This is a genomic window from Mesorhizobium sp. M0768, from assembly GCF_040320195.1.
Lineage (GTDB): Bacteria > Pseudomonadota > Alphaproteobacteria > Rhizobiales > Rhizobiaceae > Mesorhizobium.
Genome location: NZ_JAMYPD010000007.1, coordinates 107,234 through 162,804, shown reverse-complemented (window position 1 = coordinate 162,804; position 55,571 = coordinate 107,234). Strand labels below are relative to the sequence as shown.

General features: G+C 63.5%; 56 protein-coding genes and 1 pseudogene (1 of these 57 cut by a window edge). 26 read left to right on the top strand and 31 right to left on the bottom strand.

Going from position 1 to position 55,571, the window contains the following annotated elements; translation table 11 throughout:
• Positions 1–358: the 3' portion of an acetylglutamate kinase gene (gene argB / locus NKI08_RS12300; RefSeq protein ID WP_352472350.1), read on the top strand. Its footprint begins 536 nt before the window's first position; the window shows 358 of its 894 coding nt (coding positions 537–894); its start codon lies off the left edge, out of view; its stop codon occupies positions 356–358.
• 19 nt (positions 359–377) lie between these two features.
• On the opposite strand, the gene bchE is transcribed toward argB, so the two are convergent.
• The gene (gene bchE, locus NKI08_RS12295) at positions 378–1,916 is read right to left on the bottom strand and encodes a magnesium-protoporphyrin IX monomethyl ester anaerobic oxidative cyclase (RefSeq protein WP_352769508.1); all 1,539 of its coding nucleotides are present in this window, start codon (positions 1,914–1,916) and stop codon (positions 378–380) included.
• A gap of 102 nt (positions 1,917–2,018) precedes the next feature.
• Positions 2,019–2,495, bottom strand: coding sequence for an Lrp/AsnC family transcriptional regulator (locus NKI08_RS12290; protein WP_352455982.1), 477 nt, complete (start codon positions 2,493–2,495; stop codon positions 2,019–2,021).
• A 140-nt stretch (positions 2,496–2,635) separates the two neighbouring features.
• On the opposite strand from NKI08_RS12290, the gene phhA reads away from it, so the two are divergent.
• A complete protein-coding gene (phhA, locus tag NKI08_RS12285) occupies positions 2,636–3,469 on the top strand; it encodes a phenylalanine 4-monooxygenase (protein WP_352769505.1) in 834 nt (277 codons plus the stop codon).
• On the opposite strand, the gene NKI08_RS12280 is transcribed toward phhA, so the two are convergent.
• Complete coding sequence (locus tag NKI08_RS12280; RefSeq protein WP_352769502.1) at positions 3,464–3,964, bottom strand: MarR family winged helix-turn-helix transcriptional regulator; 501 nt, start codon at positions 3,962–3,964, stop codon at positions 3,464–3,466. The genes phhA and NKI08_RS12280 overlap by 6 nt on opposite strands.
• A gap of 93 nt (positions 3,965–4,057) precedes the next feature.
• On the opposite strand from NKI08_RS12280, the gene NKI08_RS12275 reads away from it, so the two are divergent.
• On the top strand, positions 4,058–4,225 hold the full coding sequence (locus tag NKI08_RS12275; RefSeq protein WP_352455979.1) for a hypothetical protein: 168 nt from the start codon (positions 4,058–4,060) through the stop codon (positions 4,223–4,225).
• A gap of 50 nt (positions 4,226–4,275) precedes the next feature.
• On the opposite strand, the gene NKI08_RS12270 is transcribed toward NKI08_RS12275, so the two are convergent.
• Positions 4,276–5,037, bottom strand: a complete 762-nt coding sequence (locus tag NKI08_RS12270) for a GGDEF domain-containing protein (protein ID WP_023677477.1) — start codon at positions 5,035–5,037, stop codon at positions 4,276–4,278.
• A 161-nt stretch (positions 5,038–5,198) separates the two neighbouring features.
• On the opposite strand from NKI08_RS12270, the gene NKI08_RS12265 reads away from it, so the two are divergent.
• On the top strand, positions 5,199–5,906 hold the full coding sequence (locus NKI08_RS12265) for a pyrimidine 5'-nucleotidase (protein ID WP_352455977.1): 708 nt from the start codon (positions 5,199–5,201) through the stop codon (positions 5,904–5,906).
• Positions 5,907–5,940: 34 nt separating this feature from the next.
• Here NKI08_RS12265 and NKI08_RS12260 read toward each other — a convergent pair whose 3' ends face one another.
• Positions 5,941–6,780, bottom strand: coding sequence for an LOG family protein (locus NKI08_RS12260; protein ID WP_352455976.1), 840 nt, complete (start codon positions 6,778–6,780; stop codon positions 5,941–5,943).
• A gap of 145 nt (positions 6,781–6,925) precedes the next feature.
• On the opposite strand from NKI08_RS12260, the gene dapD reads away from it, so the two are divergent.
• From dapD to NKI08_RS12235, 5 genes are all read left to right on the top strand, one after another.
• Positions 6,926–7,780 carry a 2,3,4,5-tetrahydropyridine-2,6-dicarboxylate N-succinyltransferase gene (gene dapD, locus NKI08_RS12255; RefSeq protein WP_352769495.1) on the top strand — a complete coding sequence of 285 codons (855 nt, stop codon included), beginning with the start codon at positions 6,926–6,928 and terminating at the stop codon, positions 7,778–7,780.
• Between the two features lie 30 nt (positions 7,781–7,810).
• Entirely contained in the window at positions 7,811–8,188 is a 378-nt protein-coding gene (locus tag NKI08_RS12250) for a DUF805 domain-containing protein (RefSeq protein WP_352455974.1), read from the top strand.
• A 21-nt stretch (positions 8,189–8,209) separates the two neighbouring features.
• Entirely contained in the window at positions 8,210–8,998 is a 789-nt protein-coding gene (locus NKI08_RS12245; RefSeq protein WP_352455973.1) for a hypothetical protein, read from the top strand.
• Between the two features lie 333 nt (positions 8,999–9,331).
• Positions 9,332–10,282, top strand: coding sequence for an IS110 family transposase (locus tag NKI08_RS12240; RefSeq protein ID WP_352458931.1), 951 nt, complete (start codon positions 9,332–9,334; stop codon positions 10,280–10,282).
• Positions 10,283–10,503: 221 nt separating this feature from the next.
• Positions 10,504–11,604 carry a GGDEF domain-containing protein gene (locus NKI08_RS12235; RefSeq protein ID WP_352769490.1) on the top strand — a complete coding sequence of 367 codons (1,101 nt, stop codon included), beginning with the start codon at positions 10,504–10,506 and terminating at the stop codon, positions 11,602–11,604.
• Here the strand turns inward: NKI08_RS12235 and NKI08_RS12230 are convergent.
• A complete protein-coding gene (locus tag NKI08_RS12230; RefSeq protein ID WP_352769487.1) occupies positions 11,594–12,625 on the bottom strand; it encodes a 2-dehydropantoate 2-reductase in 1,032 nt (343 codons plus the stop codon). The two genes, NKI08_RS12235 and NKI08_RS12230, sit on opposite strands and share 11 nt — an antisense overlap.
• Positions 12,626–12,755: 130 nt before the next feature.
• Between NKI08_RS12230 and dapE the strand changes: the two genes are divergently transcribed.
• Positions 12,756–13,955: a succinyl-diaminopimelate desuccinylase gene (gene dapE / locus NKI08_RS12225; protein ID WP_352769484.1), complete on the top strand. Its 1,200-nt coding sequence runs from the start codon at positions 12,756–12,758 to the stop codon at positions 13,953–13,955.
• Between the two features lie 2 nt (positions 13,956–13,957).
• Positions 13,958–14,566, top strand: coding sequence for a transporter (locus NKI08_RS12220; RefSeq protein WP_352455970.1), 609 nt, complete (start codon positions 13,958–13,960; stop codon positions 14,564–14,566).
• Here the strand turns inward: NKI08_RS12220 and truA are convergent.
• From truA to def, 4 genes are read right to left on the bottom strand one after another with little or no spacing between them, the layout of a single operon-like run.
• A complete protein-coding gene (gene truA, locus NKI08_RS12215; protein WP_352769481.1) occupies positions 14,548–15,303 on the bottom strand; it encodes a tRNA pseudouridine(38-40) synthase TruA in 756 nt (251 codons plus the stop codon). The genes NKI08_RS12220 and truA overlap by 19 nt on opposite strands.
• An 18-nt stretch (positions 15,304–15,321) precedes the next feature.
• Positions 15,322–15,831 (bottom strand): GNAT family N-acetyltransferase, encoded by a 510-nt coding sequence (locus NKI08_RS12210; protein WP_352769478.1) that lies wholly within the window; start codon positions 15,829–15,831, stop codon positions 15,322–15,324.
• Positions 15,828–16,757 carry a methionyl-tRNA formyltransferase gene (fmt, locus tag NKI08_RS12205; protein ID WP_352769676.1) on the bottom strand — a complete coding sequence of 310 codons (930 nt, stop codon included), beginning with the start codon at positions 16,755–16,757 and terminating at the stop codon, positions 15,828–15,830. Before fmt ends, NKI08_RS12210 begins: the two co-directional genes overlap by 4 nt.
• A gap of 16 nt (positions 16,758–16,773) precedes the next feature.
• Positions 16,774–17,304, bottom strand: coding sequence for a peptide deformylase (gene def / locus NKI08_RS12200; RefSeq protein WP_352455964.1), 531 nt, complete (start codon positions 17,302–17,304; stop codon positions 16,774–16,776).
• Between the two features lie 103 nt (positions 17,305–17,407).
• Here def and NKI08_RS12195 point away from each other — a divergent pair, with 103 nt between their 5' ends.
• On the top strand, positions 17,408–18,670 hold the full coding sequence (locus NKI08_RS12195; RefSeq protein WP_352769475.1) for a DNA recombination protein RmuC: 1,263 nt from the start codon (positions 17,408–17,410) through the stop codon (positions 18,668–18,670).
• Positions 18,671–18,709: 39 nt separating this feature from the next.
• On the opposite strand, the gene NKI08_RS12190 is transcribed toward NKI08_RS12195, so the two are convergent.
• The 3 genes from NKI08_RS12190 to NKI08_RS12180 form a co-directional block, all read right to left on the bottom strand.
• Positions 18,710–19,114: a GFA family protein gene (locus NKI08_RS12190; protein ID WP_352769472.1), complete on the bottom strand. Its 405-nt coding sequence runs from the start codon at positions 19,112–19,114 to the stop codon at positions 18,710–18,712.
• A 67-nt stretch (positions 19,115–19,181) separates the two neighbouring features.
• On the bottom strand, positions 19,182–20,144 hold the full coding sequence (locus NKI08_RS12185) for a cation diffusion facilitator family transporter (RefSeq protein WP_352769469.1): 963 nt from the start codon (positions 20,142–20,144) through the stop codon (positions 19,182–19,184).
• Positions 20,145–20,266: 122 nt separating this feature from the next.
• Complete coding sequence (locus NKI08_RS12180; RefSeq protein WP_352769466.1) at positions 20,267–21,076, bottom strand: transglutaminase-like domain-containing protein; 810 nt, start codon at positions 21,074–21,076, stop codon at positions 20,267–20,269.
• A gap of 215 nt (positions 21,077–21,291) precedes the next feature.
• Here NKI08_RS12180 and NKI08_RS12175 point away from each other — a divergent pair, with 215 nt between their 5' ends.
• Both NKI08_RS12175 and NKI08_RS12170 read left to right on the top strand, forming a co-directional pair.
• A complete protein-coding gene (locus NKI08_RS12175) occupies positions 21,292–21,417 on the top strand; it encodes a hypothetical protein (RefSeq protein WP_013528464.1) in 126 nt (41 codons plus the stop codon).
• Between the two features lie 153 nt (positions 21,418–21,570).
• Positions 21,571–21,877, top strand: a pseudogene (locus NKI08_RS12170) (DMT family transporter).
• Between the two features lie 82 nt (positions 21,878–21,959).
• Here NKI08_RS12170 and NKI08_RS12165 read toward each other — a convergent pair.
• Entirely contained in the window at positions 21,960–22,388 is a 429-nt protein-coding gene (locus tag NKI08_RS12165) for a DUF6481 family protein (RefSeq protein ID WP_023718183.1), read from the bottom strand.
• Between the two features lie 227 nt (positions 22,389–22,615).
• On the opposite strand from NKI08_RS12165, the gene NKI08_RS12160 reads away from it, so the two are divergent.
• The 3 genes from NKI08_RS12160 (at position 22,616) to NKI08_RS12150 (ending at position 26,129) form a co-directional block, all read left to right on the top strand.
• A complete protein-coding gene (locus NKI08_RS12160; protein WP_352682292.1) occupies positions 22,616–23,677 on the top strand; it encodes an LLM class flavin-dependent oxidoreductase in 1,062 nt (353 codons plus the stop codon).
• Between the two features lie 133 nt (positions 23,678–23,810).
• The gene (locus tag NKI08_RS12155) at positions 23,811–24,971 is read left to right on the top strand and encodes an AI-2E family transporter (protein ID WP_352472364.1); all 1,161 of its coding nucleotides are present in this window, start codon (positions 23,811–23,813) and stop codon (positions 24,969–24,971) included.
• A 156-nt stretch (positions 24,972–25,127) separates the two neighbouring features.
• A complete protein-coding gene (locus NKI08_RS12150) occupies positions 25,128–26,129 on the top strand; it encodes an LLM class flavin-dependent oxidoreductase (protein WP_352769463.1) in 1,002 nt (333 codons plus the stop codon).
• 156 nt (positions 26,130–26,285) lie between these two features.
• Here NKI08_RS12150 and NKI08_RS12145 read toward each other — a convergent pair whose 3' ends face one another.
• Together NKI08_RS12145 and NKI08_RS12140 are read right to left on the bottom strand one after the other, a co-directional pair.
• Positions 26,286–26,909, bottom strand: coding sequence for a L,D-transpeptidase (locus NKI08_RS12145; RefSeq protein ID WP_352769461.1), 624 nt, complete (start codon positions 26,907–26,909; stop codon positions 26,286–26,288).
• Between the two features lie 254 nt (positions 26,910–27,163).
• A complete protein-coding gene (locus NKI08_RS12140; protein WP_352449454.1) occupies positions 27,164–28,183 on the bottom strand; it encodes a LacI family DNA-binding transcriptional regulator in 1,020 nt (339 codons plus the stop codon).
• Positions 28,184–28,400: 217 nt separating this feature from the next.
• Between NKI08_RS12140 and NKI08_RS12135 the strand changes: the two genes are divergently transcribed.
• The 3 genes from NKI08_RS12135 to NKI08_RS12125 are packed head-to-tail and all read left to right on the top strand — an operon-like array spanning position 28,401 to position 32,256.
• Positions 28,401–29,984 (top strand): sugar ABC transporter ATP-binding protein, encoded by a 1,584-nt coding sequence (locus NKI08_RS12135; protein WP_352769458.1) that lies wholly within the window; start codon positions 28,401–28,403, stop codon positions 29,982–29,984.
• A complete protein-coding gene (locus tag NKI08_RS12130; RefSeq protein WP_023676963.1) occupies positions 29,981–31,294 on the top strand; it encodes an ABC transporter permease in 1,314 nt (437 codons plus the stop codon). The genes NKI08_RS12135 and NKI08_RS12130 overlap by 4 nt, the downstream gene beginning before the upstream one ends.
• A complete protein-coding gene (locus NKI08_RS12125; RefSeq protein WP_254815861.1) occupies positions 31,291–32,256 on the top strand; it encodes a substrate-binding domain-containing protein in 966 nt (321 codons plus the stop codon). The genes NKI08_RS12130 and NKI08_RS12125 overlap by 4 nt, the downstream gene beginning before the upstream one ends.
• A gap of 68 nt (positions 32,257–32,324) precedes the next feature.
• On the opposite strand, the gene NKI08_RS12120 is transcribed toward NKI08_RS12125, so the two are convergent.
• The 6 genes from NKI08_RS12120 to NKI08_RS12095 are packed head-to-tail and all read right to left on the bottom strand — an operon-like array spanning position 32,325 to position 39,389.
• On the bottom strand, positions 32,325–32,786 hold the full coding sequence (locus tag NKI08_RS12120) for a MarR family winged helix-turn-helix transcriptional regulator (RefSeq protein ID WP_352769673.1): 462 nt from the start codon (positions 32,784–32,786) through the stop codon (positions 32,325–32,327).
• Positions 32,783–33,367: an amino acid synthesis family protein gene (locus NKI08_RS12115; RefSeq protein WP_352539936.1), complete on the bottom strand. Its 585-nt coding sequence runs from the start codon at positions 33,365–33,367 to the stop codon at positions 32,783–32,785. Before NKI08_RS12115 ends, NKI08_RS12120 begins: the two co-directional genes overlap by 4 nt.
• Positions 33,360–34,235: a UPF0280 family protein gene (locus NKI08_RS12110; RefSeq protein ID WP_352769456.1), complete on the bottom strand. Its 876-nt coding sequence runs from the start codon at positions 34,233–34,235 to the stop codon at positions 33,360–33,362. Before NKI08_RS12110 ends, NKI08_RS12115 begins: the two co-directional genes overlap by 8 nt.
• Positions 34,232–35,776 carry a 6-hydroxynicotinate reductase gene (locus NKI08_RS12105; RefSeq protein ID WP_352769453.1) on the bottom strand — a complete coding sequence of 515 codons (1,545 nt, stop codon included), beginning with the start codon at positions 35,774–35,776 and terminating at the stop codon, positions 34,232–34,234. Before NKI08_RS12105 ends, NKI08_RS12110 begins: the two co-directional genes overlap by 4 nt.
• Positions 35,773–38,529, bottom strand: coding sequence for a molybdopterin-dependent oxidoreductase (locus tag NKI08_RS12100; RefSeq protein ID WP_352769450.1), 2,757 nt, complete (start codon positions 38,527–38,529; stop codon positions 35,773–35,775). Before NKI08_RS12100 ends, NKI08_RS12105 begins: the two co-directional genes overlap by 4 nt.
• Entirely contained in the window at positions 38,529–39,389 is an 861-nt protein-coding gene (locus tag NKI08_RS12095) for an FAD binding domain-containing protein (RefSeq protein ID WP_352539932.1), read from the bottom strand. Before NKI08_RS12095 ends, NKI08_RS12100 begins: the two co-directional genes overlap by 1 nt.
• A gap of 272 nt (positions 39,390–39,661) precedes the next feature.
• On the opposite strand from NKI08_RS12095, the gene pncA reads away from it, so the two are divergent.
• Both pncA and NKI08_RS12085 read left to right on the top strand, forming a co-directional pair.
• The gene (gene pncA / locus NKI08_RS12090; RefSeq protein WP_352697255.1) at positions 39,662–40,261 is read left to right on the top strand and encodes a bifunctional nicotinamidase/pyrazinamidase; all 600 of its coding nucleotides are present in this window, start codon (positions 39,662–39,664) and stop codon (positions 40,259–40,261) included.
• Positions 40,262–40,402: 141 nt separating this feature from the next.
• On the top strand, positions 40,403–41,728 hold the full coding sequence (locus NKI08_RS12085; RefSeq protein WP_502899594.1) for a sodium:proton antiporter: 1,326 nt from the start codon (positions 40,403–40,405) through the stop codon (positions 41,726–41,728).
• On the opposite strand, the gene NKI08_RS12080 is transcribed toward NKI08_RS12085, so the two are convergent.
• The 8 genes from NKI08_RS12080 to gcvA form a co-directional block, all read right to left on the bottom strand.
• Positions 41,729–42,448, bottom strand: a complete 720-nt coding sequence (locus tag NKI08_RS12080; RefSeq protein ID WP_352472376.1) for an ABC transporter ATP-binding protein — start codon at positions 42,446–42,448, stop codon at positions 41,729–41,731. It abuts the gene before it with no gap.
• A complete protein-coding gene (locus NKI08_RS12075; RefSeq protein WP_352769443.1) occupies positions 42,441–43,169 on the bottom strand; it encodes an ABC transporter ATP-binding protein in 729 nt (242 codons plus the stop codon). The genes NKI08_RS12080 and NKI08_RS12075 overlap by 8 nt, the downstream gene beginning before the upstream one ends.
• Positions 43,166–44,128: a branched-chain amino acid ABC transporter permease gene (locus NKI08_RS12070; RefSeq protein ID WP_352769440.1), complete on the bottom strand. Its 963-nt coding sequence runs from the start codon at positions 44,126–44,128 to the stop codon at positions 43,166–43,168. Before NKI08_RS12070 ends, NKI08_RS12075 begins: the two co-directional genes overlap by 4 nt.
• Positions 44,125–45,006: a branched-chain amino acid ABC transporter permease gene (locus NKI08_RS12065; RefSeq protein ID WP_352455934.1), complete on the bottom strand. Its 882-nt coding sequence runs from the start codon at positions 45,004–45,006 to the stop codon at positions 44,125–44,127. The genes NKI08_RS12070 and NKI08_RS12065 overlap by 4 nt, the downstream gene beginning before the upstream one ends.
• 86 nt (positions 45,007–45,092) lie before the next feature.
• The gene (locus tag NKI08_RS12060) at positions 45,093–46,397 is read right to left on the bottom strand and encodes an ABC transporter substrate-binding protein (RefSeq protein WP_352682317.1); all 1,305 of its coding nucleotides are present in this window, start codon (positions 46,395–46,397) and stop codon (positions 45,093–45,095) included.
• A gap of 162 nt (positions 46,398–46,559) precedes the next feature.
• Entirely contained in the window at positions 46,560–47,999 is a 1,440-nt protein-coding gene (locus tag NKI08_RS12055) for a hypothetical protein (RefSeq protein WP_352769572.1), read from the bottom strand.
• 163 nt (positions 48,000–48,162) lie between these two features.
• Positions 48,163–49,467, bottom strand: a complete 1,305-nt coding sequence (gene pncB, locus NKI08_RS12050; RefSeq protein WP_352472380.1) for a nicotinate phosphoribosyltransferase — start codon at positions 49,465–49,467, stop codon at positions 48,163–48,165.
• A gap of 192 nt (positions 49,468–49,659) precedes the next feature.
• Entirely contained in the window at positions 49,660–50,634 is a 975-nt protein-coding gene (gcvA, locus tag NKI08_RS12045) for a transcriptional regulator GcvA (protein WP_023676980.1), read from the bottom strand.
• 183 nt (positions 50,635–50,817) lie between these two features.
• Between gcvA and speB the strand changes: the two genes are divergently transcribed.
• The 4 genes from speB (at position 50,818) to NKI08_RS12025 (ending at position 54,144) form a co-directional block, all read left to right on the top strand.
• Complete coding sequence (speB, locus tag NKI08_RS12040) at positions 50,818–51,879, top strand: agmatinase (RefSeq protein ID WP_352449470.1); 1,062 nt, start codon at positions 50,818–50,820, stop codon at positions 51,877–51,879.
• A gap of 136 nt (positions 51,880–52,015) precedes the next feature.
• Positions 52,016–52,825, top strand: coding sequence for a transporter substrate-binding domain-containing protein (locus tag NKI08_RS12035; RefSeq protein ID WP_352769435.1), 810 nt, complete (start codon positions 52,016–52,018; stop codon positions 52,823–52,825).
• 6 nt (positions 52,826–52,831) lie between these two features.
• Positions 52,832–53,500 carry an amino acid ABC transporter permease gene (locus NKI08_RS12030; protein WP_352539925.1) on the top strand — a complete coding sequence of 223 codons (669 nt, stop codon included), beginning with the start codon at positions 52,832–52,834 and terminating at the stop codon, positions 53,498–53,500.
• The gene (locus tag NKI08_RS12025; RefSeq protein ID WP_352539924.1) at positions 53,497–54,144 is read left to right on the top strand and encodes an amino acid ABC transporter permease; all 648 of its coding nucleotides are present in this window, start codon (positions 53,497–53,499) and stop codon (positions 54,142–54,144) included. Before NKI08_RS12030 ends, NKI08_RS12025 begins: the two co-directional genes overlap by 4 nt.
• A gap of 16 nt (positions 54,145–54,160) precedes the next feature.
• Here the strand turns inward: NKI08_RS12025 and NKI08_RS12020 are convergent, their stop codons facing one another.
• Positions 54,161–55,564, bottom strand: coding sequence for an MATE family efflux transporter (locus NKI08_RS12020; RefSeq protein ID WP_352769431.1), 1,404 nt, complete (start codon positions 55,562–55,564; stop codon positions 54,161–54,163).
• Positions 55,565–55,571: the final 7 nt, after the last annotated feature.

Sequence of the window (55,571 nt, the reverse complement as noted above, 5' to 3'; positions counted from 1 at the left end):
CCCGGTGCTGGCGCCGGTGGCGCCCGGCCGCGACGGCCATACCTACAACATCAACGCCGACACTTTTGCCGGCGCCATCGCCGGCGCCTGCCAGGCGACGCGCCTGCTGTTCCTTACCGACGTGCCCGGCGTGCTCGACAAGGACAAGAAGCTGATCGACGAGCTGACCGTGGCCGAGGCCAAGGCCCTGATCAAGGATGGCACGGTCTCGGGCGGCATGATCCCCAAAGTCGAGACCTGCATCGAGGCAATCGAGCGCGGCGTCGCAGGCGTCGTCATCCTCAACGGCAAGACGCCGCATGCGGTGCTGCTCGAGCTGTTCACCGAACACGGCGCCGGCACGCTGATCGTGCCGTGAGGCCGGGTGTCTGAGGGGCTCAAGCGTTTGGCGAAATAGCGGTCACGGACTTACGCGGCAGGCGTTCGACAACCATCGATTCCTCTTCCTCGTCTTGCGGCGCGCCCCAGAATTCGGCGAGCGTCGGGCCATTTTTGAGGCGGCGGTCGCGGACCAGAAAGCCCCAGACTTCGCGAAACCAGACGCGGCGGCCCATTCTGGTGTACCAGCGCATCGAATGCCTTTGCTCCGGATCCTTGTGGAACAGGATGCGCGCCAAGGCCTTGGGCCGCGACTGCACCGCCAGTTCGATCAGCTTGACGGCGAAGAACAGCATCCACGGCTTGAGGCGGGTCATCCGCAGGACCTGATGCTTGTAGTCCCACAGGCGGGCGTCCAGCTGGATCACCTTGCGGTCCCTGGCAATCCTGAAGAACGGCGTCCAGCGATGCGGCGTCACATAGAGCGCCTGGATCTGGTCGGGGTCATAAGCGATCAGCTGGCGGAAGCCGCGCCAGAGGTCGCGCAAACTTTCGTCCTCGAAACCGGCCACCCAGGTCGCCATTGACAAGATACCGTTGAGGCGCAGCAGCCGTATCGCCTCGCGGTCGGACGAGGTGCTGCCGCCCTTGCGGATCAATGCAAGCGTCTGCTCGTCGGTATTTTCCATGCCAAGCAGCCAGCGGATGACGCCGGCCTGGCGATAGAGATGCAGGCTGTCGGCGTCGCGGACGATGTCATCGGCGCGGGTGGAGCCGACGATCAGCACCGGCACATTCTCGGCGATCATCGCATCGAGAAAGGCGCGCCAGGCTTTTTTGGACGACGTCGGGTTCTCGTCCGCAAGGTTGATCAGTTCGACGCCATGCTCGCGGTATAGCCAGGCAATCTCCCGCGCGAACTTCCCGGGGTCGCGGTGCCGCCAGCGCGTCCAGAAGCCGCGCTGGCCGCAATAGTTGCACAGATGCGGACAGCCTCGCGAGAACTGCATGACCACCGCGCGCTTGCCTCCCCAATAGCTGTAGCGACTGAAGTCGATCAGTTCCCAGCCGATGCGGTAGTCGTCTAGGTTGGCGATCGTTCTTGCCGGCTTGGTGGCAAAGGGCTGGCGCAAATCGTCAGGAAAGGCGATGCCCGCCACATCCGACAGCGGCTTGCGGTTTTCAAGTACTTCGACCAGCGCGACGATGGTCGCCTCGCCCTCGCCGCGCACGATGAAGTCGAAGACATTCGTTTCAGCCAGTATGTCGCGCCAATGATAGGTCGGAAACACGCCGCCATAGATCAGGATTGTCGCTGGCTGGATGTCCTTGACCATGCCGGCGATCAGCAGGGCTGTCGGATGCGCAGACGTCGAGCCGGAATGGCCGATCAGAATGCAGTGGGGATGGTCGCTCAAGGCGTCCCGGACCAGCGTGGCAAGCGCCATCGGCCCGAATTCGGCGTCCACAAGCCGCACTTGATGTCCCGCGTCGATCAGCGGACCGCCCAGTGCCAGCAAACCGAGCGGCGGCAGATGGTCGTCCGGGACGCGGCTGCCGATAGCTGTATGTGGCGGATTGATCAGGACGATTTTCATGGCGGACCTTATGCAATGGCGGTCCGCATGTCGTAGTCGGCGATCTAGCTCTGGAGATTGGCTCGATTCAGCAGTTCGTGTGCAGCTTTTCCGCAGAAATGCCTATCGTCTGAGATGTGCAAGCGGGACATGGCCTGGCCCCTTGATGTTCTGCAGCACAAGCTGCGTGTGTACGTCGCGCACGCCTTCGAGCCGCATCAGCCGGTGCATGACGAAGGCATTGAGTTCGTCGACCGACGGCACCATGACATGCAGCAGGAAATCGTAGTCTCCAGTCATCGTCCAGCACGACGACACCTCGTCCATGCGCTGCACGGCGGCGATAAAGTTTTCGGGCGAGCCGTCGCTGTGGGTTACGAGGCGCACCTGGATGAACACCTCGACCATCAGACCGACGGCGCGGCGGCTGAGCACCGCAGCGAAGCCCTTTATGATGCCCGCCTGCTGAAGGGCCTCGAAGCGCCGCGCGCAAGGTGTCGTCGACAGGCCGATCTCCTGCGCCAATTCGGAGACCGGCTTGCGCCCGTCGCGCTGCAGGATGTCGAGCATCTTGATCTCGAATTCGTCAAACTGAGGCATTTTCACTCTCCCAAAGCTCGATCGTGCAGCCTTTTACCTCCAACCCTGCGTTTGAGCCACCATCAAAGCTGATTTGCCTCGCGCGATCCGGCTAGAATTTCCAGCAATTGGCTGGTCATGATTTCCAGGGAGAGCAAGCCATGACAATGAACGTTGCCGACTATGCCCGCGAATGCGCGGCGCGAGGCCTTCGCGGCGATTATTCGGTCTGCCGTGCCGATTTCACCGTGGCGCAGGGCTACAATTATAGCGACGAAGAACAGGCGGTGTGGCGCACGCTGTGCGACCGCCAGACGAAGCTGACCAGGAAGCTCGCCCACCATTCCTATCTCGATGGCGTTGCGGCGCTCGGCCTTCTCGACAAGATCCCGGATTTCGGTGCGGTCAGCGAGAAGCTGCGCAAGCTCACCGGCTGGGAGATCGTCGCTGTGCCGGGGCTCATCCCCGCCCAGCCGTTCTTCGACCACCTCGCCAACCGCCGCTTCCCGGTCACCAACTGGCTGCGAACCCAAAAGGAGCTCGACTACATCGTCGAGCCCGACATGTTCCACGATTTCTTCGGTCACGTGCCGATCCTGACGCAGCCGGTCTTTGCCGACTTCATGCAGATGTATGGCAAAAAGGCCGATAGCGTGATTGCGCACGGCGGCGACGAGATGATCACCAGGCTTTACTGGTACACCGTCGAATACGGGCTGATACGCGAGCCGGGCCAGCCGCTGAAGGCTTTCGGCGCCGGGCTGATGTCATCCTTCACGGAGCTTCAGTTCGCGGTCGAAGGCGGCGAGGCGCACCATGTCCCGTTCGACCTGGAAACCGTGATGCGCACCGGCTACGAGATCGACAAGTTCCAGCGTGCCTATTTCGTGCTGCCGTCGTTCGACGCCCTGCGTGATGCTTTCGAGACCGCCGATCTTGCGGCGATCGTGGCGCGCCGCAAAGGCGAGCCAGCGCTCGACCCGGCGAGCCTATAGGCTGTCGGCTGTTTCCAAAGCCTCGGCCTTCAGCCGGGCCAGCTGGTCGCGCTGAAGGTCGAGCGACGCCGTGACGAAGCGCAGGATCGTGGCGAGTTCAGTGTCGCTGAATGTGGCGATCACCTTTTCCCCCTCCTGCGCGATCGCGCCATAATAGCGCGTCGATAGTTCTCGCGTGAGTTCCGTCGCCTCTATGACCACCTTGCGCCTGTCCTCGAGGCTGCGCGTTCGTGTCAGCAGGGCGCGTGCCTCCAACCGGTCGATCAGCGCGGTGACCGCGGCCGGCGTCAACCCTGTTGCGGCCGCGACCTCGCCAGCCGATCGCGGGCCGCCATAGAGCAGCGCCAGGCAATGGCGTTCCGCCATACTCAGCCCAAGCTTATCGCCCACTGCCTCGTCATAAGCCTGCGTTGCGTCCTGCCAGCCCATAATGGCAAGGCTGACGGCGGTCTTCATGTCGGCCCGATTCATGCTTGACGAATTTATTTCGATCATCTAACTATCAAACTGCCTAACATTATGGCTATTATAGTAATATGCTGCATCAGGCGCAAGGCAAGGCCTGTCGCAGCCTGCAAGGAGTGAAACATGAATCAGACCCCGACGCGCGGCCCACTCACACCGGCCGAGGAGTTCAAATATGCCAAGCTGGCGATGGAGTGGTATGGCTGGGGCTCTCCCATTGGCCTTGGCATCGCTCTGGTGGCGGTGGCGGCGGCCGCCCTGCTGTTCCGCATCGCCATCTTCGGATTTTGACAGTCTGGCAGCGGCGCGGTTGAATGCAGCAGAAGGCTTTGGGGCCGAGCTCAGGCGGCTTCGGAAATATCGCGGTCGATGATCGACAGATTACGGCCGCGATGCTTGGCCTCGTAGAGCCGCTGGTCGGCGGCGCGCATTAGCTCCGACACTGCGGCGTCTCTGCCGCAGGTGATGCCGCCAATACTGACTGTCAGCGGAACCGTTCGTTCGTCGACGGGCCGGAAACGGATACGCTCGACTTCACGGCGGATGCGCTCGGCGATGCGCCTGGCCTCGTGTTCGGTGGCACCAATCAGAAGGGCGCAGAATTCCTCGCCGCCGATGCGGCCAAGCACGTCGCCGCTGCGCACGCCACGCTCTATCGCGTTTGCAATCAGGAGCAGCGCATCGTCGCCGATCAGATGGCCGTAGCTGTCGTTGATGGTCTTGAAATGGTCGGCATCGACGATCAGCAATGCCCCGCGATCGGATTTGCGCCGGGAGCCGTCGAGAGCGGCAAAGAAACTTTCGCGGTTGAGCATGCCGGTCATGTCGTCGCGGCTCGCCTTTTCCGCCAAGCGCCTGTGCGCGGCGGCGAGTTGGGCATGGGCGCGGGCGAGCTCGCGATGCGCGGTCTGCAACCTTTCGCCCTGCCAGAACGTATAGGCGCCGACGCTCCAGGCCAGCGCGAGCGGGCACACGGTGGATGTCAGCCAGATGGTGCGATTGATCGGAAACCCCATTGCCGGCACGACGATCAGCGTCAGCAAAAGCGAGACCGCGACGGAGGCGAAAGCGATGGCGGCAGACTTTAGAAATATGCGATTCATCGCTTGCTCCCACTGGTCCGTCTTGGTTCCAGCAAAGCGCTGAATGTCACCTTTCGGCGATGCTTAAGATTTTAATCATGGCGCCATTTTTACCACCCAGGGCGCGCATAGGTTGTGGATAAACCTCCTGTTAGAAAGATCGTTTCGTGCCATAAGGACGTATGACGACACTTCCCGACCCCGCCCGCTTTGCCCATGTCACCGACTGGGTGTTCGATCTCGACAACACGCTTTATCCGCATCATTCGAATCTGTTCTCGCAGATCGATGTGAAGATGACCGCCTACGTCGGAGAATTGCTGACGCTGCCGCGCGAGGAAGCACGCAAGCTGCAAAAGGAGCTCTACCGCGAATATGGCACGACGCTGAACGGATTGATGACGCGCCACGGCATCGACCCCGACGATTTTCTCGAGAAAGTGCACGACATCGATTATTCCTGGCTGGTTCCAGATCCCGTCCTAGGCACCGCCATTCGCCAGCTTCCCGGCCGTAAATTCATCTTCACCAACGGGGATCGCCGGCATGCCGAACGCACCGCGCGGCAGTTGGGCATTCTCGAGCATTTCGATGATATTTTCGATATCGTCGCAGCCGGACTGAACCCGAAGCCGGCGCGGCAATCCTATGAGAAATTTGCCGAACTCCACGCCGTTACCGGACAAAATGCGGTGATGTTCGAAGATCTTGCCCGCAACCTGTCGGTGCCGAAATCGCTGGGCATGACTACGGTGCTGGTGGTGCCGCGCAATTTCGAGCCGACCTTCTCGGAAATCTGGGAACGCGACCCGGCCAACGAGGACGATGTGGACTTCGTCACCGACGACCTCGCCAGCTTTCTCACGGCGATCGTGGAAGTCCCTGCTTGAGGCAGCCGGCGCGCTTCAAGTCCTTGCTTGCATGTCAAAGTTTATAGAAGCGGCTGACGATCCCCCAGGCCTCGTCAGCGGTGTCGACGAAATCGATGATATCCTGATCGCCGGGTGTGATCGTGCCTTGCTCGGCGAGGAAATCGAGGTCGATCGCCTTTGCCCAGAAAGCCTTGCCGAACAGAATGACCGGCACGCGTTCCATGCGGCCGGTCTGGATCAGGGTCAGCGTCTCGAAGAACTCGTCCATCGTGCCGAAGCCGCCTGGAAACACCGCAACGGCCTTGGCACGCATGACGAAATGCATCTTGCGGACCGCGAAATAGTGGAAGTTGAAGCAGAGTTCCGGCGTCACGTAGGCGTTTGGCGCCTGCTCGTGTGGCAGCACGATATTGAGACCGATCGACGGCGCGCCAACATCGTCGGCGCCACGATTGCCGGCCTCCATGACACCCGGCCCGCCGCCGGTCACCACGACGAATTCGCGATAGTACGAGGTGGCCGACTGCTGTGAGCAGAGGCGGGCGAATTTGCGCGCCTCCTCGTAATATTTGCTGTTTTGCTCGAGGTTCTTCTTCTGCGTCTCGTTCTTGGCCGCCCAGGCTTCGCCGCCGGGCTCGGGAATGCGGGCGCCGCCGAACAGGATGACGGTCGATTGGATGCCGCGCTCGGCCAGGATCATCTCCGGTTTAAGCAGTTCGAGCTGCAGTCTGACCGCACGCAACTCGCGCCGCGTCATGAAATCGGGATCGTTCCAGGCCAGCCGATATGTCTCCGCGCGCGTTTGCGGCGTGTCCGGCACGCTTCTCGACCGCTCCAGATCCTCGTCCGAATGCGGCAGCGGCGTCCATCCCGCCTTTTCCATGGGAGTCATATTTGCTTTACCCGTCCAATCATTCACCTGCGCCGTCCCGTGACGCTGCCGCGATTGACCCTCCCCAAGCCTTCACATAGGGTCCGCGCGACTTTCAAACAGGTTAAGGCGCCGGCCCTTAACAGCTTGGTAATGGAGCGAATTCATGTCGAAGCCCGATCTCGCGAGCCTCGAGGAGATTATCGAGAACGCCTTCGAGGAACGCGACACGATTTCGACCGCAACCCGCGGCGAGACGCGCGAGGCCATCCAATCGGCGCTCGACCTGCTCGACCGGGGCGTCGCACGCGTCGCCGAGCGGCAGGCCGACGGCAAATGGCACGTCAACCAGTGGCTGAAAAAAGCGGTGCTGCTGTCCTTCCGGCTCACCCCGATGGAGATCATAGAGGGCGGTCCCGGTCAGGCGGTATGGTGGGACAAGGTGCCCTCAAAATTCGACGGCTGGAGCGCCGTCGATTTCGAGAAGGCGGGCTTCCGCGCCGTGCCGTCGTCGATCGTGCGCCGCTCCGCCTACGTCGCGCCCGGCGCCGTGCTGATGCCGTCCTTCGTCAATGTCGGCGCCTATGTCGACAGCGGCACCATGGTCGACACCTGGACTTCGGTCGGCTCCTGTGCCCAGATCGGCAAGAATGTGCATCTGTCGGGCGGCGTCGGCATCGGCGGTGTGCTGGAGCCGATGCAGGCCGGCCCAACCATCATCGAGGACAATTGCTTCATCGGCGCCCGTTCCGAAGTGGTCGAAGGCTGCATCGTTCGCGAAGGCTCGGTGCTCGGCATGGGCGTCTTCATCGGCCAGTCGACCAAGATCGTCGACCGTGCCACCGGCGAGATCTTCTACGGCGAGGTGCCGCCTAATTCCGTCGTCGTCGCCGGCTCGCTGCCGGGCAAGCCTTTTCCAAACAACGAGCCCGGCCCCAGCCTCTACTGCGCCGTCATCGTCAAGCGGGTCGATGCCAGAACCCGTTCCAAGACATCGATCAACGAATTGCTGCGCGATTGATCTTTCTCAACGAATACGGACGGAATTCGCTTGCCTGATAGATCAGACCTCATCTGGCTTTTCTTCAAAGCTTCGGGCCGCGTCAGCCGCGCGGCCTATTTTCTTGGAGGACTGCTGGTGGCCATCATACAGGCCTTCCCGCTCTACCGTTTCACGCTGGTGCCGGAGGGCACCACCGAGAGCAACATGTGGTCGTTCATTTTCTTCATCGCCTTCATTGCCTCGCTTTGGTCGAACGTGGTGCTGGCGGTCAAGCGGTTGCACGACCTCGACAAGCCGGGCGTTGCAGCGCTGGTGCTGTTCGTGCCGGTTGTCTCGATCATCGCTTTCCTCGTGCTTTGCCTGTTTCCAGGGCAACCCGGCCCCAACCGCTACGGCAAGCGCACCAACGCCCCGGCCGAACCCTGAGCACCGATCGGACATTTCATCATGCGCTACCGCTCGCTTGATCCGAAACTGATCCTCGAAACCGCCGAACGGCTGGAAGGGCGCGTCGCCGAGCGCTTTCCCGATGCAGGCTTGCGCGGCGTCGCCGCCGAGCTCGTGTCGCTGTCGCGCGATCTGGCAAAGGCAGCCAAGGCGCTGGAGGCGCCGATCTGGTGGCTGCGCGGCCTCATCATCGCCGCCTTCGTCGTCGGAGCGCTGATGTTCCTGTTCGTCGGCACAATCCTGCCGCTCGGCCGCATCTCGGGAAACCACGATGCCTTCCAGTCGGTGCAAGGCATCGAAGCCTCCCTCAACATGATCATCCTCGCGGTGCTGGGCTTCCTCGCCCTGATTCGCTCCGAGGAGCGGATCAAGCGCAAGCGGGTGTTTCGCCAGCTCCACGGGCTGCGGTCGCTGATCCACGTCATCGACATGCACCAGCTGACCAAGGATCCGGCAACGCTTTCAGCCAGTTTCAAGCCGACTGCGCATTCGCCAGCCCGCATCACCAACGCCGCCGACCTTGCCCGCTATCTCGACTACTGCTCCGAAATGCTGTCGATCACCGGCAAGATCGCCGCGCTGTTCGCGCAATCGGTGAATGACGCCGTGGTCATCGACGGCGTCAATGACATCGAGAACCTGGCTTCGAACCTCTCGCGAAAGATCTGGCAGAAGATCACGCTGATCGAAACCCCTCATGGGCAGCCGGCACGTGCGGCGAAGACCGATCCCGAGCCGGGCCCGCCGCGCCGGCCTGCAGTCCGCAGACGACCGGGGCCGGCAAGCTAAAACCGGCAACCCGGCGGCAGATCCGCTAGAGCGGTTCATCGTTTCGCAGAAACGCCGAACCGCTCTATCTTTTTTGTTTTGACGCAATTCCGGACGGAAAACCGCTTCACACTTTTCCTGGAATTGCTTGTCTTATGACTTTCGCTGCCGAATGGGTCAGAAAGGAACGCTGAGAGAGGGTAGCCGCCCCCCCTCAGCGGCGAGGGTCGGATCGGTGGAATTGCTGACCGTTTGACGGGTCGAGCTAGAGTCGGATCGCCCTCGTCTTTCCCTTGAGGCCTGAACGGATACCCGGAGTTCGGCTCCGAATGACAAGCACAGGACAAGTGAAAGATGACCAACGATACCATCGGGATCGACATATCGAAAGACCATCTCGACGCCCACAGGCTGAGCGACGGCGCGAGCCGGCGTTTTGCCAACGACAGCCGCGGCCACAAGGCGTTCATGAGCTGGTTGAGCCCGAGCCGGTTGGACCCGCCCGGCGTACGCATCGTCTATGAGCCGACAGGTCCATATCACCGGGCCTTTGAGCGGAAGCTGGCGGCGGCTGGCCTTGCGCTGGTCAAGGTCAACCCACGCCAAGCCCGGCGCTTCGCCGAGGCCACCGGCAGGATCGCCAAGACCGACCGGCTGGACGCCGCCATGCTGGCGCGCATGGGCGCTCTTCTCGACCTCGAAGCACGACCGGTGCGCAGCCCGATCCTCAATGACCTCAAGGACCTGCACATGGCGCGCGAGGCGCTGGTGAAGAACCGGACGGCGGCGAGGAACAGGGCCAAGGCGCTAACCCTTCCCATCCTCAAGCGCCACAATGCCCAGCAGCTCAGGCAGATCGAACGTCAAATGGCTGCTGTCGAAAAGGAGATCACGGCGCTCATCCAGTCCGATCCCGATCTCTCCCGTCGCTTCGCTATCCTCGTCTCGATCCCGGGCGTCTCGGCAATCACCGCCTTCGCGCTTCTCATCGAAATGCCCGAACTCGGCACGCTCGGTCAGGGTCAGGCTGCTTCCCTCGCAGGCCTCGCTCCCGTCGCACGACAGTCCGGCAACTGGATCGGCCGCGCCTTCATCCGCGGCGGGCGAGCCAATGTCCGACAGGCACTCTACATGCCCGCCCTCGTCGCCATGCGCTTCAATCCCGATCTAAAGGCAAAATACCACCAGCTCACGGCCGACGGCAAAGCCTCAAAACTCGCCATCACAGCCATCATGCGAAAGCTCATCATCCTCGCAAACGCACTACTCAGGGACAATCGGACCTGGACACCATCTCTCCCTTGACCAACACGGATACTCCAGAGCGGCGGAGCGGGGAGTTCCGAAAGCCCGGTTTGCGCCGGATGCTCTAAGCGAATGTTAATCACCCTGGCCCAGCATGCCGGCGAAGACTGTGTCGACCGGCACGGAGCGCTCGACTGGCAAGCGACCTATCCCTGATCACCAAGGAGCCGCGCAAAACGTGGAGCGCCGCCGCTCGCCTCTTTGCCTGGTTCTCTTCGCCGATGAAATTGGAACCGGAAGCTGTCCGCGCCCGGCTTCTCGACACCACCTTCGACCGCAAATTCGCAGTCCTGTTCGGCACCATCAGCGTTCTGTTGGTTGCGGTCAGCGCCGCTCTTGCCACCGGGGATTGGTGGCCCTACGCCTGGATTGCCGCCGACCTGATGCTTTTCACCGTCCGCGTGCGGCTGATGCGGGAATGCGAGCAGGCCCGCAGGCGCGGCTCGAAAGGGCCGCTGGCGGGCCTGATGGCAGCCAGCGGCGTCTGGTCGGTCGTTTTCGGCCTCGGCTGCTATGGCTGTGTTGCCAGCGGGAATATGGCGCTTTCCGTACTTGCCGCCTTGAATGTCGCAGGCGTCGTCGGCGTGGTGTCGTCACGCAATGCGGCGACCCCGCGCTTCGCCATATTCGTCATGTTGGCCGTAAGCCTGCCTTACGTGGTCGGTGCATTGTTTTCTGCGGCGCCCGGAATGCCGATCGTCGGAATTCAAACGCCGTTCTATGTGGCCGGCGTCATCGTCGTGCTGCTTCAGAACCACGCAATCAATGCCCGCATGATCCGCGCCGAACTGGACAATCGCGACCTGGCCATCAAGGACGCGCTGACCGGCCTGCCAAACCGCATCTTCCTGCAGGAGAAATTGCGCGACATGTGCCGCGACCTTGCGGCGCCGGCCGCTAATGGCGGCAAGCCGTTTGCAGTGCTCAGCATGGATCTCGACGGTTTCAAACAGGTCAACGACCGTTTTGGCCACGCCGTCGGCGACGTGCTGCTGCGCAAGGTGGCCGAACGATTGAAGCGCGGCTTCCGTCCGGGGGACGTGGTCTTCCGCATTGGCGGCGATGAATTTGTCATCCTTTTGCCCGCAACCTCGGAGATCGAGGCCACCTACCTGGCAAAGCGGGCCATCGAAAAGGTCTCGGTGCCTTTCGACCTCGGGGTCGGTTCCGCCATCCATGTCGGCTTGAGCGTCGGCAGCGCCTTCGCACCTGCCGACGGCGGCGATCCGGAAATCCTGCTCACCTGTTCCGACCATGCGCTGTACGAAGCCAAGCGCACCGGCAAGGGCCGTTACTGGGCGCCTGTGCGGGCTACGATCTGACGGTCGCGACAACGGCTTCCGGCGACAGGCAGGGCGATCCGCTTCTCTCCTGCTCGGCCGCGCGCACCAGTGCCGTCACGCGCTTCAGCAAAGGTGCCGGCGTGCCGGCCTTTTCGGCCAAACGCAGGACCGCGCCTTGCAGTTCGCCGATCTCCGTCGGCCGGCGGCGCTGAAGGTCATCCCACATCGACGAACGCGCGGCCGGATCGATGGCAAGCATCCGCCGCGCCAAGAACTTGAACAGCCAGTCGGGCAGGCGAAGCACTTTCGGCAGCAGCGCGGGACGCAGGCCGGCGATGCGAGCGGGTTCGATGCCTGTCGCCGTCATTGCCGCCAATGCTTCGTCGATCTGGCCGGCCAGGATCAGCCGCCAGCGGCGATCGGCAAGCTCTGCCGCCAGCGGCAGGCCGGAAAGCGCCACCAGCGCGTTGTTGAGGTTGAGCAGCAGCTTGCCCCATAGCACCGCTTCGATGTCGCCATGCGTGGCGACGGCAAAGCCCTCGACGTCGAGCAGTTCGTCAAGGCCTGTCGCGCCCTGTTCGATCATCACCTTGCCGCCGCTGGCGCGGTGCAGGCGAAGCGGCAATTCGCCCTCCGCCGATTGGACCACGTTGAACGGCACCATGCCCGCGAGCACCCGCCGGGCGGTGAGATGGGCTCGCAATTTATCGGCATTGTCAACGCCGTTCTGGAGACTGAGTATCACCGCATCCGGTCGGGCGTGGGCCGCAATAAGCCCGGCCATGTCCTGCGTCGCGCCGCTCTTGACCGTTAGCAGGATGACATCGGCACCGGGGAATGCTGCGGCCGGATCGGGGGTGACCGACAATGCCTCCGGCTTGACGGATCGGTCGCGGCCATCACGGTCGGTGATGCACAATCCGCCTTTTTGCAGCGCCTTCTCGATGCGAGGCCGCGCCAGCAGAACCACCTTTCGCCCGGCAAGTATCAGGCAGCCGCCGGCGTAGCATCCGATACTGCCGGCACCTGCGATTACGATTGTCTTGCCACGCGTGACCATGCGATGGCCCTGCCTTGGTCGAGAGGCCTTTGCCGCAATCATACGGCATGAAAACCATAATGTCGGCGGCATGGCTGGCCCTTATGTCTGGCCGTGACAGGCCTTGCGCTTTCGACTATCGCTTTTGCCCATGACGCTGCCTACCGATCCGACCAGAAATCTGGCTGCTCTCATCCGCTGCGCTTCCGTGACGCCCGCCGAAGGCGGTGCGCTGAGCGCGCTGGAAGAAATGTTGAAGCCGCTCGGCTTTGCCGTCGAGCGCCCGGTGTTTTCCGAATCCGGCACACCTGACATAGAGAACCTTTACGCGCGGCGTTCCGGCAACGGCCCGCATCTGATGTTTGCCGGTCATACCGATGTGGTGCCGGTGGGCGATGAAACAGCCTGGACGCACCCACCCTTTGGCGCCGAGATCGCCAATGGCGAGATGTTCGGCCGCGGCGCCGTCGACATGAAGGGCGGCATTGCTTGTTTCGTCGCGGCGGTAGCGCGACATATCGCGCAGAAGGGCGGCCCGAAGGGGTCGGTCTCGCTGCTGATCACCGGCGACGAGGAAGGGCCGGCGATCAACGGCACGACGAAACTGCTCGAATGGGCGGCTGCCAAGGGCGAGAAATGGCATGCTGCGATCGTCGGCGAGCCGACCAATCCCGATGCGCTCGGCGATATGATCAAGATCGGCCGGCGCGGCTCGCTCTCCGGCACGGTCGTCGTCAACGGCCGCCAGGGCCACGCCGCCTATCCGCAGCTAGCCGACAACCCGGTGCGCGGCCTGATGACGCTGGTCGACGCCTTGCTGCACCCCGTCTTCGACAACGGAACAAGGGATTTCCAGCCGACCAATCTTGAAGTGACCTCCATCGATGTCGGCAATCCTGCCACCAACGTCATCCCGGCGAAGGCGGCGGCTACCTTCAATATTCGCTTCAACGACACATGGACCGCCGAGACGATCCAGGCCGAGATCCACAACCGCCTCGACCGGGCGGCGAAACGCAAGAAATACCGCGCCGGCAAGAAGACGCCGGTCGACTACGAGATCGTCTGGCGCGACGGACCGAGCCACGTTTTCCTGACACGCGACGACAGGTTGATCGAGACGCTTGGCGGCTCGATCAAGGCGGTGACCGGCAGGAAGCCGGCGCTCTCCACCTCCGGCGGCACCTCCGATGCCCGCTTCATCAAGGATTATTGTCCGGTGGTCGAATTCGGACTGGTCGGCAAGACCATGCACATGGTCGACGAACGCGTGGCGATTGCCGACCTCGAGACGCTGACGCAGATTTATCTGCGCTTCGTTGAAGACTGGTTTGCGCAGGACATATCCTAGTGATGCTTTCAGCGGATGAAACCTACGCTTCGCTTGCCGGTGCCTGGCGGCTGATGCTCGGCAAAGCCGACGGATTTCGCCTGCTCGACCTTTCGGCGGACGGTTTCTGGAACTCCTTTTTTGCCATCGTCGTCGCGGCGCCGGCACTGATCGTCGGCTGGGTCGGTATTGCCAACGAAATCGGCGATCCCAACGCATTCGTCGGCCGTTTCAGCATGTTGATCCGCCTGGCAACCGTCGATATCGGCGCCTGGGTGCTGCCGCTCATAGGCCTCGCCCTGGTGGCGCCGCGGGTCGGCGTCGGCGGCCGTTTCGTCCATTATGTCGTGGCCAGCAATTGGGCCTCGGCGATCATCGCCTGGATGATGCTGCCATCGGCGTTGATCCGGCTTTTCCTGACATCGGCCAACGAAGTCTCCGGACTGGTGTCGCTGCTGTTGTTCGCGCTGTCGATGGTCTTGACCTGGCGGATGACCAACGTTGCGATCGGCAGGGGTGCGGCCACCGGCAGCGCCGTTTTTGCCGGCATGTTCGTGGCGTCGCTGATCGTCCTGTTCGGCCTGCAGGCGCTGCTCGGGATCAGCGTTCCGGATCAGCCAGGCGTCGGATAATCGACGCCGACGAGAAACAGCCCGTCGGGCGGCGCCACCTGACCGCAGGCCGCACGGTCGCGCGCCTCAAGCGCCGCCTTGAGGTCGGCAACAGTCCAGCCGCCTTCGCCGACACGTTTGAGCGAGCCGACCATCGAGCGCACCTGGTTGTGCAGGAATGACCGCGCCGAAGCGCGGACCTCAATGAAATCGCCCGCCCGGCTGACATCCAGCCGGTCGAGCGTGCGGATGGGGCTGGTGGCTTGGCACTGGGTCGAGCGGAAGGTGGTGAAATCATGCCGGCCAACCAGCACCTTTGCCGCCTCGTGCATGGCACCGGCATCGAGCTGCTTCGGTACCCACCAGATCTTGCCCTTGTCGAGCGCCGCCGGCGCGCGGCGATTGACGATGCGGTAGAGGTAATGGCGGCCGATCGCCGAGAAACGCGCATCGAAGCCATCCGGCACGACTGCGGCCTTCAGGATGGCGATGCGCACCTTGGCCGCTTGCAGATGCGCGTTGGCTGCGTCGCGCACCTTGTCGCCGGGCCATGCCTTGATCAGATCGACATGCGCCACCTGAGCGGTCGCATGGACGCCAGCATCGGTGCGGCCGGCGGCGCGCAGCGAAACCTGCTCGCCACAGAACTTCTCGATCGCCCGCTCGATCGCCTGCTGCACCGAAGGCTGGTTGGCCTGGCGCTGCCAGCCGGCGAAGAGACTGCCGTCATATTCGATGTCGAGGCGAAAACGCGGCATTCCCGGATCGAGGCGAAATCAGGCGGCGAGGGCTGAGCCGAAGGCCGAGGCGTAGACCAGCCTGCCGGTCTCCGGCGCCTCGTCCCAGGCAAGCGCCTGCAGGGCTTCGCTTTGGTACTCGCTCTCGAACTTCGCTGCACGGGCGCGGCTGTAACCGAAACGTCCATAGTAAGCGGGATCGCCGAGCACCACGGCGAGCGTCTCGCCAGCAGCCTTCAGGCGGATATGCGCCTCGCGGACCAGCGCACCGCCGATGCCGGTGCCGTGGAACGACGGCTCGACCGCCAAAGGAGCCAAAGCCACCGCCGGGAAGCTCTTGCCGCCATTCTGCACGAAAAGCCGTGAAAACAGGATATGCCCGACCACTTGCCCGTCTTCGTCCGCCACCAGTTCGACGACGGCATCACCGCCGGTGACCAGCGCGTCGACCAGTCCGGCCTCCGCCTGCTGGCCGAATGCGTGTTCTTCGACAAGGCGGATCGCCTCGCGGTCCCGCGGCGTCGCCGCGCGTATGGACATCATGCTCATGACAATTTCATTCCTTTTTCGAGCTTGGCCCCGCGCAGAAACTCCTGCGCGGCAATGGGCCTTGCGCCCGCACGTTGAACTTCGACCGGCCTGATCGCGCCTGACCCGCAGGCGACCGTCAGCCGGTCATCGAGAATTCCTCCCGGTTCGCCGGCGCCTTGCGAGAGCGTCGAGCGAAGCAGTTTCAGCCGTTCCACGCGGCCGCCGATTTCGGCCTCGCACCATGCACCGGGAAAGGGCGACAGGCCGCGAATCTGGTTGTGCACGTCGCCGGCAGGTCGCAGCCAGTCTATGCGAGTCTCCGATTTATCGATTTTCTTGGCGTAGGTCACCCCCACCTCCGCCTGTGTGGTAAATGTCAGCGTATTCCGCTCCAGCCGTTCGAGCGCTTGCACTATCAGCGAAGCACCCAAGACCATCAGCCGATCGTGCAGATCGCCGGCCGTCATGTCGGGTCCAATGGCGCATTTTTCAACCATTGCCACCGGGCCGGTGTCGAGGCCTTCCTCCATCCGCATCACCATCATGCCCGTTTCGGTATCGCCGGCCATGATGGCGCGCTGGATAGGGGCAGCGCCGCGCCAGCGCGGCAGCAGCGATGCATGGCCGTTGAGGCAACCGAGCCGCGGCGCCTCGAGAATGGGTTTGGGCAGAAGCAGCCCGTAGGCGACCACCACGGCGACGTCGGCACGCAACGCGCGGAACGCCTCCTGCTCCGCCTCGCCCTTCAGCGACACCGGCGACCGCACCTCGATGCCAAGCCGCTCGGCCTCGCGCTGCACCGGCGACGGCGTCAGTTCGAGCCCGCGCCGGCCGCCGGCGCGCGGCGGCTGCGTGTAGACGGCTGCCAACTCGTGCCCGGCCCCGGCAATCGCCCGCAGCGTCGGCACGGAGAATTCGGGCGTACCCATGAAGATGACACGCAGGGGCATTCGTCGACGCCTACCCCACCATCTTGCCCGGCGCCTTGTCCCTGGCGAGCTTCTTGAATTTCTTGACCACCATGTCGCGCTTCAGCTTGGAGATGTAATCGATGAACAGCACGCCGTTGAGGTGGTCGATTTCATGCTGCAGGCAGGTCGCCATCAGCCCCTCGGCCTCGATCTCCTGCAGCTTGCCATCGCGATCGAGATATTTCACCCGCACCGCGGCGGGGCGCTCGACTTCCGCATAGTAATCGGGGATCGACAGGCAGCCTTCCTCATAGACCGAACGCTGGTCGGAGCTTTCAAGGATTTCGGGATTGATGAAGACGTGCGGTGCCGGCGTCTCGTCCTCTTTGGCCAGGTCGATCACCAGCATGCGCAAGGGTTCGCCGACCTGGATCGCTGCGAGGCCGATGCCGGGCGCGTCATACATGGTGTCCAGCATGTCGCCGGCCAGTTTGCGCAAATCCCCGTCGACACGCTCGACCGGTTTTGAAACCTGGCGCAGGACGGGATCGGGAAGGATGATAAGCGGCTTGATCGACATGGCGTCTCACCTAAGACCTCGCAGGAAAAGCGTCAACCGGGGCGCCTTCGGGTCGTTCACGTTTTGATCTGTGCTGGCAGACCGAATCATCTATGCTGTCGACATGAACGATCTGGCCACCATCCTGTCCGAACCTGTCGCCCGCCTAGGCGCCACCACGATCACGCTCGGCCATGCCCTGGGTTTCGGCGCAATGCTGTTCCTTGGACTGTTCGTGGCGCTCGTCGTTGCGCTCTGGCGATCGGCCAAGGCGCGTGCAGTGGCGGCCGCCGAAGCCGCCGACCACGCCCGCGACGCCGAGGTGCGGATGGCCGGCATCTTGGCAAGCCAGGCGGAAATGCAGGGCCGCATGGGCGCCATCGCCGAAGTGTTCGGGGCGCGCCAGGCGGAACTGACACAGTCGATCGGCCAGCGTCTCGATGCCATGACCGGCCGCCTGGGCCAGACCATGACCGAGCAGACGAGATCGACGCATGAGAGCCTCGCCAAGCTGCAGGAACGGCTGGCGGTCATCGATATCGCGCAAGGCAACATCCAGTCGCTGGCCGGTCAGGTCGTGCAATTGCAGGCGATCCTTTCCAACAAGCAGACGCGCGGCGCCTTCGGCCAGTCGCGTATGGAAGCCATCGTCGCCGACGGATTGCCGCACGGCGCCTATGAATTCCAGGCGACCTTGTCGAATGGCAGCCGGCCCGACTGCCTGGTGAAGATGCCGAACGGCGCACCGTCGCTTGCCATCGATGCAAAGTTTCCGCTCGAGGCCTGGAATGCCATCCGGGCCGCCGAAGGCGCCGAACTGCAGAAGACCGCCGCACAGGCTTTCCGCCGCGACATCGAGGTGCATGTCCGCGATATTTCCGAAAAATACCTGATCCAGGGCGAGACGCAGGACACCGCCTTCATGTTCGTGCCTTCGGAATCGGTGTTCGCCGAAATCCACGAGAATTTCGAGGCCGTTGTCCAGAAGGCGCATCGCTCACGGATCGTCATCGTCTCGCCATCGCTTTTGATGCTGTCGATCCAGGTCATCCAGGCGATCCTCAAGGATGCCCGCATGCGCGAGCAGGCACACCTGATCCAGGGCGAGGTTATCCGGCTGATGGAAGACGTCTCCCGGCTAGACGAGCGGGTGCGCAAATTGCAGACGCATTTCGGCCAATCGGCCAAGGACATCGAGGACATCCTGGTCTCGACATCGAAGGTGACCAGGCGCGGACAGAAGATCGAGGCGCTGGAGTTTGGCGTGCAGCCGGCGGAGGACACCCCCGGTTCGAATGGCAGCGGAGCAAAAGCGGAAAGCAGCCCGCGCGTCGCCGATTCGAAAACCGGGCAGTTGAGGCTAAGGGTCGTCGAAGGCGACGATTGAGAGCTGCGCCGGAACCGGAGGCTTCGCCCCGGTCTGGCGCTACTGCTCCTCGATGATGGTTGTGCCTTCGAATTCCGGCAGCCAATGCAGCGCCGAGCGGTGCCAGATCTGCTTTCTCGGCACCAGTTGCTCGCGCTGCCGTGCCGTGCCGACCCTGATACCGTAAACCTTCGGTCCCTCACCCGCCGAAGTGGCGTAGAGATGCGAGCCGCACTCACCGCAAAATGCCTGGGCGCGCTTGGCGCCGCTCGAACCGGTCTTGATGTAGATCTTCGGCGTGCCCTTGGTGATCCTGTAATTGTCCTCGGACGCCGGCACGGTGACGCGAAAGGCCGTTCCGGTTAGCTTCTGACAATCGATGCAGTGACAAATGGTGGTCTTTTCCGGATCGATCTCGGCCTCGTAAGTAATGGCGCCGCAATGACACCCGCCGTCGATTTTCATCTTCGTTCCTCCTGGAGCTTTTGCCCGCAATCATAACCGGGACTGCCCGATGGCGCAGCCATTTTCCTCAGGCTGGTTCCCCTCCGGACGCCGCCAAGGCCTTGCTCCGGCGTTCCCAGGTGCCGGTGGTCTGCGGTTTGACGAAGAGCCGCGTCACCTCCGGCATCTCCGCCTTCAGCCGCGTCTCCAGGCGCTCGACACAGGTCTCTATCTCCGGCGCCGACAAATGATCCTCGAACTCGATGCTCAAAGCGGCGACGATCTCCTGCGGACCCATATGCAGCGTCAGCGCGCCATTCGCCCGCTGCACCGCCGGGTCCTGCTGGACGATGGCCAGCACCTCTGTTTGCACCTCGGGCGAAGCCGGCTCGCCGAGCAGCAGGCTCTTGCTTTCGCGCGCCAGGAAGATCGCGGTCCCGCCCAGGATCAGCGCGATGCCGATCGACGCGGCGCCGTCGAGCTTCGGCATGTCCAGCAGTTCCGCCGCCGATATCCCGGCGAAGGCGACAACGAGGCCGAGAAGTGCCGCGCTGTCCTCGAAGAGTACGGTGTAGACACTCGGATCCTTGCTGAGCTGCACCGCCTCGAGCCAGCCGTGGCTGCCTTTTTGGTGGCGGAACTCCTTCAGCGCCACCAGCCAAGAGGTGCCTTCGAAGAGAGAGGAAAGGCCAAGGACAGCGTAGTTCACCTTGGCGTTGGCGATCGGCTCCGGCGCCATGATGTGCATCACGCCTTCGTAGAACGATATGCCGGCGCCCAGTGCAAAGACAAGGAGCGCAACGATGAAGCTCCAGAAGTACAGCTCGCGGCCATGGCCGAGCGGATGCGTGCGGTCGGCCGGGCGCGCGGCACGGTGCATGCCGTAAAGCAGCAGGCTGCCATTGCCGGTATCGACGAGCGAGTGGACGCCTTCCGAGAGCATTGCCGAGCTGCCCGTGAACAAGGCAGCGGCGAATTTGGTCAGTGCGATCGCAAGATTTCCGGCGAGCGCCGCATAGATCACTTTTTTCGACCCGCCATGCGCCGCCATGGTGTGCTGCCTTGGTTGATGCACCGAGATTGGCGGAGCGCCCGCCCACGCTCCACAGTCCCCACAACGCCCGAAGTGCCCAGTTGTTCACAAGGTCGGTTGTTCAAAAGGGCGGCGCGGGGCTATTCGCCGACCTCGTCCGTCCAGACCTTGAAGCCAGCCAGCGCGCCCGGCCCGAAAATGTGGGTCAGCGGCACATCGGCGGCATCGCGTCCGGAGGCAATCAGGATGCGGCCGATGCGCGGCGCGTTGTTGCGCGGGTCGAACGCGTGCCAGCGGCCGCCGAGATAGACTTCCATCCAGGCGGCGAAATCCATGTCCGACCACGGCTTTGGCAGGCCGATATCACTGATATAGCCGGTGCAGTAGCGGGTCGGAATGTTCAGGGCGCGGCAGAAGGCGACAGCGAGATGAGCAAAGTCGCGGCATACACCACTCTGCTCGCGATAGGCCTCGGCGGCGGTGCGCGTCGGCCGTGCATTGAAATAGTTGAAGACGATGTGGTTATGGACGAAGTCGCAGACCGCCTGGACGCGCGGAATGCCGAGCGGAGTGCTGCCGAACAGTCGCCACGCTTCATTCGACAGCACGTCGCTCTCGCAATAGCGGCTGGGCAGCAGGAACAGCAGCGTCTCCGACGGCAGATCGCGCACCTCGTGCTGCCACGCCGTCAGCTCGCGCGTCTCGAAGGAGCCGGGGTCGCGGATCACCGCGTCCGTGCCGAACGCAAAGCGCCCGGCCGGCGCAACGAAACGGTTGCACCAATTGCCGAAACTGTCGCGGTAGCTCTCGATCGGCACCGGCGGGTTCGACGTCAGGAAGTCCGGCCGCTCAAGATCGGACGCGCGCGAATAATGGACGTTTAGCATCGAGATCAGCGGTGTTTCCTGCGGGAAGTCGAAGCTCATCTGGCAACCGATGTGGATCCGCATTGTCGTCCTGACCGGCCTGCCTGATCATCAGCCGGCGAAACGCGAGGGCTGATGCTGCAGTGCGAAGAAGACCATGGCACGGACCGCTGCGGTTTACGAGGGAATTAGAAACCGGTTGACAGCCCATCGGCCAGGCGACTGCACGGCAGCGGCCTCTTGCAGTCGAACGTTTTCTCTTGTTTCACTTCGCCAGACATCAACTGGAGGAACGAATCATGGCTAAGGGTGCGATGAAGGCAGGCAAGGAGGCCCGCAAGCCGAAGAAGGACGCGAAGAAACCGGCTCCGGCGCCGGCCCTGAAGGCACCGCCGGTGAAGGCGATGAAGCTGAAGGACAAGTAGAGCCGCAGCTACCGTTTCGGCTTATTTCGACCGGCCGCAAACGCGGCCGGTATGATTGTTCATTAAGCTCACGCGCATCCCCTTGGATGCGGCGAAGGTAATTTTTGCGCTTTTCAAGAAATCGGCCGAAAGCCATCGAAACGGAGCGTTCCGATGTCGTCGGTTTTCCTGTTCCTCGCCGGCCCTGTTCGAGATCGGCTGGGCGATCGGCCTCAAATACACCGACGGATTCTCGAAGCCGCTGCCAACCGTCCTGACGGTAGCCTCGATGATCGTCAGCCTGACCTTGCTCGGCCTGGCGCTGAAGGCGTTGGCGGTCGGCACCGCTTACGCGGTGTGGACCGGCGTCGGCACGGCGCTGTTGGGGATATGGCTGCTCGGCGACCCAGCGACGGCGATCAGGCTGGCCTGCATCGCGCTAATCGTCTGCGGCATCATGGGACTGAAGCTCGCGGCTTAGCCGATTCCGACAGACCAACGCGTGCGGGGCCGCTGCAAGGCGGCCCTGATTCTTGAATTCGGCTGATTAGCGCCGGAAAGCGCTATCGCGCGGAGAAGCCGGGCGGCGTCCTGCCGGTGCGCTGCTTGCGCGCGGCATAGCGCGCATCACGCTTGGCCTTGCGTTCGGCCTCGTCGGCAAGAAAACGGGCGATGCGCTCGTTCTCTTCAGCTTCCCGGATCTTCGCTTCGGCCTGTGCGGCTTCTTCCGCGGCGATGCGTGCCGCTTCGGCAGCTGCCTCGCGCTCGGCCTTTTCGGCCGCTTCGCGCGCCAGCTTTTCTTGCTTCAGCCTGGCCTTTTCGGCCTCGCGTATAGCGCGGGCCTCGAGGATTGCCTTGCGCTCGGCCTGTCGTGCCAGCACCGCTGGATCATCTGCCGCCGGCTTTGCCTTGAAGCGCTCCAGAAGCGCCTTCTTTGCCTCGTTTGCGGCATTGCGCCGCTCGAAAACGTCTTTTTCCCTATAGATAGCCAAGTCCACTTCCCTGAAGTCAATTTGCGAGGCTTACATACGCGTGAAAACCGAGAGTTCAAGCGCCAAAACGGTATGCCAGCCATGAAATTCTGATCTGTTGCAGCCGGGAGACGCCATTTCGATTGAATTCGGCCGAAAGCACCCGCACTGTTCACCATCCAGGCATCTGGCGGGGCGGCGGACTGATCGCTACGTCTAGCGCCAAGACAAAACGCTGAGATGACAGTATGGAACTCGGTCTCTACACCTTCGCCGACGTCAGCCCGGAACCGGGTCCCGGTGCGATCGGTGCGCATGAGCGATTGCGCAATTTGATCGAGGAGATCGAGCTCGCCGACCAGGTCGGGCTGGACGTCTTTGGTCTCGGCGAGCACCACCGTCCCGACTATGCTGCCTCGGCTCCGGCGGTGGCGCTGGCGGCGGCGGCCGAACGGACCAAGCGCATAAGGCTGACCAGCGCTGTCACCGTGCTGTCCTCCGACGATCCGGTGCGCGTCTTCCAGCAGTTTGCCACCCTCGATCTTCTGTCCGGCGGCCGTGCCGAGATCATGGCCGGGCGCGGCTCGTTCATCGAGTCCTTTCCGCTGTTCGGCTACAATCTCGAAGATTATGACGAGCTCTTCGCCGAGAAGCTCGACCTGCTGCTCGCCATCCGCGATCATGTCAAGGTGACCTGGTCGGGCAGTCTGCGCGCGCCGATCAACGACCGCGGCGTCTACCCGCGGCCCTTGCAGGACAAATTGCCGATCTGGATCGCCGTCGGTGGAACACCGCAATCCGTCGCCCGCGCGGGCGTGCTCGGGTTGCCGCTGGCACTGGCGATCATCGGTGGCGAGCCGGCGCGGTTCGCACCGCTGTTCGACATCTACAGGGATGCAGCCAGGCGCGCCGGCAACGATCCGGCAAGCCTTGCCACCAGTCTCAACGTGCACGGCTTCATTGCCGACAGCACGGACCAGGCAGCCGACGATTTTTACGGGCCGCAGGCCGAGGTGATGAACCGCATCGGCCGCGAGCGCGGCTGGGGGCCGACATCGCGGGCGCATTTCGACCAATCGCGCGGTCCAAACGGCGCGCTGTTCGTCGGCAATCCAGAACAGGTGGCCGAGAAGATCATTGCCCAGCACAGGATATTCGGCAACGACCGGTTCCTGCTGCAAATGGCGATCGGCACCATGCCGCACGCCAAGGTGATGAAGGCCATCGAACTCTACGGAACCAAAGTGGCGCCGATCGTGCGCCGGGAAACTGCGAAGGCCGTTCCCGCCGTGGCGGCGCCGGTTGCCTGATTCCCAGTCACCTGATTCACCGGCAAGGCCGCGAGGCGGCCTGGCCGGTGACGCCGGCTAACGGAACCTTGAAGCGACAGAGGCGTTTTCGCCAACGGTCTGCACCAATCGCGGTGTGCCGCCGAGGGTCAGAATGAAAGCCGAACCCGACGCTTCGGGCGCAAGCGCTGCCGAAAGCCCGGATCCGCGCGTCGAGGCGCGGGCGGATGCGCATCTGATGCGTTCGCTGCTCGTCGGCATCTTCATCCTCATGGCGATCTACGCGCTTTACTTCGCCCGCGCCTTCTTCATGCCAGTCATTCTGGCTTTCCTGCTGGCGCTGACGCTGACGCCGATCGTTCGCTTCCTGCGCAAGCATGGCATGCCCGATGTCATTTCAGCGACACTGCTGGTGCTGCTTTCGTTCTGCCTCGTCGCCGTCGCGGGATATCTGCTCAGCGGCCCGGTCATCGATCTCATCAACAACACCTCGACGATCGGCCAGCAGCTTACCGAACGTCTGGCACAACTGCGCCGTCCGTTCGAAAGGATCGTGGAGGTTTCGCGTCAGATAGAGGGACTGACGCAGACATCCCAGGAGCCGGGCGTTCAGAGGGTGGCGATGGCGCCATCCGGTATTCTCTCGCAGGCCGCCGGCAATGTACTGTCGGCCGGCACCAGCGTCACCATCGTCTTCGTCCTGTCGCTGTTCCTGCTCGCCTCCGGCACGATGTTCTATGAAAAGATCGTCCAATCCTTCCCCAGTCTCAGCGAAAAGAAGCGGGCACTGCGTGTCGTCTACGACGTCGAACGTGAAATCTCGCACTATCTGCTTACCGTCACGATCATCAATACATGTCTCGGCGTGGTCATCGGGCTCGGCCTGTGGGCACTCGGCGTGCCAAACGCGCAGGTCTGGGGCGCGGCAGCGGCTCTGCTCAATTTCCTGCCCTATATCGGAGCGTTAATCACCATCACGCTGGTCACGATCATTGCGCTGATAAGCTTCGACACGATTTCCTACGCGCTGCTGGCGCCGGCCTTCGTCGTTCTATGCTACATCGTCGAAGGCCAGTTCGTGACGCCGACGGTGGTCGGCCGCCGTCTCGAAATCAACGCAGTGGCGATCCTCATCGCCATCGCCTTCTGGTCGTGGCTATGGGGTTTTGTCGGCGCGCTGCTGGCGGTGCCGCTGCTGGTCGTCATCAAGGTGTTCTGCGATCATTTCGACGGTCTCAGCCATGTCGGCAATTTCCTGGCGGCGCAACACACGGCAGCGATCGAGGACGAAGAGATTTCCGAGGTGAACAAGTAGCGGCTTAAAGGGTCAAAAGCGTCCCCCCGATGGTGCAGATCACGACCTTGCATCGGTCGCACGTCCGTTGTGCCCTCAGCGCTCCATCAACATTTTGAATTTGCCGCCTCGGCAACGGCTTCCTACATCCCTTCGGCCCACAGGAAACCCGCGCCGATGACCGTTCTTTCCGTTCTCGACCTGTCGCCGATCGTCGAAGGCAGCAACGCTTCACAGTCACTCGCCAATTCGCTCGATCTCGCCCGTCATGCCGAGCGGCTGGGTTACCGGCGCTATTGGCTGGCAGAGCACCACAATATGCCGGGCATCGCCAGCGCCGCCACCTCGGTGGTCATTGCCCATGTGGCCGGCGGCACCAATACGATACGCGTCGGCGCCGGCGGCATCATGCTGCCCAATCATTCGCCGCTGGTCATCGCCGAGCAGTTCGGTACGCTTAACGCTCTGCATCCTGGCCGCATCGATCTCGGCCTCGGCCGGGCGCCCGGCACCGACATGGCCACCGCACGGGCGCTGCGCCGTAACCTCGACGCTGGCGCCGACAATTTCCCGCAGGACGTCGTCGAGCTGATGGATTACTTGCAGCCGGCCGAAGACGGCCAACGCATCCGCGCGGTGCCCGGCGAAGGCGAAAAGGTGCCGATCTGGATTCTAGGTTCCAGCCTTTACGGCGCGCAGCTTGCCGCCATGCTCGGCCTGCCCTACGCCTTCGCTTCGCATTTTGCGCCGGCCGAGCTCGACCATGCTCTGGAGATCTACCGCTCGCGTTTCCAGCCTTCGGAGCAGCTCGACAAGCCTTATGTGATGCTCGGCCTCAACGTCTTCGCCGCTCCTTCCGATGCCGAGGCGCGGCTGTTGTTCACCTCGCTGCAGCAGGCCTTCGTCAATCTGCGCACCGGCCGGCCCGGCCGATTGCCGCCGCCGGTCGAAGGATATGAGCGCGACCTCGATCCAATGGCCAAGACCATGCTCGGCCAAGCGCTTTCCTGCGCCGTCGTCGGCTCTTCCGAAACAGTCAGGCAAGGCATCGAGGCGTTTGTGCGCCGGACAGGCGCCGACGAGTTGATGGTCACAGCGCAGATTTTCGACCATGCGGCGCGGGTGCGCTCGTTCGAGATCCTGGCCGACGCCCACAAATCGCTGTCGGAAGCTGCCTGAGAGTTGGTTCGCCACTTGCCACTGTTGCGGGCAAGGCCGGCCTTAGGCAGGGAACATCGCGAACAGGTGTGCGAAAACATAGCGAACATTTCGCGCGTTTTGCGCGGAGGTTTTCGATCCGTCATGCTCGTCCGTTAGCGGGAAACGCGGCGTCCACTAAATAACGATCACCTTGGTGCCGATTGTGGCGCGGTCATAGAGATCGATGATGTCCTGGTTCATGAGGCGAATGCAGCCCGCCGACACAGCTTTGCCGATGGACCACCATTCAGGGCTACCGTGCAGGCGATATCCAGTGTCACCTTTCTCGTTAAAAAGATAGAGCGCCCGCGCCCCGAGCGGGTTCATGAGTCCGCCCTCCATATGGGCCGGTATGATGCGGCCTCGCTTCTGCTCGCGCACGATCATCGCAGACGGCGCGCTCCAATCCGGCCATTCGCGCTTCCTCGCAACGTGAGCAGTGCCATGCCACTCGAAGCCCGCCTTGCCGACGCCGATGCCGTAGCGCAGCGCCTGACCGTCTCCCAACACGTAGTAGAGGAACTTCGCTCCTGTATCGACAATGATGGTGCCCGGCGCCTCTTCAGTCGCATAAGGCACTGTCTGCCGATGGAACTTTTGGTCGACCTTGTAGATCGGAACCGGCGGAACGCGGAAACCGGCGTCGGTGAGGCCGCCATAGGCCGAGGGGAAAGTCTTTAATGCGCCGCCGGTGGTGCAGCCGAAGAATGCGACCATCCCAGCAAGTACCAGCCCGATTAGGATCGATTTCACGCGCATGACTCAAGCCGGCGCCCGTGTGGGCGATCAGCCGCATCTCGTCATATTCCTAAACCGACATGCTTCGATTGCCAAGATTTTCCTGACTGTCGGCTGGCTGATTGTTGGCCACTTGGCTCGATCGGCGCCGTGTCTTTCAATTGCTCGGTTTTCGAAAGACGAACGCCCGTAGTGGCTGCGAAGGCCCGGGGTCGGCAGGACAGAGGGAGCGCTGTCCGTCCGGCATTGCAAGGTTTCTGAACAGAGCCCAAGCGCTACGCGCTGACGCTCTGCGCAGTTGCACCTAGCGGACGGCATGAATTGCGGATCATCAAGCGTCCCTTGAGCGTCAGCTTGCGCGGCGGCGCATCCCTGTTTCCGGCGAGCCGGTCGAGCAGCAGATTGGCCGCCTGTTCGCCAATCGCCTGCACCGGCTGTGCGACCGTGGTCAATTGCGGCCGGAACACATCCGACCACGGAAAGTCGTCGAAGCAGGCGACCGAAATATCCTCCGGACAGGACAGGCCGATATCGCGAATGGCCTTCATGGTGCCGATCACCATCGGGTTGTTGGCCGAAAAGATGGCGCTCGGCCGGTCGTGCAGCGAAAGCAGCTGCATGGTGGCGTTGTAGCCGTCGACTTCATGGAAGTTGCCGAAGCGGACGAGTTCGGCCTCGGCCGGCAGGCCGGCGGCCTGGAGGGCCTCGCGGTATCCCGCCATGCGGTCATGCATCGGCGAGATATCGAACGAGCCGGAGATGTAGCCGATGCGCCGATGGCCGAGATCGATCAGGTAAGTGATGGCGTCGAACACCGCGCGCTGATTGTCGAGAACGACGGCATCGGTGTCGACACCCTGGCAAACACGGTCGAGCAGCACGACCGGCACATTGGCGTCGTCGACAATCCGTTTGAGGATCGCGCCGTCACCGACACGCGCGACGATCAGTCCGTCGACCATCCGGTCGAGCAACAGCCTGATCTGGTCGTCCTGCGTGTTCAGGTGCTCGTCGGTGCAGCACAGCATCACGGCGTAGCCGGCCCTGTCGAAAGCCTGCTGGATGACCGAAACCACGTCGGTAAAGAACGGATTGGTGATGTGTGGGACGGTGAGCCCGATGGTGCGTGTGGTGCCCATCTTCAGGCTGCGGGCAATGGCGTTGCGCTTGTAGCCGATGTCGCGGATCGCCTGTTCGATGCGCTGGCTGAGCTCGGGGCTGACGGTCGCGGTGCCGTTGATCAGCGCCGATACGGTGGCCACGGAAACACGCGCCGCCTCGGCCACATGAAGCATGGTCGGTGCAGTGGATTTGCGCTGCTTTTTTCGTCCTGACGCTGTCATTTTCGAAACGTTTCACCACTCCGCGGCAGCAATACGTACGGAATCTTATGATTTTGCGCAAGAATTGAAATGGAACAATCTTAAGCTCCAGATATTGGCTTGACATGATCGAAACGTTTAGATTAGCGTTTGAGGCGTTAGGTGACGACGGAGGGAGGCCGTCCTTGTCATGCAGCACGGCAATTCCATCCCTGCGCAAGGCGCTACGGCGGACGGCTCGGCTATCGTGCTGAGGGCCGAGCACATCTCCAAATCCTTCGGCGGCATCGCAGCACTCGTCGATGTCGGCTTCGAGCTGCGGCGCGGCGAAGTCCATGCGTTGATGGGCGAGAACGGCGCCGGCAAGTCGACGCTGATGAAGATCCTGTCCGGCGTCTACACGGATTATATCGGAACGGTCAGTATCGATGGCCACCCGGTGCGCTTTACCGGCGTCCGCGAGGCCGAGCGCGCCGGCATCGCCATCATCCACCAGGAGCTGAACCTCGTCCCCGAACTCAGCGTCGCCGACAACATTTTTCTCGGCCGCGAGAAGCTGATCGCCGGGCTGATCGTCGACCGCAAGGCGAGCAGCCGCGCTGCCGGCGCGCTCTTGCAAAGGCTCGGCATCGAGCTCGACCCGGATGCGCGGGTCGGTGCCTTGCGCGTCGGCGAACAGCAACTGGTCGAGATCGCCAAGGCGCTGTCGATGTCGGCACGCATTCTGATCATGGACGAGCCGACCTCGGCGCTTTCGCCAGCCGAATGCCAGCGGCTGTTCCGCATCATCCGCCAGCTCGCCGACAGCGGCGTGGCGATCGTCTACATTTCGCACCGCATCGACGAGGTCATGCATCTGGCCAGCCGGGTCACGGTGTTTCGCGATGGACGCCACGTCCTGACGCAGGCGATGGACAAGCTCGACGAAGACGCCATAATTTCGGCGATGGTCGGGCGAAACCTGCTTGCTTCCTCCCAGGAACACCGCATCCCCGGTGGCAACACCGTCCTTTCCGTAAGCGAGCTGTCGCTGTCGAAGCCCAATCGCCATGGCTGGCACACCGTGCTCGACGGCGTCAGCTTCGATCTTGCCGCCGGAGAAATTCTCGGTATCGGCGGGCTGCTGGGCTCGGGCCGTACCGAAATCCTGGAAACCATCTTCGGGTCCAGCGGCGGACGTGCCGGCGGTGAGATCAGGCTCGATGGCGAGGCAGTAGAAATCCGTTCGCCGCGCGGTGCGCGCCGGCTCGGCATCGCCCTGGTCACGGAAGACCGCAAGACGCAAGGCCTGCATCTCGAGGCCTCGATCACCGACAATGTCGCGCTGCCGCTGGTCGGCGCGCTGGCGCGGTTCGGCGTGCGCTCGCTGGCCGGTGAGCAAGGGCTGGCACGGGACGCCGTCAAGGCGCTCGGCATTCGCTGCGAGACCGTCGAGCAGCCGGCCGGCACGCTGTCCGGCGGCAACCAGCAGAAGGTCGTCATCGGCAAATGGCTAGCGACGAGGCCGCGGGTGCTGCTGCTCGACGAGCCGACACGCGGCATCGATGTCGGTGCCAAGCGGGAAATCTACGATCTCATCTTCAAGCTGGCGCGAGACGGGCTGGCGATCGCCGTCATCAGCTCGGAATTGCCGGAGCTGCTGCATCTTTCCGACCGTATCCTGGTCATGGCCGACGGCCGCCAGACGGGAATCCTGTCCCGCGCGCAAGCCAGCGAGGAGGCCATCATGCGGCTTGCGGCGCCGCGACGGACGATGACGAGGCCTGCCGCATGAGCATTTTGCATATCCTGTCCCGGACGAAGCTCTATTGGGGCCTGATAGCCATCTTCCTGATCGGCGTGCTCGGCTCGCCGATCAGCTCCAAGGGCAACAACATCTTCCTGTCCTACGGCAACCTGCTCGATGTGCTGCGCCAGGTGTCGACCACCGGGCTGATTGCCACCGGCATGACTGCGGTGATCATCACCGGCGGTATCGACCTTTCCGTCGGCTCGCTGATGGCTATCTGCACGGTGGTCTGTGCCATGCTGCTGACGGTCCCCGGCGTGACGCCGGCGGTGGTGCTGGGGGTGCCGACAGTTGCCCTGGCAGCCCTTTGCCTCGGCATTCTCGTCACTCGTTTCATCCTGCTGAACATCGAAAAATCCCGCGCCGGCGCGCAGGCCACGCACGACATCAGGTTGGACAGCGTTCGCGGGCTGGTGACGCCCGGCATTGTCGGGGTGATCCTGTGCAGTCTGGTGCTGTGGTTCCTGCTGCCGCAGGTGGGCTCAAAATTCGGCGTGCTCGGCGTGCTGCTGGTGGCGCCTTGCGTCGGCCTGCTGTTCGGCGCGCTCAACGGCTTCATCATCGTCGCCGGGCGGCTGCAGCCCTTCATCGTGACGCTGGCGATGATGGTCACTGCGCTCGGCATCGCCCGGCTGACAGCCGGCCAGAACAATGCGGTGCTGCCGGTCTACACCGGCTCGAATGCCACCGCCGATTTCGAAATGCTGCGCTCGCTGGTATTCGGCGTGATCCCGATGCCGGGCCTGTTCTTCCTCGGCGCCATCCTGATCTACGGCGCCGTGCTGCGCTTCACCCCGTTCGGCCGCTATGTCTATGCGATCGGCGGCAATGAGGAGGCGGCGCGGCTGTCGGGCATCGCCGCAGGCCGCGTGAAGATCGCCACCTATGCCGTGTCAGGGCTGCTGGCCGGCATCGCGGCGGTGCTCTATGTCGCGCAATACCGGCAAGGCAAGCCTGATGCCGGCGCCGGCCTGGAGCTCGACGCGATCGCCGCCGTGGTCATCGGCGGCACCAGCCTGATGGGCGGACGCGGCAGCCTCACCGGGACGTTCTGCGGCGTGCTGATCTTCGGGCTGCTCTCCAACATCCTGCAGCTGCACAACATCAATTCGAACCTTCAGCTGGTGCTGAAGGGGATGATCATCATCGGTACCGTGCTCGTACAGGAGCGCAGTGCCGGTGATCTTCTCTTCTATCTGCGACTGCCCGGTGGGCAAGCGCACAAGGAAACGGCCGCGGCAAAGCGGCCGTCGCAAGAGACCGCGTCTCTGAATATTGGAGGAAACAAGAAATGAAACGACGTGAATTGTTGAAGCTCGCCGGGCTGACAGCGGCACTCCTGACCACGACCGCCATGCTTGCCGGCGGCGCCCATGCGCAGGACAAGAAGTGGAAGATCGGCTTCTCGCAGGTGACGACCATCGAACCCTGGCGCGCCCAGTTCAACAAGGACATCCTGGCCGAAGCGGCCAAGCATCCGGAAGTCGAGCTGATCATCACCGACGGCGAGGACAAGACCGAGAAGCAGGTCGCCGATGTCGAAAACCTTATCCGTCAGGAGGTCGACGCGCTCTTGGTATCACCGAAAGAATCCGCCGGCCTGACCGGTGTCGTGCAGCAGGCGATCGATGCCAAGATCCCGGTCTTCGTGCTCGACCGCAACGTCGAAACCAACGACTACACGCAGTTCGTCGGCGGCGACAACAAGCTGATCGGCCGGGCTGCCGGTGAATATGCCGTCGAGCTGCTTGGCGGCAAGGGCAAGGCCGCCGGCAACGTCGTCGAGATCTGGGGCGGCATGGGCACCCAGCCGGCACACGACCGCCATGACGGCTTCCATGAATTCACCGACAAGGAGCCGGGCATAAAATACCTGCTCGACCAGCAGTCGGGCGACTGGAAGCAGGACCAGGCCTACAACATCATGGCGACGGCGTTGCGCAACAACGAGAAAATCGATCTTGTCTACGGCCACAATGATCCGATGGCCTATGGCGCCTATCTTGCCGCCAAGGACGTCGGACGTGAGAAGGACATCAAGTTCATCGGCATCGACGGCCTGCCCAATGAAGGCGTGCAGCTGGTCGCCAATGGCGAGCTGACGGCGACGTTCACTTATGTGACGCCGGGCGCCGAAGGGCTGCGGCAGGCGATCAAGTTCCTGAACGGGGAGAAAGTGGAAAAGACCATCACCCTGCCGACGCAGAAGATCACCAAGGAAAATGCCGCCCAGATCCTGAAGGACAACGGCCTCTGAGACGAGGCTTTCCTGCCGGGCGTTCAGCGCCCGGCAGGAACAACAACCAAACGCCGGCAGGCAGCAGATTAAGCCAGCTTGGCCAGCAGCCTCATGAAAATGGCCGCTTCCTTGGCGGAAAGCGGCGCCAGCGTTTCCTGCGTAATCTCACGGGCAAGCGGAATCAGCCGCTCGATCGCGTCGCGCCCCTCGGCGGTCAGATTGACCAGCAGGCGCCGTTTGTCGACTTCGTGTTTGCTAAGTTCGACAAAGCCACGCGCTTTCAGCCGGTCGATGACGCCCTTCACGGTCGCCGCATCCATGGCGATCAGGCTGCCAAGCTGGTTCTGCGAGGTCTCGCCGACGTCGCGCAATTTGGCCAAAGCGGCAAATTGCGGCGGCGTCAGATCGGCGATGTGTGCGGCGAAGATCGAGACATGGCGCTGATGCGCCTTGCGCAGGATGTAGCCGACCTGCTCCTGCAAGCGATAGTCGTTTTCGTCAGGCTCCTCGGCCTCGACCAGCTTGAGCAGATTGTCCTCGGCGCTCACCGCAGCCCATCCCATGCCTTAATGTCCTTGGCCGCCAGCCCACCCATGCGGTCGTGCACGCGCGGGCCGCAGGTCATGGCGAGGCAAAACAGGATCTCGTCGGGACGGGGGCCATCGCTGATGCCGATTTCCATGGCATCGAAATGGCTGCGCACATAGGCGGCGTTGATGTGGCCGAGCGGCACATCGAGCCGCGCGCCGAAGCCGCCGACCTTCTTCGCCGAGGGCACGATCGCCTTGGCGTCGCCGAGCCGTTCGCGCATGGCATAGCCGCCCGGCACATGCCACAGCGCGCCATGCTCCAGCTCGCCCGCCATGCCGACGATGGCGCCCTTGCCGTAACCGTCGATCTGTTTGACGTCGCCGCCCAATGCGGCAATAAGCCTGTCGGAGAGCAGCAGCCCGAGCGGCTTCAAATCCTCCATGGCGCTCTGCAGTTCCTCGACGTAATGGCCGGCGAACGGGTTCTTGACCACCGCCATGGCCGCCGCGCGGCGCCGCGGCACCTTCGCCACCGGCCCGCCTTCGTGAAAAATCTCTTCGGTCAGCACGGCGATCTTGCGGATCGGAAACTCAGGCATGAGCAATTTCCCTCTCTAAAACTTTATTGGCGAGCGCCATCGGACCTGCGATGCGCGCCTGACCGCCGAGGAAAAGTGCCGCGGCGGCAATCAGGCCGCGCCGCCGAAACTCCTCGGCAACGGCAAATCCGCCTTCCAGCGCAATAGCGATTTCAGCGGCGGAAAGCAGCCCCACGCCCTGCGTCACCAAACGGTCGCCGAGATCGCTGTCAGGTGCGAGATCGCGCGCCCGTACGCGCCTAACGGCCGGATGACCGGGCAGGTCGACGGCGTTGGCGATCAAGGTCGCGGCGGCATCGGCTTCAGCACCCGTTCGCGCCAGCACCGTGACCGCGTCGGCGATGCCCAGCGAAAAGGAGCGGCCGCGCCAGCCGCTTGTCGCGACACCGCGGATCCCGTCTTCGGGGCGGATCGTGAGACGATCTGCCAACCCATGACCTGTCCCGGCAATGGCAAGCATCATCGACTGCCCGTGGCCGAGATAGATCGCGCTGTCGCCGCCATTATTGACATAGGCGCGCTCGAGCCGGCGGCCGGCAAGCAGCGCGCCAAGCACTTCGTCGGCTACCGAGCCGGCGACGGCCGCCATCGGCGTGATGAATTGTTTCGCTAGCGGAACGACCGCCACTTCCATGCGGCGCGCCGTCGGGCCAGCGAAAGCACGTGGCCGCGAGGCGGCCGGGCGCCGCAGTTCGGGCAACTCTTCGACCAGTTCAACCAGGATTGTCTGGAAGCGCGCCACTGCCTGGCGATATGCGGCGCTGCATTCACTCGCCTCGCCGAATGCCTCGACGATCAGATCGATCGGCCCATGATTGAGGTGAAGCCTCCGGCCGTCCTCGAGCCAATGCGCCTGCGGGCCGTTCATCGCCCGGCCCCGTTTGCGGTCGCGCGACGCAACTGCGCCAGCGGCGGCCAGGGATTGTCACGGGGTGCGGCCGTGCCGCGGCGCGGATTGAGATATTCGCCGCCCTTGGCCAGGATATCGTCGACGCTGCGGATTTCGCCTTCGTAGCCGCCAAGCCTGACATAATCGTCGCGGCGCATGGTGAACTCGATCGGCGCCACCAGCGCCGGCGTCGGCACATAGCCGAAGGCGCCTTCCGGGACGCGGGTGACGTCGACCATCAGCGTGATGCCGCCGCCCGGCCAGACATAGACCGGCGCGCCGCCGACCGTCACGTAGGTCGTCAAGCCCTGCACCGAGCGGGTCAGATTGACCGGGTTCTCGGTGACGCCGGCGCGCAGCGAGCCGCCGGCGCCGCCGACGAAAAGCACGGTGCAGAGCGCCGGCTCGCAATTGTCCTCGATCAGTTCGACCGACTTCCGCAGCCGCTCCGGGAACGGTTTCTGGACCGGCTTCAATTCGTCGTCGAGCTCGTAATAGGCGAATTGCTCACCGGTGGTCGAGACCATCAGCAGCGACATGCCGGGGCGCGCACCCTTTTTGGCGTTCCATTCACCAAGGATCGACAGCGGGTCGGAAATGCTGGTGCCGCCCCAGCCGAGGCCGGGCTCCGACACCTTGAAATAACGGCCCGGCGTCGAACGGCGGCCGATGATCTTGATGCCGGTATCCTGCCAGCCAAGCACCTTGCCGGCCTGATGCTCGGAGACGACGCCGGTGATGTGGTCATCGACCACCACCACCTCGTCGACAAGGCCGCGCCATTGGGTCGCGAACATGCCTATGGTAGCCGAACCGCAGCCGACGCGCATGCGCTGCTCGAGCTTGCCGTCGATGACCGGCGGCTTGCCGGCTTCGACGATGACGGTGGCGCCGCCGTCGATGACGAGTTCAACCGGTTTGCGGTTGCACAGGGCGAGCATGGCGTCGCAGGTGGCGCGCCCTTCAGCCTTCGAGCCGCCGGTCAGATGATGTACGCCGCCCAGCGACAGCATCTGCGAGCCGTATTCGCCGGTCGTGACATGGCCGATCGCCTCGCCTTGGGCACGGACCGTAGCCGTTTCGGGGCCGATATGACGGTCGGTGTCGATCTTCACCTTGACGCCGCAATACGAGAAGATGCCCTCGGTGACGACGGTGACCAGATCGACGCCCTCGACCTCCTGGCTGACGATGAAGGGCGCCGGCTTGTAATCGGGATAGGTGGTGCCGGCGCCGATGGCGGTGACGAAGCGGCGGCCGGTGTTGACCAGTTCGCCGTCCCATGCCTCGCCTTCTTCGGCAAAGGGTACGATTGCGGCGCCGGTCTCGGCCGCGTGGTCGAGGATGGTCAGTGGATCCATCCGCACGATCCTGCCGCCAACATTGCCGTAGCGGTCGCAGGCGCCGGTGCGGCCATCGGCGATGTAGCACATGACTGGACAGGCATCGCAGCGGATCTTCTCGGCCACCAGCTTCTCGCCGGGATCGTGGGTCTCGAAGCGTTCGGCAAGCTCGCTCATCGGCGCGCCTCCTTGTCGAGGATGGCGGCGCGGATGCGGGTCGGCGTCGCCGGAATTTTGGTGACCAGCACACCGGTGGCGTGGCGGATGGCGTTGAGGATCGCCGGCGCCGTCGGGATCAGCACATGCTCGCCCAAACCCTTGGCGCCGAAGGGTCCTTCCGGATCCGGAACTTCTATCAGGATGGTCTCGATCGGTGGCACGTCGCCGATCGTCGGGATCAGATAGTCGTGCAGGTTTTCGGTGCGCCCGGGGATGAATTCCTCCATCAGCGCCATGCCGATGCCCTGGGCGATGCCACCCTCGATCTGGCCCTCTGCCAGTAAAGGGTTGATGGCCTTGCCGACATCGTGAGCGGCGGTGATTTTTATAAGCTTCACGGTGCCGAGCCTGAGGTCGACCTCCAGTTCGGCGATCTGCGCGCCATAGCCATAGACGGCATAAGGCTTGCCCTGGCCCTTGGCATCGAGCGGCAGCGTCGGCGGGTCGTAGCTTTCCTCGGCGCGAAAGACAAAGCCTTCGGGGTCTGCCTTCAGCGAGGAAAGATCGACGCGGCGGGTCGCTTCGCCTTCCCTGATGCTCAGGCTTGTGCCGTCCAGCGCAATCGCCGCCTTTTCCGAGACATTGGCGAAACGCAAGATCTCCTCGCGCAAGGCGCGGCCGGCCTTTTCGGCGGCCTTGCCGGTGACGAAGGTCTGGCGCGAGGCCGAGGTCTTGCCGGCGTCGGGGGTGATCGCCGTGTCGGCGCCTTTCAGCATGAATTTTTCGAGCGGAAGACCCAACGCATCGGCGCAGATCTGCGCGATGACAGTGTTCGAGCCTTGCCCGATATCGACCGCACCCTGATGCAGGACGACTTCGCCCGATGCCAAGATGCCGACCTTGATGGTCGACGGATTGGGCAGCGAGGTGTTGCCGCAGCCGTACCAGCAAGAGGCGACGCCGACGCCGCGTTTTCTTTCGCTGCTGCTACGGGCGTTGAACGCGTCGGCGTCAGTTAGGGCACGCTGCCAATGTGAACGGAGGGCCTCGAGGCAGTCGGCGATGCCGACGCCCGACTCGAGCCGCTGCCCGGTGACTGTTTCGGATCCGTTCCGAAGGCAGTTCTTCAGGCGAAAGTCGAGCCGATCCATGCCGAGCTTGTCGGCCAGGTCGTCATAGAGGGTCTCCTGCATGATCGTCGCCTGCGGCACGCCGAAACCGCGAAAGGCGCCGGCAATCGGGCCGTTGGTGTGGATGGCGCGGCCTTCGGCACGATAGTTCGGCGTCGCATAGGGGCCGGAGGCGTGCACCGGCACGCGGTTGGCGACCGTCGGCCCCCAGCTGGCATAGGCGCCGGTGTTGAAATCGCCGGCGAAGACCATGCCGGTGACGCGGCCGCCGGCATCGGCGCCGATGCTCGCTCTCATCAGAGCCGGATGGCGCTTGGTGGTCGAGATCATCGATTCGGTGCGGCTGTAGGCGAGCGCCGCCGGCCGCCCGGTTTTCATGGCGACGAGGCCGATGAGCGGTTGCAGCGAGACGTCGAGTTTGGAGCCGAAGCCGCCGCCGGTGGCGGTCGGCACGATGCGCACCTTTTCCGGGGCAAGGCCGAGCACTTTTGCCGTGTCGTCACGGTCCATATAGGGCGCCTGCGTGCAGGCGACGACGACCAGCGTGTCGCCGTCCATGAAGGCATAGCCGGCTTCCGGTTCGATATAGGCGTGCTCGACATAGGAGGTGTCGATGGCGCCGGAAACGACGAAAGCCGCACCGGCAAGCGCGGCTTCCGGGTCGCCACGCTCGACGAAGCCGGAGGTGAGCAGGTTCGAGGGCCGGTTTTCATGGACCAGTTGCGCACCGCCGGCCTGCGCTTCGCCAGTTTCCAGAAAATGCGGCAACTCGGTCCAACTGACAGGAAAATCGGCAAGGTCGAGATCGATGATAGCCTCGCGTTCGCCGGCAACCAGCGCCACCGCCTCACCGCGAAAGCGCGAAACCCCTTCGGCCAGCGCCGGCTGGTCGGCGAAGGGCGCGATGACGCCGAAACAATTCTTTCCCGGAATGTCGGCGGCGGTGAAGACGCCGGCAATGCCAAGACGGGATTTCACCCAGCTGCCGAGATCGCCAAAAGTGAAAGCGGCATGATAATGCGGCGAGCGGACCACCAGCACCGACAATGCGTCGGCCGGGAATGAATCACCGCCGAATTTTTCGCCGCCGGTGACTTTCGGCAGGCCATCGAGGCGGATCGGGGAGGAGCCGACGGCATGGCCAGAGGATGGCATGCGCTGATCGGGGCCGTCGGCGTGGCGCCAAGCATCCATCACCGCGGCGACGATCTTGCGGTAGCCGGTACAGCGGCAGAGCACGCCGCCCAGTGCATCCTGCGTTTCGGCCTCGCTCGGGCAAGGCGTCCTGTCCAGGAGTGCCGTTGCCGCGACCAGCAGGCCGGGCGTGCAGGCGCCGCATTGCGCTGCGCCATGGCTGAGGAACGAAGCCTGCAGCGCCGACAACCGGCCATTGGCGAGGCCTTCGACGGTCGTCACCACGGTGCCGGAGGCGGAAGCCGCGGGCATCAGGCAGGCGCAGACCGGCTCGCCGTCGACCAGCACCGTGCAGGCGCCGCAATCGCCGGCATCACAGCCGATCTTGGTGCCGGTCAGCCGCAACTCGTCGCGCAGCACCGCGGACAGCCGCCGCACCGGCGGCACACAAACGCTGACGGCGGCGCCGTTGACTTCGAAGGCGATGTCGGCGCGCTCCATGCCCATCAGGCCGCCGCCCTTTCGTCGGGAACAGCGCCCATCGCACCAAGCACGGCGCGGGCGACGATCTCGCGCGCAGCGTCCAGTCGATATTCGGCGCTGCCGCGCACGTCGCCGATCGGCGACAGCTCGTCCATCGGTGCGGATTGGATCGCAGTGGCCAGCGCGTGGCCGACGGGCCGGCCGCGTAGCGCCGCCTCGACACCCGCCAGGCGCCTGGCGACAACCGAGCAGGAACCGACGGCGACGGCCGCGTTCCTGACCATACCATCTTCGACGGCCAGGCGTGCGGCGGCCATGGCGATGGAGATGACGAGATAACGCCGCGCGCCGAGTTTCACGAAGGCGGAGCTGCCGGCGGTCGCGGGTTTGGGAATGCGGATTGCCGTGACCATTTCGCCGGGCTGCAGTGCGGTGCGACGGTTGCCGAGGATGAATTCTGCAAGGGGCAGATGCCGGGTCGCCACAGCGGAACGCAGTTCGACTTCGGCATCGAGCACCAGCAGCGCCGGCACGCCGTCGGCGGCCGGCGAGGCGTTGCAGAGATTGCCGGCAATCGAGGCAACGTTCTGGATCTGCACCGAGCCGACTTCCCGCGCCGCCTGCTTCAGCGCGTCGAAAGCCGCCGGCAGAGGATGGCGGACGAGATCGGTCCAGGTGGTGCGCGCGCCGACGAGCCAATGGTTTTCGGCTTCGGCAATGCCGCGCAATGCCACCAGGCCATTGATATCGAGGACATTGTCGCGGAAAGGCTTGCTGCCCTGTGCCGGATAGAAGTCGGTGCCGCCGGCGAGGATGCGCCATTGCCCTTCGCCCAGCAAAGCGAGGGCGTCGTCGACCGTGGTGGGTTTTGCGTAACGGATCACGCTTTGCCTTCCCAGAATGGGCTTCCCGAGAGGGGATCCTGCCGAAAGATTTTCCCGAGCATTCAAGGCACGAAATTCATTCGTATGCAAATGATATCAAGCCGGCAGGAATTGTCAAAGCCAGAGTTTGCACGGCTGTTGGCCCCGGTGCACCCGGAACGCATTTGTTATGCCATGAGAGGTTGACGCAGCCGGCCATCTGGTCAAGTTTCTGCGTCCGGTCGCGTTTTCATTGGAGCCTAAGCTCAAGACCAAGAAAATAAGGAGGCTCCATGGCCGACGAAGCGCTTGTCGTTATCGACCTGCAGAACGATTTCTGCCCGGGTGGCGCCCTTGAAGTGGCCGGTGGCGACGAAATCGTGCCGTTGGTCAATGACCTAATCCGGCGGACCGAGCACGTCCTGCTGACGCAGGATTGGCACCCTGCCGGCCATTCGAGCTTTGCCTCCAGCCACCCCGGCAAGCAACCGTTCGAAACGATCGACGTGCCTTATGGCCACCAGACGCTGTGGCCGGATCACTGCATCCAGGGCAGTCTGGGATCGGATTTCCATTCGGGCCTCGCCTGGAGCAAGGCCGAGCTGGTGATCCGCAAGGGGTTCCGTCCTGCGATCGACAGCTATTCCGCATTCTTCGAGAACGACCGGACGACGCCGACCGGCCTTGCCGGCTATCTCCGGGATCGGAACATCGAGACGCTGACCCTGGTCGGCCTGGCGACGGATTTCTGCGTCGCCTTTTCGGCGCTCGACGCGGTCAAGCTCGGTTTTGAGACGTCCGTGCGGCTCGACGCCTGCCGCGGCATCGATCTCAACGGCTCCGTGGAGAGGATGCTGGGCCGGATGCGCGACGCCGGCGTGACACTGATTTGAACGTCATCCAGCCGAACCTGACAGACTTTTGAGGGCTTCATGCGGTTTGCGGCGTTGACGGCAAGTGCTGCACTTATTGCAGCAATCTCTTCTCCAAGAGCGGTTCTCGCGGCCGAAGCGCACGAATTGCCTGGCGCCGCCATGTCGCTTTGGTGGGTGCTGCCGTTTGCCGGGCTATTGCTTTGCATCGCGACCGGCCCGCTGCTGTTCCATCATGCCTGGGAGCACCATTACGGCAAGATCGCTGCCTTCTGGGCAGCGTTGGTGATCGGGCCGCTGGCCATCGCCTTCGGCATCCCGTCCGCCACGCAGGCGGTGCTGCATGCGCTGCTCACCGAATACATGTCGTTCATCATCCTGCTGTTTGCGCTGTTCACCATTTCGGGCGGTATCTTCGTTGCCGGCAACATACACGGCACGCCGCTGGTCAATGCCGGGCTGTTGCTGGGAGGGGCGCTGCTTGCCTCGATCATTGGCACAACCGGCGCCTCGATGATCCTGATCCGGCCGCTCATCCGCGCCAACGACAACCGGCGCTTCAACGCCCATGTCGTCATCTTTTTCATCTTCCTGGTGTCCAACATCGGCGGGTCGCTAACGCCGCTGGGCGATCCGCCGCTGTTCGTCGGCTTTCTGCGCGGCGTCGATTTCTTCTGGACGACAGTTCACCTGCTGCCCGAGACGCTGTTCGTCGCCGGCGTGGTGCTGGCTGTTTTCCTGGCGATCGACATCATCATGCATCGCCGGGAGGAAGGCGCGCCGAAGATCAAGGATCCGACGCCCGACAGCAAGGTGCGCATTCGCGGCCTGGCCAACATCCCGCTGCTGGCCGGCGTAATCGCCGCGATCCTGATTTCCGCTGCCTGGAAGCCGGCAGTGAGTTTCTCATTTCAGGGTGTCAGCCTCGAGCTGCAGAATCTGGTGCGGGACGCCGCCATCCTGATACTGGCCTTCACTTCGCTTGTCGTCTCGCCGAAGGAGTTTCGCGGCGCAAACGCCTTCAACTGGGGGCCTATTGCCGAGGTGGCGAAGCTGTTCGCCAGCATCTTCATCTGCATCGTGCCGGTCGTCGCCATATTGCGGGCCGGGCTCGATGGCGCGCTGGCGCCGTTGGTACTGCTGGTCAGTTCGCCGACCGGCGCGCCGGACAACCTTGCCTATTTCTGGCTGACCGGAGCGCTGTCGTCCTTCCTCGACAATGCGCCGACCTATCTGGTGTTCTTCGAGCTGGCTGGCGGCGATGCGCAGCATCTGATGACCGAGCTCGCCTCGACGCTGGCGGCGATCTCGGCAGGCGCGGTGTTCATGGGCGCCAACACCTATGTCGGCAATGCGCCGAATTTCATGGTCTATGCCATTGCCAGGCATCGCGGCATCAAGATGCCGAGCTTCTTTGGCTATATGGCATGGTCGGGCGCGGTGCTGATCCCGACATTCCTGCTTGCCGGCTTGCTGTTCTTTGCCTGATCATCCTACGCCGACATAGCGACGGACCGCGGAGGGATCGGAACGCAGTTCCTCGACATCGACCGTCTCGCGGTTGCGGCCGTTTTCGATGAAACAAACGCGGTCTGCGACCGACAGCACGGCATCGACGCGCTGCTCGACAAGAATTGTCGACACGCCAAGCGCACGCAGCTTCGACACGGTTTCGCGGATCTTGGCGATCATCGACGGCATCAGCCCTTCGGTCGGTTCGTCGAGCAGGAGCACCTGCGGTTCCAGACACAGGGCGCGGGCCATGGCCAGCATCTGCTGCTCGCCGCCGGACAGCGTGCCCGAACGCTGCCTGAGGCGCTGGCGCAACAGCGGGAAGAGATCGAGCACGTTCTCGCGCGTCGCCTTGCCCTTGTTGCGGGCCATCAGGCCGATCTCGATGTTTTCCGCCACCGTCATCTCGGCGAACAGCCGCCGGCCCTGCGGCACGTAGGCGACGCCGGCCTTGGGCACCTCGTGCGCCGGCAAGCCGCTCAATTCCCGCCCTTCGAGCCGAATCGACCCGGAGCTTACCGGCACCAGACCCATGATTGCCTTCAGCGTCGTCGTCTTGCCGGCGCCGTTGCGGCCGAACAGGCAGAGCACTTCGCCCTCGTTCAAGACAAGATCGAGGCCATAGAGCACCTGGACCTCGCCATAGAAGCAGTCGACCCCGGAGATCGTCAGTGCCTTGGACTGGGCCTCAGCCATGGGTCGTCCCCAGATAGGCGTCCTGCACCGCGGCATTGGCGCGGATCTGCTCGGGCGTGCCTTCAGCCAAAATCCTGCCGGCGTTGAAGACGGTGATGCGGTCGGCGAGCCGCATGACCACCGGCATGTTGTGCTCGATCAAAAGCACGGTGGCGCTATCGGCGATCGCGCGCACCAGCTCGATGAAATTGTCGATCTCGCTGTCGGCAAGCCCTTGCGTCGGTTCGTCGAGGATCAGCAGCCGCGGCTTCAGTGCCAGTCCCATTGCCACTTCCAGCAACCGCTGGTGACCGTAGGACAATTGCCCGGCAGGCATTTGCGCCCGGTCGGCAAGGCCGGTGCGCTCGAGCGCCGCCATGACGCCGGTGTGAACCGCGCCCTTCGAGCGGCCGTCGGTCAGCGTGCGCTGCACCGGCAGGGCAACATTGTCGTAGGCGCTGAGATTGGCAAAGACGCTGGTGATCTGGAACGTATAGGCGATGCCGAGGCGAACCCGGGCGTAGGCAGGCAGGCTGGTGATGTCCGCGCCGTCGAAGACGATCATGCCCGACGAGGGCTGGATGCGGCCGCTGACCAGGCTGACGAAGGTGGTCTTGCCGGCACCGTTGGGGCCGATGATGGCGCGAATCTCGCCCGGTATCAGCGCGAAGTCGACGCCGTCGACGGCACGCAAGCCGCCGAAACTGCGCGACAGGCCTTTGGTGGTGAGCAGCGGCATCATGGCAACCACCCGAGCCAGCGCTGGCGGATGCTGCCGAGAATGCCTCTCGGGAAGAACAGCACCAGCAGGATGAGCGCTATGCCGACGATCAGCAGATAGGCCGAGGTGTAGCCGCTGGCGACGTCGATGACATAATACATGAACAGCGTGCCGATCAGCGGACCGAGCGTGGTGGCGGCGCCGCCCAGCAGCACCCAGAGCAGCGGCAGGATGGAATATTGCACCGAAGCGAAGCTCGAGCCGACATAGCCGAACAGCAGCGCATAGGCCGCGCCGGAGGCCGCGCAGATGCTGCCGGAGATGACGACGGCGGCAAGCTTGCTGGAGAACGTGTCGTAGCCGAGCATCTTGGTCCGCTCCTCGTTCTCGCGGATGGCGACCAGCACGCGACCGTAGCCGGAGCGGACTATCGCCAGGCTTATGAGCAGCACGATCGAGAACAGTGCCAGCGCGGTCATATAGCGCACGGTCGGGTTGGTGAGGTCGAGCGACGTGCTGCCCAGGACAAGGACACGCATCGGCTGCGGCACGACCATGCCCTGGTCGCCACCGGTCCAGGCAGCGAAATAAAGAATGACGAGATAGAATACCTGAGCGAACATCATGGTGACGATCATGAAGGCGACGCCGGAGGTGCGCAGCGCCAGCAGCCCGATCACCAGCGCGAGAAGCGCGCCGTAGGCAAGCCCGGCTGCGAAGGCGGCCGGCACGCTCCAGCCGAGATGGATGACGGCAAGGCCGGCGCCATAGAGCCCGGCTGAAAAGAACATGGCATGGCCGAGGCTGAGCAGCCCGACATAGCCGAACAGCAGATTGTAGCCCATGGCGAAGACCGCCAGCACCATGATGCGGGCGAGCAGGCCGTGATGGTATTCCGGCAGGACGAAGCTAAGCCCGAAAAGCAGGGCGATGACGCCGAGGTGCAGCGCATATGGCTTTGCCGGCGAAGCATCCTTCATCGCGATGTCGTCCCGAACAGGCCCTGCGGCCGGAACACCAGCACCATGGCGACGAGCAAGGTGGCGATGATCTTGGCCAGCGTCGGTGAGAAGAACACCGAGATGATGCCGTCGGAAAGGCCGATCAGCACCGCGGCGACGACCGTGCCGCGCAGCGAGCCGAGGCCGCCGATGATGACGACGATGAACGACAGCAACAGCGGGTCCTGTCCCATCAGATAGTGGGCCTGGCTGATCGGCACGATCAGCACCGCGGCGACAGCAGCCAGCATGGCGCCGAGCGCGAAAACACCGGCATAGACTCTGGTCACCGGGATGCCGAAGGCCTGCGCCGTCTCGCTGTCATATTGCGTGGCGCGCATGACGAGGCCGATTTTCGTGCGCGTCAGCACCAGCCAGGTCGCGACCAGCAACAGCGCCGACGCGGCGATGATCGACAGCTTGTAGCCGGAATAGCCGAACCACGGCAGGAGGATGCGGTAGCTGAACGGCGGCTCCACCGGCCGCGCCTCCGGGCCGTAGAAGGTCAGCGCCAATTGCTGGATGATGTAGAGCATGCCGATGGTGGCGACGATGGTGGCTTCCGGATTGTAGTTGAGCCGGCGCAGCACCAGCCGTTCGGCGAGCAGCGCGATCAGGCCGACGATCAGCGGCGCCAGCACCAGGGCGGCCAGGAAGCCGAGCGCCGGATGGCCGGATATCGCCGTTGAGATCGCCCAGGCAAGCACCGCGCCCAGCATGAAGAACTCGCCATGCGCGACATTGACGACGCGCATGACGCCGAACACCAGCGACAGCCCAAGCGCCGTCAGCGCCAGCACTGCAGAGGTGACGAGGCCTTCGAGGGCGGCGAGGAGCAGGTGAGGTCCGAAGTGCATCGCCTAAGCACCGGCGGATGCGCGAAGCACCCCCCTCTGGCCAGAGGGGGGTATCTTGGCGCTCACGCTTGCTGCAGCAGCCAAGCTCACAGCGTCTGCGTCGTGTAATCCCCCTCAGGCTCGTAGAGGCCGTCCTCGATCTTGGTCTTGTGGACGACATTCAGCCGGCCGCCTTCAACCTTGGAGATGTTCTGGATGCCAAAGCACTGGTGGATCTTGCCGTTGAAGGTTTTCGGCCCCTGCGGGTGCTCCGGCCCCTCGGCGAACTCGGTCAACGCCTCGGTCGCCTCGACCAGCTTGGCGCGGTCTTCCGGGCCCTTATAGCCGGCATCCTCCATCGCCTTCTTGACGACGTAGAGCGTTTCCCAGCAGCCGAACATGTGCGCGGCGGTGGAGACGTCCTTGGGATCGCCGACGGCGGCACCATTGTCGTCGATGCCGACGGCGGCGCGGTAGGCCTTCTGTGCAGGGGAATCGTCGGGCTGCGCGTAGCGCGGCGAGCCTTCCCAGAAATGGCTGCCGTCGAGGAATTCGAGGCCGGGGCTGTTGATGTCGGTAGCTTCGAGCGAATCGATGAAGCCGAACAATTGCGGCCGATTGGAGCCGTAGAACTCGCCGAGCTCCTTGACGAAGGTGAGCACCGCCGGGCCGACCATGACGTGGTAGATCACCTCGGTCTCCGCGGGGATCTGCGGAAGATATTTGGTGAAAGAGGATTCCGTCGGCGGTATCGCGATCTGGGCGATAACCTCGGCGCCTTGCGCCTTCAGCGCCGGCGGCAAGTAGTCGCGATGGTCGTAGCCGAAGGCGAAATCGGGGAATATCTGCGTCACCTTCTTGCCGGCATTGGCGGCAATCCACGGCGCCATCGACTGGATCTGGCTCTTCACATCGGTGATGCCGGGCTGGAAGACGTAGCGGTTCAATTTGGTCGAGGCGACGTGGTGGCCTTCGCTGACAACGAAATAGGGCATCTTGGCCTCGCCGGCGGCCGGCGCCGAGCCGATGACGACATGCGAAAACAGCGTGCCGTAGACGATATCGGTCTTGTGCTGAGAGGCGAACTTGCCGACGACTTCGGCGCCCCGGCCGGGATCGGTGCCGTCATCCTCGATGATCACCTCGACGGGTCGGCCGTTGATGCCGCCGGCATCGTTGATCGCCTTGACGGCAGCCGCTGTGGTCTTCTCGTACCAGCGGCCATAGGCGGCGCCGATGCCGGTGCGGTGCGACTGGAAGCCGATCTTGATCGGCGCCGAGCTCTGCGCCTGGCTGTAACGCACGAAACCCGGCGCGACGGCAAGACCGGCGCCGGCGGCAAGGCCCTTCAGCGCCGTGCGGCGGGTGAGAGCGGATCTGGAGAGATCGAAAAACCCATTCTTGTCAGTCACGGCAGTTCCCCTTGTTTTTGAGCTTTGACCAATGGCTGTAGCAGGCAGGCCACTCTTGTTAAGAGGGGCGAAAATTGCATGTGTACAAACTAAATCACCAAAGCTCTGACGTGGCAAGCGAGCTTTCCCCAAGGTTCGATTGACGGCCATCGCACACCTCGTTCATCCGGCGCTCGGCGTCGCAAGCAGCCATAGGCCGAGGACGGTGTAGGCGATCATCAGCACGGTGAGCGGGAACTGGCTGAGCGCGGCGCGAGCCGGAATGGCGTGCAGCCGCCAGGCCAAGCCATGGGCGACAAGCACAGCAAGCATGTGGCCGCCAATGATGACGCCGGCCTGGAGGTTCCACAGCCACCACGCCGAGCCGGCGCCGGCGACAACGCCGGCTTCAATTGACATGTCTGCGGTACCGAACAGGTTCCAGCCAAACGCAAACGGGTCGGAGAGAGCGGCAATTGCATATTGGCCGTCGACCAGCAGCGCCGTCAGATAATGCGCGAAGTGGTAGGCGAGCGCGATCGGTACGATCGACCAGGCCAAAAGCCCGGCGGCGTGACCGAGCGAATGGTTGCTGCCGGCAAGGTGCTGGCCAAGAAAGACGGCTAGCGCGAACACGGCCGCAAGCACGGCAAAGCTCAGCACAAGACCGAAACTGCCGATGCCGATCAAAGCGGTGCGTCCAGGAAACTCCAGCGGATTGATGCCGAACCAGCCTAGCCAGAAGAAGGTTTTCGACAGGCCGTCGAAGGACACAGACGACAGCGCAAGCAGCAGGAAAGCGACGCCGCTGAGCGGTAGCGGCGCGCCACCGAGCAGCTTGGCACCCGGCCAGCAGAGTTTGAGCCGGCCGTCTTCGTTGCGCTCGATGATGGCGAAGTGCGCTACCATGGAAAAGAACACCGTCAGGAACTCACCGCGCAGGCTCCAGTCGCGGTATCCGACGACCTGCATAGCGGCAAAGGTCAGCAGCCAATAGGCGCCGGCGGCCCAGGCCAGCCGCGCCGGATCGTCTGGCGCAGGGTCGATCAGCTCGAACCAGGCGAAGGCGAAGAACAGCAGGAAAGCCGGCCAATAGCCGAGCCGTTGGGGGAGCAGATTCGGCTGCGTTCTGCCGGACAGGCGCGAGGCGACGCGGCATGGCCCGTACCAGGGGTTGAGCCACGACCAGAGATCGCCGGCGAGCCCCTGCAACAGAGCCAGGCCAACCCAGAGCAGCGTCCACACGGTCAGCGGCAGCGGATTGGAAAGCGGATCGCGGCTGCCGAACAGGCCGGCGGCAATCAGAATTGCAAAGCCGACAAAGGATACCAGGCTGACGGCAGTCCGCGCGCCGTCGCCGAAGGTAAAAAGCGGCAGGCGTTTGCGCCAGAAGCGGTCGAGGGAGTCCGGCGGCAGTAGAGCCAGGACAAGGAAGCTGGCGGCAACCGCGAGCGCGCCACCGACGACGTAGTAGCCGGTGGGAAGCAGCAGGACATGGCCGCGGTCGGAGGCGTGGGCGAAGGCGGGCGTGGATGGGAATGCCAAGGAAGCGACGAGGCCGGGAAAGGGCCTGATTGCCGAAATGCAGCGCTCTACAGCGCCCCCCTCTGTCCTGCCGGACATCTCAAGCGGGGAGATCGGCGGTTCCGCCGTCGGCTCTCCTTCCGCAACTTCAGCAATTGGCGAAAGCAGCAATGAGGGCGCAATCTCCCCCCTCGCGGGGAAGATGTCCGGCAGGACAGAGGGGGGCGCGAAGGAACTCATACTACGCAAGAGTTCCCCTACTTCACACCTTCACCAACTGCTCCACGCGGTCCTTCTGGCCGAAGATGCGCAAATAGCGCTCGATCTCTTTCTCGTCGCCTGTCGACTTGGCCGGATTGTCGGAAAGCTTGACCGCCGGCCTGCCGTTGGCTTCGGTGACCTTGCAGACCAGCGAGATGGCGTCTAGCCGGTTGGTCTCGGTCGGCGCGCAGCCCTCGAAATCGTTGGTCAGGTTGGTGCCCCAGCCGAAGGACATGCGCACCTTGCCGCGGAAATGGCGATAGGTTTCCTCGATGGTCTCGACCTCCAGCCCATCCGAGAAGATGAGCAGCTTCTGCTTGGGGTCCTTGCCCTTTTCGCGCCACCAGGAAATGATTTTCTCGCCGCCTTCGATCGGCGGCGCGCTGTCGGGGCGGAAGCCGGTCCAGTCGGCGACCCAGTCCGGTGCATCGCGCAGGAACGCCGCGGTGCCGAAGGTGTCCGGCAGTACGATCAGCAGGTTGCCGCCGTAGTAGCGCTGCCAGTCCTGCAGCACGTTGTAGGGCGACCGTTTCAATTCCTTTTCCGAATTGGTGAGCGCGGCGAACACCATCGGCAGCTCATGCGCGTTGGTGCCGAGCGCCTCGAGATCGTTGTCCATGGCGAGCAGCACGTTGGAGGTGCCAGTGAAGGCCTCGCCGATGCCCTCCTTCAACGCTTCGACGCACCAGCGCTGCCACAGGAAAGAATGACGGCGGCGGGTGCCGAAATCCGAGATGCGGATGCCGGGCAGCGCCTTCAGCCGCTCGGTCTTGGCCCACATCTTGGCCTTGGCGCGGGCATAGAGCACGTCGAGCGCGAACGGCCCGAACGCCCGCATGGCCGCGCGAGATCGAAGTTCATTGATAATTGCCAGCGCGGGGATCTCCCACAGCGTCGTGTACATCCACGGACCGCTGAAGGCGAGTTCGTATTGGCCGTCGCGCTTGGAAAGCTCGTATTCGGGCAGCCGGAAATTTTCCAGCCAGGCGAGGAATTCCGGTTCGAATATCTGCTTGCGGCCATAGAAGGTGTTGCCGCCGAGCCAGATCATCTCTTTCTTAGAGAAGCGCAAGGTGCGGGCATGGTCGAGCTGCTCGCGCAGCTCCGTCTCATCGATCTCCTCGGCAAGGCGGACCGAGGTGGTGCGGTTGATCAGCGAGAAGGTGGCGTCGACCTTGGGATACATGCCCCAGATCATCTGCAGCATCAGAAGCTTGTAGAAATCGGTGTCGAGCAAGCTGCGGACGATCGGGTCGAGCTTCCAGGTGTGATTGTAGACGCGCCGCGCTATATCGGTCTTTGCCATCGCTTAATGCGCCTTCGTTGCTCGCTCTAGCTTTTGTCTAGCGCAATTCCGGACGGAAAACCGCTGCGCACTTTTCCTGAAATTGCTCCAAATGCCTCTTAGCATCGAATTTTTGAACGCGCCTCCCGCTTTGCGGACTGGCCCGACAAAAAGAAGCCCCTGCTGCAAGCGGCGCCTACGGCAGTTTCGGCCTCAGGATGCGGTCTTGGCGCCGACCACCTTGAGCGCCGGACGCTTGCGGCGAATGCCGATGCGGCCTGCCACCGGTGCGTCAGCGCGGCGGTCGGCCTGTTCTTTCTCGGCAAACAGCCAGTCGATGAACAATTGCACGATCGGCGCCGACCGCATCTCGTTGCGGCAGACGACGTAGAAATCGTCGACGGCCGGCACGGAAAGACTGAACGGGGCGACAAGCAGGCCCCTGGCGAGCAGTCCGCTTGCCGTCACCGTATCGCCGAGCGCCACGCCATGGCCGTGAACCGCGGCCTCGGTCGCCATCCGCGCATCGCCGAGATGATGGCGACGGCCGCGCTCGAGGTCCAGCGCGTCGGCGGCGGCCAGCCAGGTATGCCATTCGCGGCCGTCGTCGCCATGCAGGAAGACGTGATCGGCGAGGTCGCGGACGGTGCGGATCGGGCGGTTGTTGATCAGCGTCGGGCTGACCACCGGGAACAGTTCGAGGCCCGACCATTTGCGCATCCAGCAGTCGGTCCAGCTGCCGTCACCATAGTGCACGCAGACATCGATGTGCGGTGCGCGGACGTCCTTGGCATCATTGGATGGGATCAGCGTCAGCCTGATATCCGGATATTGCGAGGTGAAGCTGCCCAGCCGCGGGATCATCCACAGCAACAGTAGCGCCGGCACGCAGGATACAGAGAGAACGCCGGTGCTGGCCGGTCTCGTCATGCGCTGCGTGGCGGCGGCAATGCCGTCGAAGGCGGTCGACACCGCCGGCAGCAACTCGGCGCCGTGCGGCGTCAGCTTCACCCGCTGACCGGCACGCTCGAACAGCTTGACACCCAACGATTGCTCGAGCGCCTTGATCTGATGGCTGATGGCGCCGTGGGTGACGTTGAGCTCAGCCGCCGCCTTGCTCAGCGAGGCGTGGCGCGCCGTCGCCTCAAAGGCGCGCAGCGGGTTGAGCGGTGGCAAACGCTTGGCCATTTGGACCCTAGGCTCTGTGAGATTTTCTCACAGATAACACCCTAACAATATCAATTGATTTTTCAATGCAGCTACGGGACACTTTGCCCAGGCATTGCATCAAGACGTGAAATCTGCAGGCAGCCGGCGGCTGCGGCTATCGAGGCCGCCGCCCGCGCGCCGCACCAGCCATGGAGGACCGACATGGGTTACGACCGCGGCAAGCTCGAAGCGTTGCGCCGCAAATACGGCGAGAGCCACGGCGGCGAAATGTTCGACCCGAAATTCCAGCGTGTCGCCGACAAGATCTTCTCCAAGACCGGCACGCGACTGGCGCCCTATTCCGGCATCCCGACCTTCCTCGCGGCGCCCTATCGTGAAATCGCCGCCGACAATCCGGATTTCGGCGATCTGCAGGTGGCGATGATCGGTGTGCCGATGGATCTGGGCGTCACCAACCGGCCGGGCGCCCGTTTCGGGCCAAGGGCGTTGCGCGCCATCGAGCGCATCGGCCCCTACAATCATGTGCTGGAATGCGCACCGACGCATGAGCTGAAGGTCGCCGACATCGGCGACGTGCCGTTCCAGAGCCGCTACCGGCTGGAGACCAGCCATGACGACATCGAACGCCGCACCAACCAGATCGTCGACGCCGGCGTCCTGCCCTTGTCTGTCGGCGGCGACCATTCGATCAGCCACCCGATCCTGAAGGCTGTCGGCAAGAAGGCGCCGGTGGGCATGATCCATATCGACGCTCATTGCGATACCAGCGGCCTGTTCGACATGACCAAGTTCCACCATGGCGGGCCGTTCCGCAACGCGGTGCTGGACGGCGTGCTCGACCCGAGCCGCACCATCCAGATCGGCATTCGCGGCTCGGCCGAATATCTGTGGGAGTTCACCTATGAGTCCGGCATGACCGTCGTGCATGCCGAAGAGGTGACCGGCCTCGGCATTCCCGCCATTATCGAGAAGGCGCGCAGGATAGTCGGCGACGGCCCGACCTATGTCTCCTTCGACATTGACAGCATCGATCCGGCCTTCGCGCCGGGCACCGGCACACCGGAAGTCGGCGGGCTGACGACGCGCGAAGTGCTCGAGCTGCTGCGCGGCCTGAAGGGACTCAACATCGTCGGCGGCGACGTGGTCGAGGTGGCACCGCAGTACGACGCGACCACCAACACGGCGCACGCCGGCGCGCAGGTGCTGTTCGAGATCCTCAGCCTGATGGTCTTCAGCCCGGCAATCACCGGCAAGGCGGGCTGACACGCTCGACCATGATCCCGAAAGTGGGAACCGGTTTTCGGAGAAGATCATGGTCCACCAGAGAATCCAAAGGCGACCGCCGCGCTGGAGCCGGCGGTTGCACTCAAACAAACAAGCTTCCAGCAGGGGAATGACAATGACACTTCACATGAAACTCAAATCGTCCATCGCCGCCGTGCTGATGCTCGGCGCGACCGGTTTTGCTTTCACCACGCAGGCCGTCAATGCCGACGCGATCGACGACATCGCTAAGGCCGGCGCCATCAATGTCGGCATCTTTTCCGACTTCCCGCCCTTCTCCTCGGCCAGCGCCGACATGAGCATCAAGGGCTACGACATCGACGTGGCGCAATCCATCGCCGACCAGCTCAAGGTCAAGCTCAATCTGGTCAGCGTGACCGGCCAGAACCGCATTCCGTACCTGACCGACAAGCGCGTCGACCTGCTGATGAGCGTCGGCTACTCCAAGGAGCGAGAGCAGGTAATCGATTTCGCCGCCGCCTACGCACCCTACTACATCGCCGTCATCGGCCCGGCAGCACTCTCGGTCAAAGGCAAGGAAGACCTTGCCGACAAGTCGATCGCCGTCAATCGCGGCACGCTGGAGGACACCTCGCTGACCGAGGCGGCACCCGCCTCGGCCGACATCCGCCGTTTCGACAACTATAATTCCGTCATCCAGGCGTTCATCTCGGGCCAGACCCAACTGATGGTGGTCGGCAACGATGTCGGCGCCCAGGTGCTCGCCCGGCAGGAGGAACTGAAGCCGGAGCAGAAATTCCAGCTTCTCACCTCGCCCTCGCATATCGGCCTCAACAAGAAGGAAGACCGCCTCAAGCAAGCGGTCAACGATGCGGTCGCCAAGATGCTGGCCGACGGCAAACTGGACGAAAGCTCGAGGGCCTGGCTGAAGACACCGCTCGATCCCGCCAATCTCAAGGATTGACGGCCAGTGACCTATAGCCTCGACTTCGGCTGGCTTGCCGGGGCAACAGGGGCGATCGCGCGCGGCGCGGCCACGACGATCCTGCTGATCGCCGTGACCACGCTGGCGGGAACGTTGCTCAGCATCCTCGGCGCGGCAGGGCGGCGGAACGGTCCGCTGCTGCTCAAGCGGGCGATCGGCGTCTATGTCGAGATGATCCGCAACACGCCGTTCCTGGTGCAGCTGTTCTTCATCTTCTTCGGGCTGCCCAGCATCGGCGTCAGGCTCGATCCGGTGCTGGCAGCCATGTTGGCGATGACGCTCAACATGGCCGCCTACACGATCGAGATCGTTGGCGCCGGGCTCGACGCGGTGCCGCCCGGGCAGACGGAAGCGGCACTGGCGCTTGGGCTCAGGCCGCGCCAGGTCTTCATCAAGATCGTGCTGCCGCAGGCGCTCAAGGTGATCTATCCGGCGCTGACCAGCCAGATCGTCATCATGATGCTGGAATCCGCCGTGGTATCGCAGATCGCCGTTCGCGAGCTGACCTATGAAGCCGACATGCTGCAGGCGCGCACGTTCCGGGCTTTCGAGACCTATTTCGTGGTGACGATGGTCTACCTCGCCCTGTCGATTGGGCTGCGCCGGCTGCTGGTCGGCGGCGGCCGCCGGCTTCTCGGAGCCGGCGTGTCATGATCGAATTCACCTTCTGGGACATTCTGCGCAACCTGCTGCTGGCGGCGCGCTGGACGGTGCTCTTGTCGCTGGCCGCGTTTGTCGGCGGGGCCGTGGTCGGCATGATCGTGCTGTTCTTCCGGATCGCCAAGAATAAATGGGCGCGCCGGTTTGCCTCCGGCTACATCGCGCTTTTCCAGGGCACGCCGCTGCTGATGCAGCTCTTCCTGATGTTCTTCGGCTTGCCGATGCTGGGCCTGCGCATCGAGCCGTGGACCGCGGCGGTGCTTGGCCTGACCTTCTTCGCCAGCGCCTATCTCGCCGAGATCTGGCGCGGCGGCGTCGATGCGCTGCCGCGCGGCCAGTGGGACGCCGGCGCCAGCCTCGGCCTGCACTATCTGCATGAACTCCGGCTGATCATCCTGCCGCAGGCGTTTTCGATCACCCGCGCACCGACCGTCGGCTTCCTGGTACAGCTGATCAAGTCGACCGCGCTGACCTCGATCATCGGTTTCGAGGAGCTGGTGAGGACATCCAACGCGATCAACAATGCGACCTTCGAACCGTTCAAAGTCTATGGGCTGGTAGCGCTGATCTTCTTCGTCATGTGCTTTCCGCTGACGCAATACGCACGTTCGCTCGAGCAGCGGGCGGCGGCCCGCTGAGCGGGCGACCAGCAATTCAACGCCCGAATACCAGCGGCGGCGCGATCCTGTCACGCCGCAGCCAGCGCACCAGCAGGAGTGCCGCAACCACCGCCAGTCCCGACGACAGGCCGATCCAGATGCCGACGCCGTTGAAGCCGAAACGAAAGGCCAGCAGCACGCCGAGCGGCAGCCCGATGCCCCAATAGCCGATTGCGGCATAGATCATCGGCACCTTGGTGTCGTGCAGGCCGCGCAGCATGCCGCTGGCGACCGCCTGCGCACCGTCAAAAACCTGGAACAGCGCAGCAAAGGCGAGGAACGAGACGGCAAGCGCCACCACCTCGGCATTAGCCGGATTGCCCAGATCGATGAAGGCGCCGATCAAGAGATGCGGCCACAGGATCATCACCAGCCCCATCAGCGCCATGAAGGAGACACCGACGACATAGGCGGTCCAGCCAGCCCGGCTGACACCTTCCGGATTGCCGGCGCCGTGGGCAAGTCCGACGCGCACCGTCACCGCCTGGTTGAGGCCGAGCGGCACCATAAAGGTGACCGAGGCGATCTGGATGGCGATCGCATGGGCGGCAAGCGAAGCCGCATCGATCAGGCCCATGAGAAAGGCCGCCGCGTTGAAGATCGTCACCTCGAACGCCAGCAGGCCCGCGATCGGCAGGCCGAGCCGCAGCAGGCCCTTGAAGCGCGGCCAGTCGGCGCGCCAGAAGCGTCCGAACAGGCGATAGCGCCGGAACTTCTTCTCAAGCATCACCACCATCGCCATGCCGGCGAACATCAGCGTGCTGGACAGAGTGGTGGCAAGGCCGGAGCCGGCGATGCCCATCGAAGGGATGCCGAGATTGCCGAACATGAACAGCCAGTTGAAGAAGGCATTGCAGGCGACGGCAACGAAAACGATGATCAGTGCCCAGCCCGGCCGCTCCAGCGCCGAAATGAACGAGCGCAGGACGATGTAGCCGAAAAAGGGCAGCACCGCCCATTCGAGCCAGCGCAGATAGATGCCGGCCTGGTGCGCCAACGCCGGTTCCTGACCCATGGCCAGCAACACGCTCTCGCCGTGCCAGAGAAGGGCCCATATCGGAATGCAAATGAGGATCGCCAGCCACAGACCCTGGCGCACGGTGCGGCGCAGGTCGCGCACCGAGTGCCGACGGCGGCCGAGCTCCGTCGCCATCATCGGCGAGGTCGCCAGCATCAGGCCGAGCCCGAAGATGAGCGGCATGAAGTAGAGGTTGGCACCAAGCGCACCACTGGCCAGCGTGTCCGCCCCCAGCCGTCCCATCATCATGACGTCGGTAGCGGTCATCGCGGTCTGGCCGAGATTGGTCAGCACCATCGGCCAGGCGAGCGCCAGCATCGCCCTGATTTCCCGACGCCAAAGGTTTTCCGGCGCGCGAGCGTCGGCTTCGATCGCAGACATTCTAGTT

Bases quoted from the DNA above. Each gene is read 5' to 3' on its own strand.
- bchE (WP_352769508.1), bottom strand. From the start codon at position 1,916: ATGAAAATCGTCCTGATCAATCCGCCACATACAGCTATCGGCAGCCGC.
- NKI08_RS12290 (WP_352455982.1), bottom strand. From the start codon at position 2,495: ATGCCTCAGTTTGACGAATTCGAGATCAAGATGCTCGACATCCTGCAG.
- phhA (WP_352769505.1), top strand. From the start codon at position 2,636: ATGACAATGAACGTTGCCGACTATGCCCGCGAATGCGCGGCGCGAGGC.
- NKI08_RS12280 (WP_352769502.1), bottom strand. From the start codon at position 3,964: ATGATCGAAATAAATTCGTCAAGCATGAATCGGGCCGACATGAAGACC.
- NKI08_RS12275 (WP_352455979.1), top strand. From the start codon at position 4,058: ATGAATCAGACCCCGACGCGCGGCCCACTCACACCGGCCGAGGAGTTC.
- NKI08_RS12270 (WP_023677477.1), bottom strand. From the start codon at position 5,037: ATGAATCGCATATTTCTAAAGTCTGCCGCCATCGCTTTCGCCTCCGTC.
- NKI08_RS12265 (WP_352455977.1), top strand. From the start codon at position 5,199: ATGACGACACTTCCCGACCCCGCCCGCTTTGCCCATGTCACCGACTGG.
- NKI08_RS12260 (WP_352455976.1), bottom strand. From the start codon at position 6,780: ATGACTCCCATGGAAAAGGCGGGATGGACGCCGCTGCCGCATTCGGAC.
- dapD (WP_352769495.1), top strand. From the start codon at position 6,926: ATGTCGAAGCCCGATCTCGCGAGCCTCGAGGAGATTATCGAGAACGCC.
- NKI08_RS12245 (WP_352455973.1), top strand. From the start codon at position 8,210: ATGCGCTACCGCTCGCTTGATCCGAAACTGATCCTCGAAACCGCCGAA.
- NKI08_RS12240 (WP_352458931.1), top strand. From the start codon at position 9,332: ATGACCAACGATACCATCGGGATCGACATATCGAAAGACCATCTCGAC.
- NKI08_RS12235 (WP_352769490.1), top strand. From the start codon at position 10,504: ATGAAATTGGAACCGGAAGCTGTCCGCGCCCGGCTTCTCGACACCACC.
- NKI08_RS12230 (WP_352769487.1), bottom strand. From the start codon at position 12,625: ATGGTCACGCGTGGCAAGACAATCGTAATCGCAGGTGCCGGCAGTATC.
- dapE (WP_352769484.1), top strand. From the start codon at position 12,756: ATGACGCTGCCTACCGATCCGACCAGAAATCTGGCTGCTCTCATCCGC.
- NKI08_RS12220 (WP_352455970.1), top strand. From the start codon at position 13,958: ATGCTTTCAGCGGATGAAACCTACGCTTCGCTTGCCGGTGCCTGGCGG.
- truA (WP_352769481.1), bottom strand. From the start codon at position 15,303: ATGCCGCGTTTTCGCCTCGACATCGAATATGACGGCAGTCTCTTCGCC.
- NKI08_RS12210 (WP_352769478.1), bottom strand. From the start codon at position 15,831: ATGAGCATGATGTCCATACGCGCGGCGACGCCGCGGGACCGCGAGGCG.
- def (WP_352455964.1), bottom strand. From the start codon at position 17,304: ATGTCGATCAAGCCGCTTATCATCCTTCCCGATCCCGTCCTGCGCCAG.
- NKI08_RS12195 (WP_352769475.1), top strand. From the start codon at position 17,408: ATGAACGATCTGGCCACCATCCTGTCCGAACCTGTCGCCCGCCTAGGC.
- NKI08_RS12190 (WP_352769472.1), bottom strand. From the start codon at position 19,114: ATGAAAATCGACGGCGGGTGTCATTGCGGCGCCATTACTTACGAGGCC.
- NKI08_RS12185 (WP_352769469.1), bottom strand. From the start codon at position 20,144: ATGGCGGCGCATGGCGGGTCGAAAAAAGTGATCTATGCGGCGCTCGCC.
- NKI08_RS12180 (WP_352769466.1), bottom strand. From the start codon at position 21,076: ATGCGGATCCACATCGGTTGCCAGATGAGCTTCGACTTCCCGCAGGAA.
- NKI08_RS12175 (WP_013528464.1), top strand. From the start codon at position 21,292: ATGGCTAAGGGTGCGATGAAGGCAGGCAAGGAGGCCCGCAAGCCGAAG.
- NKI08_RS12160 (WP_352682292.1), top strand. From the start codon at position 22,616: ATGGAACTCGGTCTCTACACCTTCGCCGACGTCAGCCCGGAACCGGGT.
- NKI08_RS12155 (WP_352472364.1), top strand. From the start codon at position 23,811: ATGAAAGCCGAACCCGACGCTTCGGGCGCAAGCGCTGCCGAAAGCCCG.
- NKI08_RS12150 (WP_352769463.1), top strand. From the start codon at position 25,128: ATGACCGTTCTTTCCGTTCTCGACCTGTCGCCGATCGTCGAAGGCAGC.
- NKI08_RS12145 (WP_352769461.1), bottom strand. From the start codon at position 26,909: ATGCGCGTGAAATCGATCCTAATCGGGCTGGTACTTGCTGGGATGGTC.
- NKI08_RS12140 (WP_352449454.1), bottom strand. From the start codon at position 28,183: ATGCTTCATGTGGCCGAGGCGGCGCGTGTTTCCGTGGCCACCGTATCG.
- NKI08_RS12135 (WP_352769458.1), top strand. From the start codon at position 28,401: ATGCAGCACGGCAATTCCATCCCTGCGCAAGGCGCTACGGCGGACGGC.
- NKI08_RS12130 (WP_023676963.1), top strand. From the start codon at position 29,981: ATGAGCATTTTGCATATCCTGTCCCGGACGAAGCTCTATTGGGGCCTG.
- NKI08_RS12125 (WP_254815861.1), top strand. From the start codon at position 31,291: ATGAAACGACGTGAATTGTTGAAGCTCGCCGGGCTGACAGCGGCACTC.
- NKI08_RS12115 (WP_352539936.1), bottom strand. From the start codon at position 33,367: ATGCCTGAGTTTCCGATCCGCAAGATCGCCGTGCTGACCGAAGAGATT.
- NKI08_RS12110 (WP_352769456.1), bottom strand. From the start codon at position 34,235: ATGAACGGCCCGCAGGCGCATTGGCTCGAGGACGGCCGGAGGCTTCAC.
- NKI08_RS12105 (WP_352769453.1), bottom strand. From the start codon at position 35,776: ATGAGCGAGCTTGCCGAACGCTTCGAGACCCACGATCCCGGCGAGAAG.
- NKI08_RS12100 (WP_352769450.1), bottom strand. From the start codon at position 38,529: ATGGGCATGGAGCGCGCCGACATCGCCTTCGAAGTCAACGGCGCCGCC.
- pncA (WP_352697255.1), top strand. From the start codon at position 39,662: ATGGCCGACGAAGCGCTTGTCGTTATCGACCTGCAGAACGATTTCTGC.
- NKI08_RS12085 (WP_502899594.1), top strand. From the start codon at position 40,403: ATGTCGCTTTGGTGGGTGCTGCCGTTTGCCGGGCTATTGCTTTGCATC.
- NKI08_RS12080 (WP_352472376.1), bottom strand. From the start codon at position 42,448: ATGGCTGAGGCCCAGTCCAAGGCACTGACGATCTCCGGGGTCGACTGC.
- NKI08_RS12075 (WP_352769443.1), bottom strand. From the start codon at position 43,169: ATGATGCCGCTGCTCACCACCAAAGGCCTGTCGCGCAGTTTCGGCGGC.
- NKI08_RS12070 (WP_352769440.1), bottom strand. From the start codon at position 44,128: ATGAAGGATGCTTCGCCGGCAAAGCCATATGCGCTGCACCTCGGCGTC.
- NKI08_RS12065 (WP_352455934.1), bottom strand. From the start codon at position 45,006: ATGCACTTCGGACCTCACCTGCTCCTCGCCGCCCTCGAAGGCCTCGTC.
- NKI08_RS12055 (WP_352769572.1), bottom strand. From the start codon at position 47,999: ATGTCCGGCAGGACAGAGGGGGGCGCTGTAGAGCGCTGCATTTCGGCA.
- pncB (WP_352472380.1), bottom strand. From the start codon at position 49,467: ATGGCAAAGACCGATATAGCGCGGCGCGTCTACAATCACACCTGGAAG.
- gcvA (WP_023676980.1), bottom strand. From the start codon at position 50,634: ATGGCCAAGCGTTTGCCACCGCTCAACCCGCTGCGCGCCTTTGAGGCG.
- speB (WP_352449470.1), top strand. From the start codon at position 50,818: ATGGGTTACGACCGCGGCAAGCTCGAAGCGTTGCGCCGCAAATACGGC.
- NKI08_RS12035 (WP_352769435.1), top strand. From the start codon at position 52,016: ATGACACTTCACATGAAACTCAAATCGTCCATCGCCGCCGTGCTGATG.
- NKI08_RS12025 (WP_352539924.1), top strand. From the start codon at position 53,497: ATGATCGAATTCACCTTCTGGGACATTCTGCGCAACCTGCTGCTGGCG.
- NKI08_RS12020 (WP_352769431.1), bottom strand. From the start codon at position 55,564: ATGTCTGCGATCGAAGCCGACGCTCGCGCGCCGGAAAACCTTTGGCGT.